This is a genomic window from Cellulophaga sp. F20128 (assembly GCF_023015805.1).
Classification (GTDB): Bacteria; Bacteroidota; Bacteroidia; order Flavobacteriales; family Flavobacteriaceae; genus Cellulophaga.
In genome coordinates, this window is record NZ_JALKBA010000007.1 from 173,014 (window position 1) to 214,373 (window position 41,360).

Below are 41,360 nucleotides of genomic sequence, written 5' to 3' on the forward strand. Positions count from 1 at the left end.
TGCCAACGCCTTTAAAAAAGAATTTGCATAAATCTGAAAAAGCACTTTGGGTAAAAACTCTGCTGTAATTAATATAACTAGGGTAGAAACAATTGTTTGGGCCACTAACCCAAAATCTGTTAATAGGACATCTAAAAAACCACTCCCAGTTGGCAGCATTCCAGTGAACCAAGTCATCAGTAAATCTCCCATATACATACCGTACACAACCAAAGCGATATTATTACCAATAAGCATGGTGGCAATAAACTTTGAAGGCTTATATGTTAATTTAGATAATACGGTAGATAAAATCCCTTCTTGTTTTTTCTCTATTTCTAAGTGGATTCTATTCGCTGAAATAAAAGCAATCTCCATGCCTGAAAAAAAAGCCGAAAAGAGTAATGATAAAACTATAATAACTATAGAGGTGCCCACTATTATGAGTTATTGTCTTGTTTTCTTTTTTCAAATTTTTTCCTGTAATGTCTACGAAAAGCAAACATCCCAATAGAAACCACTGCAAAGAAAACAAAGGTGTAAAATTCTTCACCAGCACTCCACAATGCATAAATTTGATATAGGGATATAATAGCTACTGCTAAATATAAAAACTCCGTATACTTTAATATTTTCATCATAATTCCTCGTTATCTTTAAATGTTTTTACTCCCGTTGTTTTATGGGCATTTACTTTGGTTAACTTTTCATCCGAATCGAAGCCCGTACCCAGCATGACAGATTCATCTTCAGGATTTACAAACTCAAACTTTTCTTGTGTAAATATCCATTTATTTATTTGATCATAATACAATTGTGGCGTTTTAAACTGTTTTCCATCATAGGTATTAATAACCACATTTCCATGCAAACTTATCAATTTTGTTGAAGTATAACTAATACCATAATCGGCCGTAATTACACTTTTTTTATTTTTTTCATCGTAGATATCTACTTGCAGCCCTTTTGGAAAAACGTTTCTGGGAAAACTAAGATTGTCATAATCCTCCATAACTGCCGCTGTTAAAACCGCCTGTACCTTAGTCACTGTTGCTTCTGCATTTTTAACGGGTTCTTGGGTTTCTGTATAGGTAAACACCAAATCTTTAGCGACCCCCTGGGGATACACCACCTTTTGTGCTTCATCACCCACGCGCTTATAGTTATCCTTGCACGAAAAAAGCATTGCCATACAAAATATGACAATGCTTTTAAATAAACTATATGTTTTTATAATTCTCATCTTATAGGTTAGGCACCTTTACACTACCACCAACCCAACAGTTAAACTTAACTGTTTTGCCTTGCATATTGTTTGAAAAGATATCCGTTCTTGACGGCGCTCTATCATTATATGCTTTGGCTGTTGCTGATGCCTTATAGCTTAAAGATGGATCTACTCTACCTGCTTTTCTAGCCAATTCAGCCGCTTTCCAGTTAATCGCTAATTTCTCGAACTTCGTAGAACCACATTCATTTGCACTAGAACCTACAGCACTAGCCATTAATAAATATGCATTTCCATTAGAAGGGTCAAAATTTAAAGACTGTTGTGCGTATTTATAGGAAGTAGCTTTATTTATTCTACTATAACTAGCCGCTATTTTATATAAAATTTTAGACTTTTTATATGGATCTGTCTCTAACTCACTTGCCTTAGTGAAATCTTGTAAAGCTCCACTTTTATCCCCTTCCTTTAATTTTAAAGCCGCAGAATAAACATACGCATTTGCCGAAGGTTCCATAGCCAATTGTCTTTGAAACAATTTTTTAAACATTTCAGAATCCAAACATTCCTTATTAAACATTCTACTTACTGCTCTTTTTACCCACTCTAAGTCATCTTGTTTTGCGTCAAAATTCTTCTCGTACAAGGGAATCAAGTTCTCACAATCTGCTAAACTTCCTAGTTTAACATCCATATTATTTGCAACAATACCGTACTTTTCAGAATTTTGAGTGTCTGCATCCAATTGACTTTTCTCAGCTTTTGTAATGGTACCAGCATCTTCTTTAACCAACAATTTAGCTATTCTATCTGTAACCTCTTTGTTTATTTCCTCGATTTTTTGAGATAAATCATCATAAAGGTCAAAAACGGTTTGCAACTCTTGCTTACCTTCTTTATGTAAATCTACCAAACTTTTAAAGTATAGGAATAATGCTCCAGTATTTTTAAAATTCTTTCCGTCTTCTCTAAAGGCAGTGTTTAAATCGTTATACAATTCCTCGGTAGTAGACATATCTTCACTAGACTTCAGCATTGCCTTATCAATAAGACGATCTGCCTTGGTACTGTGTTTTGTAGGGAAATATTTTCCCCAATTATCATACAAGCCTAAAAGGGTATTTACTAAAGCGGTTCTTTCTGCCCCAGTAGCGCTTTTTAGTTTATGTTTTAAAATATATTCACCATAAACATAGTTCGCAAAGTGATAATCTGGACATGTTTCATAGACCATTTTCCAAGGCTCATAAGCAGCATCGAAGTTTTTCACTTTTACGTGTTCATTGTAAATAGAAAGGTTATTTCTACATTCCGTATCATCCACAGCCGCAGCCGTGCCTTCTTGTGCATTACTTACACCCATAACGCTTAAAAAAGCAATCGCTATATAGTAAAGTTTCTTTTTCATCTTAATTGGTTTTTATATAAATGGTTATTACTATTCTTTTTAATCTATTGTTCGCTTATGGAACCATTTTGCATTTAAAGATAATCCTATACTTACCTTAATATAATTTTCCTTAATAAGGTCTGCATTTGTTGTTCCTCTTTGGCCGAGCTCAAATCCAATATTAATATTAGAGAAAGGATCGTTAGGAGTATTCATTGGTAAACCAACTCCAAAAGTTATGCCAAAGTCTTTAATACTCTCATTATTAACAACTAAACCTGAATTTCCAAATTTAGTCCCTGCCCTATATGTAATTCGCTTATAATAGTCTGTAAAGGATGTATAGTCTGGTATATAGAACCCACCCAACGCAAATCTTGTTGCATTTTCATAGACCAAATTATCAACGGTAAAAAATGGCGCACTATAGTCATCTAGGCCTTGAAAACTGGTTTCAGTTCCAACAAACCATTTTCTATCTTGGCCAAAACCAATACCTACGGTTGTATTTGTAGGGACCATTATTCCTCTATCTTTTAATCCTAAACGGTCTAAATTTACATCAATATTTTCTATCTCCTGCCCGGTACTCGCAGAAAAAGAGCCAACAGACTTTGTATTTCTAGAAGACATATTAACCTGAGTATCGATACCCAAATAAGTATTCATCCTAACTTTATCTGTAATCATTGGTGTATAATTAGCGGATAATTTAAAATTCCCTCCACTAATATTAGATTTTCTAAAATCAAACGTTCCAAATTGAACATTTTCAACAGTTTGTACTCTTCTGCTTTCTATGGTTCCAAAATTTAGGTTTGCTGTAGCCCCAATATTTATATTTTTTGCCAGTTTATACCCAAGAGAAAAGTAAAGAGTATTTAAGCCTCCATCTCCACTATATTCATTATTTATTAATCCTGCATCTGGATCTGTTAACTCAGAACTAATTCCGTAACCAACGGAACTATATGGCCTTAAGCCAAAGCCTACTCCTAACACATTGTCTATCAGCGGAAACCCAATAGCTAAATACTCTAGGTTTGTCACGGAAGCGTTTTGTTTCTCATCTCCTCCTTTTAATCCTATTTCTTTTCTAGATATGGAAGCAGTATATGTCATTTGCCTCAAATTGGCATATCCTGCAGGGTTATTTAAATTTATATGTATGCTATCTGTGAACATACTGATACCACCCATCATTTGATTTTCAACAGAATTTATACCTCTTAAATCCCCTATACCAAAGTATGAATATGGTGAAACCGTGCCGTTTTGAGCGTAAATAGTACCTGCCATACAGCATACTATTGCAATCGTAATTTTTCTTATCATTTAGTCTTTGTTGTATTCCAGCAAACAGTTAAGTCCCTCTACAAGGAAATTGGAATGCGCAAATATGGTATTTTTTAATCGTTTTGACAAGAATTGAGCGTCGCCGCCTGTTAAAATAACTGTTAAATCCGCAAATCTCGCTTTATATTGGCTAATTATACCATCTATTTCGAAACAAATTCCGTTAACAACACCACTTTGCATTCCTGTTATTGTAGAATTTCCAATAAGCTCAAAATCCCCCTCTTTTTCTACCAATGGTAAATTTGCCGTTTGGTTATGCATTGCATTAAAACGCATAGAAACTCCCGGCGATATCGCCCCGCCTAAATATTCTCCCTTACTAGTAATGATATCATACGTAACACAACTACCTGCATCTATAACCAAAGTATTTCCATTTCTGTTGTGATAAAAAGCGGCAGTTGCCAATGCAATTCTATCTACACCTAAAGTTTTGGGAGTGCCATACCCATTTTTAAATGGTATTTTGGTCGTGGCGTTTAGCACATGTACCTTACAATACACAGAAAGTTGCTTCACATCTTCCTCCCCCAAAGTTCGTACAGAAGAAACAATAGCGTTTTTAATATACGGAAACTCATTAAAAATAATTTTTAGGGAATTTAAAAAATCTAATGGCATTATAGTAGCAAAAGAAACTAGTGCTTTTCCCTTATAAACCGCCATTTTTACTGAGGTATTACCCGCATCAATAATTAAATTCATAGTACAAAGATTAAAAAATGTAAAAAAACTACAACCTTTTTTTGCATTTTTGTTTGGATATCGAAAATTAGAAATTATATTTGCAGCCGCTTAACGGCATGGTGCCTTAGCTCAGTTGGTAGAGCAATGGACTGAAAATCCATGTGTCCCTGGTTCGATTCCTGGAGGCACCACTTTAAAAACCCGAACAGAAATGTTCGGGTTTTTTGCTTTCTTTATCCTGTGAATCAACACTTTCTCTATTCTCCTTAAAATAAAACCATAAGTGAACTCTTTAAGAGTCACAACAGCGCCAATTATACAGATTTATCCTACATATATACAAATTAACATCAAAAATAAGATGTCCATTCGTAAATTAATTGTAAAGTCTCCCCACGCATCGCTTGAGCAATACATTCATAACTAGTAAATAATATACATTATGGCTTCTGTACAATTCAACTTCATTTCGGAGGGCGATAACAATCAATTAGAATTCAACAATGTTCTAATTGAAGTTACAATCCCAATATTTTCTTACACTAGCAAACGGACTGAAATTTTTCGCTATGCTAGTAGTCATATATCTTTTATGGCGTCACAAAACATTAATACTAACACTTATAAAGTAAACTTACCTCTAGATGAACTATCTGGTAAAACTATCGAGGATATTTATGGCTTCTATTTATACCATTTTATTGATATCCTAAAAGATGATGGAATTAATATTAATGATTATTCCTTTAAATTTAACATCACAATCAAGGATGACACTAATCAAATTATAGCCACTCGAGAGTTTGAAGGTATTTACTATTTAAAATCATCCTATTCATCAGATTTTGACCGAAGATTTCATCAAGTAGAATATGAAAAATATATTAGTATTTATGGTGAGGCTAACTCTAAAAAGAAAGACGCACTAAACACCCAAGGCATAACCAACCTTTCCAATCAATATAATAAAAGAGTATTTTTAATTAACAAGGAAGCCTATGAATTATTCAAATATCTATTTGACTCTGGGTATCCTGATAGAGATATTACCGATAAATTTGTTTTGGATTTTATTCAGGTTCTTGTAGATCTTAATGGAGATTATCCCCAATTATCTTCTGAAGAATTTACCATTGGATATACACAACTAGTAGATTTTTTCAAAAAAACAGAATACACAGTAAACAAAGAATTCTTTGATTATTTAAAAAATAATTTTAACAAATTATTTGATTTCCCTATAACTATACCTAAAATTGAAACCTTGGAAATAGGAGGTGAACTGCAAATTATTACGGAAGACGAACTATTAAAACAGGATTTGGATTTTTATGACCTCTTTATGGAATATTTACAAATAAATGGAAAGTCAAAAACCATCAAATACAACTGGACTTTAGCCCAAGACACAATAATAAATAATACAATAAATTTTAAATTTAGTAATGAAGTGCCCTTAATTTCTAACAATGTTTCTGGTCCAATTACCATAAGGGTAAAAGGTTATGATGGGGCAATTTTATGGGAAAAAAAATATAATAAAGAGGATACTACCTTACAGAATCTTGATTTAAAAATTAAAAAATACCCCTCTGGAGAAATTGAAACTGACTCCAATACTGGAAGACCTAAAAGTAATAAGAGATTAAGAGGAAAAGTGCTGCAAAATGGAAACAAATATACTTTAAATGAGCTTACTGTAGTTATTCAAGGGAAAAAGGGGGAAGATGAATTATTTAAAATCATTGGGTCTGCAATGACAGATAAATCTGGAAATTTCTCACTAGACTATCCGTACGGGAATTATCAAGTTGCCCAAGCAATGGTATCGCTAATGCCAAATAGCCCAGTAGATTTAGTAATTAATCTAGAAAATAATAATGAAACAATTTCGGATGATTTTATATTCTTGCTTTTAATTGACGAGGAAATTGTTGTGACCGACAAAGAAACGAATGAACACGACGATTGTGACTGTAATTCTAAAATTAGAGCCAAACGACTACCTGATCAAGAAGATTTAATTAATTCAGATGAATATACTCAAGATATTGGAGGCGCATGTCTAAATCTTTCAACTCCGAACAGGACTTTACGAGAATATAGCTACAACGCCATTGTTCGCGTATCAGACCCAGAAGTAGCCAACTATGTTTTACAAAAAGTAAAATTAGGAAGGAAGGTACAATATAACCTAGTAGGTGATAAAAAAATAATTACCCGTAAAGAGATAGATTTAAATAATCCGATTAGATGGGAAGATGCACCAGACGCCAAAGAAAACTTGTCCCTATATCAATCAGTCACTGTTGCTACAGGACATATACTTCACTATAAATCGGTTTTTAAGGCAGATGGCTATTCATTAGGCGACTTAGTCTACTCGCTACCGTTAGCCCCTGGTCAAAAAAAACAAATCGTTGTATTTGAATCTTCTCATTCATTAACTGGGGCGGAATCACAATCTATCTCACAAGGGGAAAGTCTTTCTGCAGAATTAGTTAGTGATCGTTTTATCACAGATCAATTAAGTGGAGGGTTAAATGAAGATGTCAGTGGCAGAAGTAAAGCACATACATCGGGAATGTCTGCGGGTATAGGAGCAAGTGCATCCTATGGTGGTATTGGTGCTTCATTAGGAGTAGCAGGTGGTTTTTCGAATTCAAATTCGTCTGCTTCACAAAATAGCTCTAGGAGTATCTCTCAGTTTTTTGGCGAAAAATTAAGACAGTCACTTCAACAAAATGCAGAGAGCTATAGACAACTAAATGCCTCTGTAGTAACAACAGTTACAGAAGGACAAGAGTACGGGGTAACAGCTGAAACAATAGCCAATCATAACCACTGTCATTCCCTCACTATGATGTATTTTGAAGTATTGCGTCATTATGCAATATATCAAGAACTTTCTCATGTAGAAGAATGTGTTTTTGTTCCTCTTCTTATGACCAATTTTTCCACAGAAAATATTCATAAATGGAAGGATATTTTAGCTACAAACCTACTTCCAACACCATCAAATACCTATTTAAAAGCATTTTCTTATTTAAGACGACAACATCCATTATTAAGAGCTTTTGATGCCAACGAACGCATTAAAACAGATTATACTAGGGTCGACTTTCCAGATGGAACATATGCCGATGAAGTAATTTCTGAACTAACGGGATATTTAAAAATTAATGTTCATATCCCAAGACCTAAGACCCGTTTCGATAGAATTTTATCCTTTCCTATAATCAAAACAACAATAACTACAGATGCGGGAATAGATGTACCCGGAACAATTCGTCAAAACATCAAGGATACTGTCATAGGTGCCGTTGCACCCTGCGCAGCCAAAGGCCCTAGTATAAAGCGGAATACTACTTCAACGGAGGTTTTAACTAGAGGACAAATTTTTGATATGTTTATGACGTTAGATGCCAATTACGAAACTGTGCCTCCTGCTCAATGTATAAGGGTCAGTTTTGATGGTTCAAATGGAATAAATGTGTTTAACAATTTCGTAGGAATCGTGTTTGATGGAGATGAAACTCCAACTGAAATGGATTTTTTTGCTGGAATGGAAAAAGAGAAAAAATTATGGGAGGCCTATGCTAAAATATTAGATATGGACCTAGAACAACTTTTTAGTTACTTTAACGGAAATGTAATTGCAGACTGGGATAGAATATTTAACGAACACATTGCGCCCCAAGTTGTTAGTAATCTCATAAAAGATAGTTTTGGAAGTGGAGGAGCAAGAATATCTATTACACCCCTTGGAGATATTGATCTTACTGAACAACAAAAATATAAAGGAGGAAATAGAATACTAAAATATTATATAAAGGATAATGGAATACCCGCAAATAAAACCCGTAAATCTATTGAGAAGATAAAAATTGATTTTACCTCTCCACTGACAGGCGAACATCATGATCTGTTTTTTAATTATATAACTTTTAATCTACATAGCATACAAATAAATTACAGGAGTGACTACCATTCTTCAACATTAGTCAATAGAAGTTTGAAAAATGATTTACACGATGACATTGAGAATATATTAACTCCCCTTAACTCTCTTGAGAAAAAGAATCCAAGAAAAGAGGATGAATATATCGTTAATGAACTTATAGAACACCTCAATAGTAGCTTAGAACACTATAATAAAGTCTTATGGCGAAACTTGGATGCCGATAGACGCTATATGCTACTCGATGGGTTTAACATTCAAACTTATACTTCAACTGGTCATAAATCGGTTATGCGTAGCTTGGCATCTGTTGTTAAAAATGAATTGGTAACAATAACAGGTAATTCTATGGTATTCCCGGTAGCTAGTGGTTACCGGGTAGGTCGAAATAATATGATCGAGGAAATAGGCGACAATTTATTCGTAGAAAAATCATTATTTGACTATTACAAACCAATTACACCAATGCCTCCTTACAGGTTAAGTGTACCAACGCGGGGGGTATTTATGGAAGCCATTCAAGGTTCTTGTGATGCTTGTGAAATGGTTAAAGAAAATTCTTCTCAAGATTGGGACAAATTCAGGACAGAAGATCCAACATCGATTGCTCCCGTAGTAACCCCAACACCCACTATAACAGAATACAAACCTGAATATAAAAATTTTGCCACTCCTATGGTAAACATTCAAAATGCACCAGATGCGCCTGCACCTGCTGCGGGATTATCGCAACTCTCTGAAATATTAGGAAATCCGGGGGCTTTTAACGATATAACAGGCTTAGCCAAAAACCAAGATAATGCGATTAAAACTTATCTTTCAAATCAAGAAAACGCCAAAGCTTTTGCTGAAATGTCCAAGAGTTTAGCGACGCAACAACACAATACTCAGAATTCACAAGGAATTGCAGATGGTATTACACAAGCTCGCCAAGCTGGGAATATTACAGATGAAGATGCACAAAACTTAACTAGACAGCATTTGCAACAACAAATCGATGGCGGAGAAAGTGTTAGAGAAACAGCTCAATTTGATCGTGAACAAAATAGACCATCATTAGCTCAAACCGCTTCAGAAGCAGTAAGCAGAGGGCAAACGGTTCAAGCACAACGCACCGATGCTGATGGAACCCATGAGTCAATAAACGTGAGACCTTCTGAAGGAGCGCAACCGATAAATATAAGTTACCAGATTGATAGAATGACACAGCCTACTATGGGTTGCTGGGCAACCGTAGCAACAATGCTAATGAACTGGAAAATGAGGAGAAATAATACAATTGAAGAAGTATTAACAACAACCGGCAACAACTTAAGCCCTGCAATTGAAAATTACTACCTCGATATGTTTATTAACCAAACAGGCTTAGCGGCGTCTGAAAAAAATCAATTCATTGAAGCCTTAGGAATGGAAGCTATGCCATCTGCTAGCTACACCTTACACCAATATTACAATTGGCTGAGCACCTATGGTCCTCTCTGGGTAACCATTGACGCCAACAGTTCTAGTGGATTTTCACCCCATGCCTTATTACTTTTCGGAATGGAAGGAGATTTAAATATTCCAAACGATGTAACCTTTAAATTCGTTAATCCCCAAAATGGTCAGGAGCAATTTGAATTTTTCGATGATTTTATAGAAATGTTCGAACAAATGGTAACTGATAATACAGGGAGTTTATTCTTACAAGTTGTTAGGTTTCGTGACCATTTAATTCAGCAATCAGAAGGTCAAAGCATTTCTAATAACACTCATTGGAACATTCCTTCTTCAACCGTAATTGATTATGCAATCCAGGTAGCGCATGACGAATTTAATACTTGGTGGACAGGAGGGTTGTTAGATAACAATACTAATGGAATAGCAAAAGTTACTGAATATTGGTTGCCACTAAAAGGGTCGGTTTCTGAGGCTGAAGAAACAGCAGAACAAACTGCGCCAACACAAGTGGCTTGGAGTGCTGCATTTATTTCATATTTATTTATGAGGGCTTATTTACATGCGGTAGTTAGCCATTTTCCAAATTCGGCTACATTTAATGGTTATTCACTCGCTGACTATGATACCTTTACCAATATTACTAAAAGAGTTTTATTAAGACATGCAAGCAGTTGTTTAGACAATTTAGGCATATTTAAAGCTAGTGGAAATCACATAAGTTATATTTCAAGAAGCATGCAATTATCTGGAAACACAATCGCTTTATACAATCCTATAGATGAACCTGTACAATTAGGTGACTTAATTGTAAATGGGAGATCAGGAGCTTCGTATGACATAGATGATACTGGTAGAATTACCCCTTCAAGTGGCCAAAGTCACGTGGATATCATCGTGGAGATAGTAGAAATTGATGGAGATAAATTTGCAAGGCTTGTAGGCGGAAATACGACTAATTCCTCAAATAAAGTTGCTTATAAACTTCGCCCAATAGATCTTGATGGAAAATTAGTTCAAGAATCTAATGTAACCAATATTCCATTAGATGTAGTAAATCAAAATATAAGGGACAATATGACCGCAATTGGTTCTGTTGGTTACCATTCAATAACTGGAGTGCCTGGATTAATTAATGGAGCAGGGGATTATGAAAGAATATTAATTAGCGAAACCGATGTATTAGTTAGGTACTTATAGCTACAGTTAAATTATATATAGATAGAATTTTAATATCCAAACCTAAAATGGTGGTTGCTATCGACCACCATTTTCCACTAATATACGACTACAAATTTGCTCCTTTTTAGGTAACCTTATATTTCAATAATTAATTATTATTTGTTTCAGATTTGGTGAAGCAATAAATTCCTTCATCCGTAATATACTAAACAATAACCCAATTTTTTATTTTGGAGACACGAATACTCTACAAAACAGACTGAAACATCATCAAATTCACTATTTTAAATCAAATTTCACCAAAGCAGAAAACTACTGTGTTTCCATTCATACTGTACCTCTCACTGCTAAATTAATTTAACAAAATTGTATCTTTACAAAAACTCGAGCCCCAATGAAACAGTATTATTGTTTGTTTTTTGTTCTATTTTTAACCGTAAACAACTACGGACAATCGTCGATTAAAAAATTATTAAAAAAGCACAATACAGAAAGCATTCCGTATTTATCCATAGATTCCTTACTACAAAAAAGTGATGTTATTTTATTAGACACAAGGGAAGAAATAGAGTACAACACAAGCCACCTTAAAGGCGCTATCTGCGTTGGCTATGACTTGTTTAACATTGAATCTATCACTTCCAAAATTGAAAATAAAAATGCAGAAATTATTGTATATTGTTCTATTGGTATTCGCTCTGAGGATATAGGTGAAAAACTAAAAGCTGCGGGCTATACCAATGTAAAAAATTTATATGGCGGTATTTTTGAATGGAAAAATAAAAATAATCCCATTTATGATGCTAATGACAATGAAACCAACAAAGTGCATACCCATAGTAAGTATTGGAGTAGATTGTTGACCAATGCAGAGAAAATAAATTAACTATCCTTGAAAAAATCGAACCACAACCTCCTACTTATTTTTACGCGCAACCCTGAACTTGGAAAGTGTAAAACGCGCCTAGCCACAAAAGTTGGCGATGAAATTGCATTGGATATTTACAAATTTTTATTAGCCCACACCGTTGCGATAACAAAAAATGTGGATGCCACAAAACAAGTGCATTACTCAACTTCCATTTGGGAGAATGATATTTGGGAGAATGATATTTTTGACAAAAAACTCCAATCGGGCGAAGATTTAGGCATACGGATGCAAAATGCCTTTAAACAAGGTTTTGAAGAGGGCTATCAAAATATTATTGTTGTTGGTAGCGATATGTATGATATAGAAACTAATGATATAGAAAATGCATTTGAACAACTATCTAAACACGATTTTGTGATTGGTCCTGCAGAAGATGGTGGTTATTATTTATTGGGAATGCGTATTTTTAACACAGCAGTTTTTAAAAATAAAAAATGGGGAACAGAAACTGTACTCAATGACACTTTAAATGATTTAAACAACAACACTTTAAAACTGCTGACACCTAAAAACGATGTTGATTATTATGAGGACATTAAAGATATAGAAGTGTTTCAGCCCTTTTTAAAAAATAGAATAGAATGATTAAAAAACAATTAGATGAATCTGTTGCCTATCTAAAAAATAAAGGATTCAATGCTCCCGTATTAGGTATTGTATTAGGAACAGGATTGGGTAAACTAGCAGACGAAATAGAAAACCCAATAGAAGCACATTACAACCACATTCCCTTTTTCCCTTTGGCCACAGTTGAGTTTCATTCCGGAAAATTAATTTACGGCACCTTAGAAGGCAAAAAAGTAGTAGTTATGCAAGGTAGATTTCATATTTATGAAGGCTATGACTTACTAGATGTTACCTACCCCATTCGTGTAATGCATCAGTTGGGTATAAAACATCTGTTTATTTCAAATGCTGCCGGCGCCATTAATTTAAACTATAAAAAAGGGGACATTATGCTCATTGAAGATCACATTAATCTTCAAGGAGGCTCACCGCTAGCCTTTAAAAATGTTTCGCTCTTTGGCGATCGCTTTGTAAATATGAACGAACCTTATGATCTTATCATGCGCAATAAAATAAAAGCAATTGCAAAGAAAGAAGGTATTTCACTACAAACTGGAGTTTATGCTTCTGTTGTTGGTCCACAATTAGAAACCAAGGCCGAATACCGAATGCTTAAAATAATTGGGGCAGATGCAGTAGGTATGAGTACTGTACCAGAGGTCATTGTTGCTAATCATCTAAAATTACCCATCCTGGCTGTATCAGTCTTAACCGATGAATGTGACCCAGACAACCTACAGGCTGTAGATATAACTGAGATTCTAGAAATAGCAGGAAAAACGGAACCAAAAATGATCCGTTTGTTTCGAGAACTACTGAAAAGTATTGAAGCCTAAAAAATACTACAAATTCCTTTTTTTGTATTGCTCCTTAAAAAAAACAAAGCTGTGTTTGTTAGTTTTATAGAAATTGACAGACTTATAAGGTAAAAAATAATGAAAATGAGTTTTAAAATAGGAATTACACTAATCTTGATAACGATCGTAGGTTTCTTTTACACAACCACCACTAATAAAGTAACCGAAATACCTTTTGGTCCCGCACCAAGTCACCAGACATGGAATGTATTATTGCAAAAAAATGTAGCTGAAAATGGAGATGTTAATTACAAAGGGTTTTTAAAAGATATCGATCAGCTCGAAGGATATCTTAGCTTATTACAACAAAATGCCCCAGCAAAAAATTGGTCTAAAAATGAAAAGTTAGCCTATTATATAAATCTATACAATGCAGGGACAGTTAAGCTAATTTTAGACAATTACCCTACCCAAAGTATTAAAGACATAAACGCACCATGGGATAAAAAAATAGTTGCCATTGGTGATGTTAAATTTTCCTTAGGAGCAATTGAGCACAAAATTTTAAGGAAGATGAACGAACCCCGCATTCATTTTGCTATCAATTGCGCCTCTTATTCTTGCCCTAAGCTTTTGAACAATGCATTTTTAGCAAACACAATGGAGGAGCAACTGCAGACTGCAACAAAAGAATTTATAGGAGATGTAACACGAAACAAAATCACAACAGATAATGTACAGTTGTCTGAAATTTTCAAATGGTTTAAGTCAGATTTTACAGAAGATGGAACTTTAGTAGATTTCATCAACAAATACTCAAAAACGAAGATCGCATCAGACGCAAAAATTAAATATACAGATTATAATTGGAGCCTTAATGAAGCAAAGTAAAAGCAACCCTACGCTCAGTATCATTATTCCTGTTTTAAATGAAGAAGCTGCAATAGAACCACTTATTGATGCTATTCGGCAACGGTGCACTGCAGGGAATATTAAAGAAATAATTGTGGTAGATGGCGGCAGTACAGACACTACCATTGCTATTGCCACCATGCTAAACACCACTATTTTACATTCTAAAAAGGGAAGGGCAAAACAAATGAATGTTGGTGCAAATTACGCTACAGGCGATATCCTCTATTTTTTACACGCAGATACAATACCTCCACCTCATTTTGACACTTCAATTTTAAATGCCGTAAACAAAGAGCAGTATGCCGGCTCATTTAGATTGAAATTTGATAACAACAGTTTATTTTTAAAATTTTTCGCTTGGTTTACCCGTATAAATCATAAAATATGCAGGGGAGGCGACCAATCACTTTTTATAACGAAAAATTTATTCACAAAACTAAATGGTTATAATGAAGACTATATTATTTACGAAGACGGTGAATTTATAGCTAGATTATACAAAGAAAAAATATTTATCATTCTACCTGACAAAGTCATTACTTCGGCCCGGAAGTATCAAGAAATAGGTATGCTAAAATTACAATATCATTTTGGCATGATTCACCTTCAAAAAAGCATAGGAAAAAGTCCTGAAGAACTATACAATTACTACAAAAAGAACATCGCTAATTAATTATTTATTTTCAAAATCCAACAAAACACCTTCACTAATCCACTTTGCAAGTGCCTGCCTATTTTCAGGAACCAATATACGCTTCTGATCTTTTTTATTTTTAATGTTCCCAATTTCTATATACGCCATTGCAGGCAGCGTATTTTTAACCAAATAGAGACCACTTCTATCTAAAAAAGTTCCTGTATAATCTCTGCTAGGCTGGTATTTTTTATACTTTGCGTGAAACATTTTATGGATGCTTTCTGCCAAACGTTTACCATTTGTACTTTTTTCGTGATGGTAAAAGAATACATCTATATTTTGCCCCACGCTTCTACTATCTATATGCGTAACAATTAACCTTTGATACATTCCTTTATTTTGAAGATATAAGTCATTTACAGCATCTACTCGTTGTTTTAATCTGGCCAATTGATTTAATGGAATGATTTTATCTGGGTAACACACCTCATCATAATCTACAGTTAATAATTTTTCATCCCGAATACCATCGTTATTATCTCTTATAATAATATAAACTAGAGCTCCATGAGAAATTAATTCCTTCCCTAAACGCAATGTAATATCGTAGGCATACTCATCCTCAGAAATTAGTTTTTTTCCGTATTTTGTTACTGCCCCAGGATCTGGACCCCCATGACCTGAAATTAAATAATAAACTGCCCCGGCTAACTTGCTACTTTTCTTTACTACGGTAGCGTGTTTTTCCCCAAATATAGGATAACCATTTACAGCTGCTTTGGATTCATCATTCCCTTCTAATGTTGCATTTTTGTTTGGTATTTTATACGATTTACCTTCGTATAAATGTTTGCCATTCCTTAAATTACTCTCATTAAGCGCAACAAAATCTGAGTAATAGTGCGATGGATTCATTCCAAAATTCTTTAATAGCGTATAAATACCATCTCCTTTTTTAGCGACCACCGTTTTTAAATCCTCTTGGGCAAAAACAGATGTAGCCATAAAAAACAAAACCAAATAGGGTATACCAATCTTTCTCATCATCTTTCTCTTCTCTTTACTACAAATATTATCAAAAATACTGCCCAATTCCAAAAACCAAGCCTTTTGATGCATTTTTTGTGATACCATAACCATAATCTATCCTAAATATGGCATTAAAAATACGCTTGTGCATAAATCTAATTCCTATACCGGGATATATCCTAATATTTTCATTTTTTATAAAATCATCATAGCCACCACCGGGATTACGCCAAGTACCTCCATCTACAAATGCATTTCCTTGCAATACAAACCAATCCTCATCTAACAAAGTATGCCTATATTCTGTATTCAAAACTATGGAACCTGTTCCTCTGTCTATCCGATTCCCTACTCCCCTTAGGTTAACATTATTGTCTACTGAAAACGGGGCAAATGGTGTTTTATCATTCGTCGCTAGTCCCAATCGCAATCTATTGGCCCAGTTGCCTCGAATGCCAATTCGTCTGTAATACATTAAATCCGTAAATCCAACTAAGAAATTGTCTGAATTCCTATTAGAACTGTTCACATATTGTAGATTTAAAACACTTTTAAAACCCGATAAATATTGAAAATCATATTCAATATTATTGTAATTATACAAGGCCTTATACGAATACTTACGAATGTCTAATTGTTGCGGAATTGCAGGGTTTGTAGCCCCTTTTAAGTAATTGTATTTTTCCCTAAAAAAATTCATTCCTAGGTCAATACTATTTTTCTGATTAAATTGATACAAACCCATAATTTCAAAAGCGGAATTGTGGTATTTGTAATCTGCTGATGTATTATCAAAAAAAACAGGCTCTTGGGTTACAAGGTTGTTATAGCTAAGGGCTACTCCCGTTTTTGAATTAAAGAGGTAAGGCGCTCGTAAGGCTATGCCGTAAGAGTCAAAAATATCCTTTTGATAAAAGGCACCTATGATCATGTTTCGGCCCGTTAAATTAAATTCTTGCAACCCTATTCTGTAGGCAAATTCATCGTTAGATGAGGTATATACATTTGCAAAAGGTATTAGTGTGAAATTTTCTTCAATTGTAAAAACAACCACATATGAGGTACTAGAATTAGAGTGCAATACAAAGGATGCATTGGCTATTGAAGGTAATTTTTTTAATTGATTCACATCCGTTTCCAAGGCTAATGAATCTGCCATTGCCCCTGCTTTTACAGAAACTATTTTTTCTAAAAAAGAAACCTTTGTGTTTTTTGTCCCAACGAAGTCAACTTGATCTATTTTATATTCCTGAGAAAACCCTACCGCATAAAAAAAAAGCAAAGTCAAACTAAAACCCATCTGTTTTAGTTTACTTGTCCCCATAAAACTCTTTTAATACTTGTTCTGCTGGTTTATTTTGGGGGGTAAATCTATTATTGTTTTCCCCTCCTGCTTTTTCATGCCTAATAAACCATTTCCAGACATAACCACCTGCAAACCAATTTTCTTTCCAAAACATTTCTAAGATTGCTTTGGTCGCTATGGCTTGTGCTTCTAAATTTACATTCCCTTCATTTCTATCCACCAACCAAGGTTTGTGCGCCGTATAGTTCATACTTCGATACCCATATTCTGTAAAAAGCACAGGTTTATTTACACTTTTAGATAAGTTCTTTATCTTTTCTTTATGGGTTTGCCATCCTGCTTTTAACTGATCAATGGTAGGATGTTCTTCTTCTGATAGCGGGAAATAAGCGTCTATACCAATAAAATCTATGCTTTCCCAAAAAGGCACACGATCATACTCATCCCAATTGGCGGCATAGGTTAATTTCCCCTTGTAGATAGTCCGTACCTCCTGAATTAGATTGTTCCAAAATATAGGTCTACTCTTTACAAACTGTTCCAGTTCGGTTCCAATACAAAATATTTCAACATTTTCCTCTTGCGCCAATGTTGCGTAATTGATAATAAATTTATGAAATGCCTCTTCTAACTTCTTCCATGCTACTTCATCGTTCATTGTTAAATTCCCCGTAAATTCCCCTCTAGAAATCCAAATATGAGGCTTTAGCATTACTTTGATATTGTTTTTGTGTAGGATTTCGATATACTGTTTGGCTCCAGCCTTTGTTTCTCCAAACCACTGCCTATCAGTATCAAAAATTATTTTAGGAGATGTAATATCACGTATAAAACCAAAAGGCATAACGGCCGCGGAATTCGCATTAATAGATAAAATTGGTGTTACATTTTCTTGATTTATTTCTTCTCGGGATGCCACAAAACTCACCCCATTAAATTTGTCTGCAACCTGACTATTACACGAAAATTGCAGGCAACACAACAATAGCAGTCCAATTTTTTTCATTTTAAAAAGTAATTTGACTCCTAAAATACATTATTTGTAAACGATTTTTTAAAAAATAGCGCGCAATCCTAAATTAAAGGTTTCACCAAGCCCTGTATTACTCCCTGTTACAAAATTAGTATACAGCAATTCTACGTTCAAGGCATTTGTTAATTGGTATTTTGCTCCACCGCCTAATGCTGTATAATTTTGAGCAAAATTATTACCCAAATCGAGCCGTTGAGAGTGTTGCACCAAAGCAAGCAAGGTAAATTTGTAAGTAGGAAAATAACTTAGAAAAACCCCAGGAGTTAGACTTAAGCTGTTGTTGGCAAAACTCTCCTCCCTGTCACCAAAATTCAATTCGGTATTTAGCTCCGAAAATAACTGCCAGTTATCTCCAGGGAAGGTATAATCATAGAAAAATTTATTTTGCCAAATAAACCCTTTCTGATCTAAAAAAACATTGTTCTCTACTTCCTTATTCACCAATGGAATATAAAAAGAACTTTGAATAGAAAAGTTCCCTACAGCTTCAAATGGCACAAACTTAACAGATGGTGCAAAAGCTGTTAAACCAGATCTAGACACACCATCTTCACTGGCAAACTTAAAAACATCAAATGTTTTGCTGCCATCAACAGCATTAGATCGTATTTTTAATATAACCCCAAGATTCCATCTTTTCTGCTCACCAACACCGGTATATGCCTCTACTGTAGATGTAAAATAACTAGCCCTTGGCACCGCAATCTTTGTTTCATATTTAGCTTCGGTCTCTGTATATAAATTATTAAACCATTTTATATCCCACTGCCCTTTCCCAATTAATTTTGAAGGTGTATACTGTTGAATATTACTTTTAGGACCATCATTGTCTTGAGAATACCCTAAAAAAGAAATTAAAAAACTTATTACTATTACAATTGTTATCCGTTGATGCATGGTGTATATTTTATGGTTGGCACTATTCCCTTTTTAAAAATTAATAGCAAATTAGTGATTTGTTATGGTTTGTCGTTGTATATTTAAAAACCTACAACATCCCTTATTTTAAACAAAACTATTCCCTAAATATCACATTTTATGGACAAATGCAATCCATTGATTTCTTATTTAGAGTAAGTATAAATAAAATAACCTTCTTAAGTTTACCTTAATACTTACGACATACAAATTAACATTTTTACATTTTATGGAACATATAGTAATTATTGGCAATGGTATAGCAGGAGTTTCGGCAGCTCGGCATATTCGTAAATTATCAGATAAAAAAATCACCATAGTTTCTGCCGAAACCGAATATTTCTTTTCTCGTACTGCACTTATGTATGTGTATATGGGTCATATGAAATTTAAGCACATTCAGCCTTACGAAAATTGGTTCTGGAAGAAAAATCGTATCGATTTGGTTCAAGGGTATGTTACTAAAATAGATGCCAACCGCAAAGAAATAGTACTAGAAAATACTACGATTTCTTACGACAAATTAATTATAGCCACAGGTTCCAAACCAAATAAATTTGGCTGGCCAGGCCAAGATTTACAAGGCGTACAAGGATTGTACTCAAAGCAAGATTTAGATAACCTTGAAAAAAATGCCCCCAATAAAGAGCAGTGTAAACGAGCCGTAATTGTTGGAGGTGGGCTTATCGGCATTGAAATGGCAGAAATGCTGCGCAGTAGAAAAATACCGGTTACTTTTTTAGTACGGGAAGAAAGTTTCTGGAATGGTGTTTTACCAAAAGGAGAATCGGCACTTATTAACGAGCATATTGAAGAGCACCACATTGATTTACGTTTAGGTACTAATTTAAAGGAAATCATTGCGGATGAACATGGATGCGCCAAAGCTGTAGTAACAGACAAAGGCGATACCATAGCATGTACTGTTGTTGGTCTTACTGCCGGTGTATCACCAAATGTAGATTTTTTAAAAGAGACCGACATTGAAATTGGAAGAGGCGTTCTGGTAAATCGGTTTTTAGAAACAAATAACAAAGACATTTATGCCATAGGAGATTGTGCAGAGCAGCGAGAAGCTATTGGGCAGCGCCGAACCATTGAAGCCGTTTGGTATACCGGGAGAATGATGGGAGAAACTGTGGCGCAAACCATTTGCGGAAACCCACTAGAATACAAACCTGGACATTGGTTTAATTCTGCTAAATTTTTAGATATAGAATACCAAACTTATGGATGGGTATTTAGTGAACAGAGCAAAAATGAGTACGAGGAGCATTTTCACTGGCGACACGCCAAAGAAAAAATCTGTATAACCATTGCATTCCATAAAGAAACGAAACAATTTTTAGGCATTAACACTTTTGGCATCCGAATGCGACATGCAATTTTTGATCGCTGGTTAACACAGGAAAAAAATATGGATTACGTCATGGAATATTTAAAGGATGCGAATTTTGACCCCGAATTTTACAAACAGTACGAGTCTGAAATCATATCCAAATACAATGCAACATATGGAACAACCATTACAGCAAAAAAGAAAAGCTGGAAACGAATTTTTAACAACGTTTAATTTTTAATATGAAAACAATAAAAAATATAGGCCTTGTTATTTTTTTAATCGGACTAGCAACTTTTGCATCCTTAACCGTCATTGGTACCTTTAAAGTAACTCCTGAAATCGTTGATGACTATTTAACAGCAAAAAACATTCAAAGCGAAATTTTTATAAATGACATCAATAATACGCTTGTAAACAAGGAATTTAATGGTATTTCAGGCCTAGCCGCTGTTGTGTCCTCTACTTTAGAGAATGCCAATGCCCAGCATAGAAAGAACAAAGAATACAATAAGGTAATCTACACCAAACCAAGTGATATGGCTGCCGAAATTGGCAAAAAATCAGGTACTGGTTTTATTGTTGAAAACAAAGGCCTTATGTGGTTCTTTACCTTTGGATTTGGCATCATTGGTGCCCTTTTATTTATTGTCCCAAATGTAATCTTCCTCGGTAAAAAAGGCATTAAAAATGATGGCATCTATCACGAAAACGCTACAAATAGAGGTTGGATAGCATGGCTTGTTTTTATCTTTTTGGTTAGCTTCTATATCATACTCTACTTTTTTTCTGAATATACGGTGAACTGGACCTATTTGGTAGACCCCATTAGTGAAAGTTTAAGCGGAAACCCTGCAGGTCATTGGTTTGTTTACGGCTTTATGTATTGTGTGGTCATGAGTGTAATGGCCGTTAGAATGTATATAAAATACCGCCATAATACGTATCAAATGGTCCGTACAACATCCGTACTATTTTTTCAAATTGTATTTGCTTTTTTAATACCTGAAATTATGGTAAGGCTACAAATGCCATATTATGATTTTAAGAATGCTTTTCCATTAGATTATGATTTCTTTTTCCAATGGAACATAAAATCCCTTATCAATACTGGGGGCATTGGACTTTTTATCCTAGTTTGGGGTATTGTACTAACCTTGGTAATTGTGCCTGTAATGGTTTATTTCTTTGGCAAAAGATGGTATTGTTCATGGGTTTGTGGTTGTGGTGGTTTAGCGGAAACTTTAGGTGATCCTTATAGACAACATTCTAGTAAATCTTTATTTTCTTGGAAAGTAGAACGCTGGTTAGTTCACTTGGTATTGGTCTTTGCTGTTGCTATGACAGCAATGACACTTTATAGCTTTTTTACGGATGCCAATACCGTACTCGGCATAAAAACCCAAACAGTACAAAATAGTTACAGCATCCTTATAGGTGCTGTTTTTGCTGGGGTTATAGGCACCGGGTTTTATCCTATTTTTGGAAACAGGGTATGGTGTAGGTTTGGCTGCCCATTAGCGGCCTACTTAGGATTTGTTCAACGTTTTAAATCTCGATTTAGAATTACAACAAATGGTGGACAATGTATATCATGTGGTAACTGTTCTACCTATTGTGAACAAGGAATAGACGTGCGTGCTTATGCTCAAAAGGGAGAAAATATTGTGCGTTCTAGTTGCGTGGGTTGTGGAGTTTGCTCTGCCGTTTGCCCACGTGGTGTATTAAAATTAGAAAACGGACCAGAAGAAGGTCGGATAAACCCAACACAAGTGTTGTTAGGTAATGATGTGGATTTAATGGATTTGGTAAACAAAAAATAAATATGTTTTCTCGCATCCTACTTTTATGCGCTTTACTTCTTGCATCTAGCAAAGGACCTGTTGAAGAAAAGTATGTAAAACAATATTATCCTTCTGGTGAATTGAAAGCAGAAGGGTGGCTGCAAAACAACACCAAGGAAGGATTTTGGAAATTCTACCATAAAAACAAGACATTATCAGCACAAGGACACTTTAAAGTAAATAAAAAAGAAAAGTATTGGTACTTTTACAGTCCAAATGGCATACGCTTAAAAGAGGGGCACTATACCAACAATGAAAAAACAGGTTGGTGGCTCTTTTATGCAAATAGTGGTAGTATTAATCACAAATGCCAGTTGTTACATAATGTAAAAAATGGATATTGTTTGATCTACAAAAACGAAAAACTGACTTCAGCAGAAAAATATAAGAATGGAAAAAAAATTAAAGAATGGTTTAGTCTTGTCAAATTCAAAAAGGAAAACAATATATCCGATTTAAAGTGATGGCAGTAATAAACGTAATTATTCCGGCTTATAACGAAGCAGATTCCATTGGCAAAGTTATTCAAGAAATTCCATCTTCTGTTTCTGAAATCATTGTTATAAATAACAACTCTACCGATGATACCGCAAAAAATGCAAATCAGGCAGGTGCAACAGTACTCACTGAAAACCAAAAAGGATACGGTAACGCTTGTCTAAAGGGGCTAGACTATATTTCCAAAAAGGATGATAAACCTGATATAATCGTCTTTATGGATGGCGACTATTCGGATTACCCCGGGGAATTAACCAAAATAGTAAAGCCAATTATTGAAGATAATATTGATTTTGTTATTGGTGCACGGACCAAAGAACTTCGTGAAAATGGAAGTATGACGCCACAACAAGTTTTTGGAAACAAATTAGCTACAGTGTTAATGAAACTGTTCTTCAAGGCCAAATTCACAGATCTAGGTCCATTTAGAGCTATCAAGTACGATCAGTTACTTGGACTAGAAATGAAAGACAAAACTTATGGGTGGACGGTAGAAATGCAACTAAAAGCAATAAAAAAGAAGCTAACATACGTGGAAATCCCTGTTCGCTATAAAAAAAGAATTGGTGTTTCTAAGGTATCAGGCACAGTAAAAGGTACTATCTTTGCCGGTATAAAAATCCTTGGATGGATATTTAAATACAGCTTCAAATAGTTATGGAAATTGCAATAACATACATTATTATTGGTATCTACAGTTTATCACTCATACTGATTTTTTTTTACAGCTTGGCTCAACTTAATTTACTGATTAATTATTTAGGGTATAAAAAACAAAACAAAGACGCACCAAAATTCAACTTATTAGATGCAAGGGAAGTACCTTTTGTTACCATCCAACTTCCAATTTTTAACGAAGAATACGTAGTAAAACGGTTGTTAGAAAATATTGCAAAAATGGAATATCCTTCCAATAAATTAGAAATCCAGGTTTTAGATGATTCAACAGACAGTTCTGTATTGGACACAGCTGAACAAATAAAAAAACTACAAGAAACGGGTTTAGACATACAACACATTAGAAGAACCAACAGACAAGGATTTAAAGCAGGCGCATTAAAAGAAGGTTTAAAGACGGCAAAAGGTGATTTTATTGCCATTTTTGATGCAGATTTTTTACCGGGTACAGATTGGCTAAAGAAAACTGTACTTTATTTTAAAGATGAAAAAATAGGTGTAGTCCAAACCCGTTGGGGCCATATCAACAGAGATTATTCCATACTAACAAGAATACAGGCTTTTGCCTTGGATGCGCATTTTACACTAGAACAAGTTGGTAGAAATGCAAAAGGACATTTCATTAACTTTAATGGAACTGCCGGTATATGGAGAAAAACTTGCATTATAGATGCGGGTAACTGGGAAGGAGACACACTAACCGAAGATCTTGATTTAAGTTATAGAGCACAATTAAAAAACTGGAAATTTAAGTATTTAGAAGATGTAGAAACACCTGCAGAATTACCGGTTGTTATTTCAGCGGCACGTTCGCAACAATTTCGTTGGAACAAGGGTGGGGCAGAAAATTTTAAAAAATCGGTTTGGAGTGTGGTTTCTGCTAAAAACATTTCCTTTAAAACTAAGTTTCACGGGGTTATGCATTTGCTCAACAGTTCCATGTTTTTATGTGTGTTTCTCGTTGCGGTTTTAAGCATACCAATGCTCTATATAAAAAACAGAAATGAAACCTTGGGATGGGTTTTTGAAGTGACAAGTTTTTTTATACTAAGTACCGTTATTTTGTTTGTCTGTTATTGGTTTACGTATAAAAGTATTCAAGGAAGCGGATTTAGTAAGTTTGTATCCTATATAAAGCTTTTCTTTACTTTCTTTTCTGTGGCCTTAGGTTTTTCGCTGCACAATAGTGTTGCCGTATTAGAAGGCCATTTTGGGAAAAAAAGTGAATTTGTACGTACCCCAAAATTCAACATAAATAGTATTTCTGATAGTTGGAAAGGAAAAAGATACCTTGCTAAAAAACTATCGCCTCATGTGATTTTAGAATTTGGTTTAACGATCTATTTCTTATTTGGCATGTATTCTGCCATTCCCCTAAACGATTTTGGACTGTTTCCCTTTCACTTTATGTTGTTTTTAGGATTTGGCTATGTCTTTTTTAAATCACTATCGTCTAAAATCTAAGTGGTAATAGGTAAAAAATAGTTCTCGATATTGCATCCTTACTAATTTTTACTGTTCTTCGTAATAAATAGCACTATTGTAATGTTACCTAAAATATTATCGTATTGGAGATTACACAAGATTCCTTTAGTACTGCTTGTACTTAGTTTCGCATTCTACTATACCTTTGCGTACCATTTAGATCGGACCAATTTCCTAAAACTCATTAGTTTATCCGCCGCCCTATTCTACCTGTGCTATAAATTAATTCAGTTCGAAAAATGGAACTTTAAATTATTATTAGCCGCGGGGATACTCTTTAGAGTAGTCTTCCTATTTACGGAACCCATGCTCTCCCAAGATTTTTACCGCTTTATTTGGGATGGAGAATTGCTTGCCCAAGGCATAAACCCCTACCTCTATACGCCCGACTATATCATGCAAGAAGGCAAAATCATTATTGAAAATGCAGCACAACTGTATGGTGGTATGGGAGAAATAAGCGCAAAAAACTATAGCAACTACCCTCCTTTAAACCAGCTAATATTTGGCCTTGCAGCCCTTTTTTCAGGAAAAAGTATGTTTGGAGGCATCTTAACAATGAAATTATTTATCCTTGCTGCAGATATTGGCATTCTTTATTTTGGAAAAAAACTATTGGTGAAATTAAACAAATCATCGCACCTTATCTTTTGGTATTTCTTAAACCCCTTAATTATAATTGAATTATCTGGAAACCTTCATTTTGAAGGAGTTATGTTATTTTTCTTTATATGGGCTATGTATTTGATAACAGAAAAAAAATGGCGTCTGTCGGCACCTATTTTTGCCTTCTCAATTGCAGTAAAATTAGTACCCTTATTATTTCTACCTCTTTTTTTAAGGCATTTTGGTTTAAAAAAAACGATCCTATTTTACGTACTTGTGGGAGCAACCTTAGTTGTTATATTTCTCCCATTTATTTCTAAAGAATTTATTTTAAACTATTCCCAAACCATAGGCTTATGGTTTTCAAATTTTGAGTTTAATTCTAGCTTTTATAATATCGTTAAAAAGCTAGCTGAGTTAAATGGCAGCAAAAACTGGGAAACCATTAAAGCTTTTGGAAAAATATCGCCTTATATTACCATAGGCGTCGTTCTCATTTTTTCATTTTTAACCAAAAACAAAAAAATAACCGGACTTTTCACTTCCATGTTATGGGTTTTATGCATTTATTATTTTATATCTACAACAGTACACCCTTGGTATGTGATATTTGTTGTCTTATTAAGTGTATTTACAAAATTTAGGTTTGCCATTGTATGGTCTTCTGCCGTATTTTTAAGTTATTGGGCATACGCCAATCCCAACTATACCGAGCATTTGGGGATATTATCTATTGAATATATTTCAGTATTTGGATTTATGATTTACGAAATACTCAGATTAAAAAGGCAAAATTCACTATTCCCAAAAAACATGGCTGCCCACTAGGTTACTAAAATTTTATTTGTACATTTGGCTTGCTAATGAGTAACAACACAAACATATTATCTAGTTATAGGGTTTCTACACCCACAACTGCGTTTACTCCCATACGCCGTCGCCCGTAAGGGTACAAACTTCTATTATGGAATTAGGTGAGTCCATTTCCGCATTTAAAAAAAAATACTATACACTAACATTAAAGCAAAATTCAATGAAAATTGTTATTGCTAACGAATCGCATTTTAAATTTGCGCAAATAATTTCAGATACTATTACAGAATCTGCAAAAGTACGTGGAACAGGTATTGCCAAGCGTACACCTGAATACATTCAAAAACGATTGCAAAATGGAAATGCCATTATTGCATTGGATGGAGAAAAATTTGCAGGATTTTGCTATATAGAAGTATGGGATCACAATAAATTTGTTGCAAATTCTGGGCTTATAGTTCATCCTGATTATAGAAATCAAGGGCTTGCCAAAAAAATAAAAGAACGCATTTTTGAACTGTCAAGAGAAAAATTTCCGGAGGCCAAGATTTTTGGTATCACTACGGGCTTGGCTGTAATGAAGATGAATTATGAATTGGGATACAAACCTGTTACCTTTTCTGAGCTCACTACAGACCCTGAATTTTGGAAGGGTTGCCAAACTTGCAAAAATTTTGATGTTTTAACGCGGACAGAACAAAAAATGTGTCTGTGTACGGGGATGTTATTTGACGCTGCTGCCAAGAAAAAAGAAGTTCCTAAAAAGGAGGTAGATAGTAAGGTTTTTAAAAGATTAAAAAACATAAAAGAACAGTTGTTCTTAAAAAAGAAAAAGAAAAATGAGTAAATTAGTTTTAGCATACAGTGGAGGACTAGACACTTCGTATTGCGCAAAATATTTATCGAAAGACAAAGGTTTTGATGTACACGCGGTAAGCGTAAATACCGGTGGTTTTTCAAAAAATGAGATTGCCAACATTAAAAAGAAAGCTTTAGAATTAGGGGCAACTTCCTATACTTCTATCAATGCTGTACAGACCTTTTATGACAAGGTTGTAAAATTTTTAATTTTTGGGAATGTATTAAAAAACAACACCTACCCCTTATCGGTAAGTGCTGAACGTATTGTACAAGCTATTGAAATTGTAAACCACGCCAAAAAAATAGGCGCAAAATATATTGCACACGGTAGTACTGGGGCCGGAAATGATCAAGTAAGGTTTGATATGATTTTTCAAATCATCGCTCCAGAAATAGAAATCATAACTCCAATTAGAGATAACAAACTATCTAGAGAGGTAGAAATTGCTTACCTAAAAGAGAACGGTGTAGATTATCCATGGGAAAAAGCAAAATACTCGATCAACAAAGGACTTTGGGGAACATCGGTAGGAGGTGATGAAACATTAACCTCTAATCTTCCGTTGCCAGACACTGCATACCCAAGTCAATTACAAGAAAGAAACCCCATTGATATTAAACTAACCTTTAACAAGGGAGAATTGGTAGCCATCAATGATGAAAAAGATAGCGCAATAAACAATATTACAGCATTAAATGACCTTGCGTCTAAATATGCAATAGGCAGGGATATTCATGTTGGTGACACCATCATTGGTATTAAAGGCAGGGTAGGATTTGAAGCTGCTGCATCTTTAATTATAATTAAAGCACACCATTTACTAGAAAAACACACGCTTAGCAAATGGCAACAATTTCAAAAAGAACAACAGGGTAATTTCTATGGAATGTTGTTGCACGAAGGCAACTATCTGGATGAAGTAATGCGAAACATTGAAGTCTTTTTAACCGATACACAGAAAAATGTATCTGGTGATGTTTTTGTAAGCCTGCATCCCTACAGATTTGAACTAAATGGAATTTCTTCTAAACATGACCTTATGAACGCCTCTTTTGGTAGTTATGGAGAAATGAACGAAGGATGGAGTGCAGACGATGCCAAAGGATTTATTAAAATTCTATCTAATTCAGGAAAAATATACAATCACGTAAATAAAGAATAATGATTACTATTGGTATTATTGGAGGATCTGGCTATACGGGAGGTGAGCTTATTAGGCTACTGTTAAATCATTCTAAAGCAAACATAGAATTTATATACAGTACTACCAGAGCCGGTAAAAAAATAACGACAGCACATCCTGATTTATTAGGACAAACGGAGCTTGCGTTTACAGCCGATGTTAATCTGAACGTTGATGTTGTTTTTTTGTGTTTGGGTCATGGCAATTCTACGACATTTTTAAATCAAAATTCCTTCTCAGCAAATACTAAAATTATTGATTTAAGCAATGATTTTAGGCTGAAAAATGATGCTGTTTTAAACGGAAAAGAATTTATTTATGGCTTACCCGAAACCAATACCCCTGCCATAAAAACTGCCAATTATATAGCCAACCCTGGCTGTTTTGCTACAGCCATTCAGCTGGCATTGCTTCCTTTAGCTAAGGCAAATACACTAGAAAATGAAGTACATATTAATGCGGTTACCGGGAGTACGGGTGCTGGAGTAAAACCATCAGACACGACACACTTTAGCTGGCGAAACAACAACGTTTCTTGGTACAAACCTTTTACGCACCAACATTTAGGTGAAATAGGCGAAAGCCTTAATGCTTACAATAACACTGTAGGAGAACTATTATTTCTTCCTCAGAGAGGGAATTTTGCCAGAGGTATTTTTGCAACTGCATACACCAATTACAACGGTAGCTTAGAAGATGCTATAAAATTGTATAAGGACTTTTATGCCGACGCTAAATTTACCAATGTTTCCGATGAAGCAATTCATTTAAAACAAGTAGTTAATACCAATCAGTGTCACATTCATTTACACAAGCACAACAACAAACTATTAATAACATCGGCTATTGACAACCTTTTAAAAGGAGCATCCGGACAGGCGGTTCAAAATATGAATTTAATGTTTGGCTTTAAGGAAACCGAAGGCCTAAATCTAAAAGCAGGAGGATTTTAAACGCATCCATCAAAAACATTGGGATACACCCAGGAGGCGTTCATCTGAAAACGATTTTAATGTTTAGAGGCAAGCCTCGACAAATTAAACCCTCCATGAGGGATTTACTAAAAAACAAACCATACTATTATGAAACTAGCCATTATAGGTACAGGAAATTTAGGTTTATCCATAGCTAACGGAATTTTAAATTCTAATGGTGCTACAACCATGTATTTGACAAAAAGGAATACAGAAAGCATCAAAAAATATGAAAATTACGGTAATGTAACCGTTACCTCAGATAATAGGGAAGCCGTTAAAAACTCTGATATTTTAATTTTTGCCGTACAACCCAATCATTTTGAAACAATTTTAAATGACATTAAAGATTTACTTACTGAAAAACACATTGTTATTTCTACCATTACAGGCTTTAATATTCAAAAAATTGAATCTATTGTAGGGAAGGAGACTTTTATAATTAGAAGTATGCCCAACACCGCTATTTCTGTTGGAAAATCCATGACCTGTATCTGTAGTAATGTAGCAGGGAAAAAACGAATCGAATTGGCCAAAGCTATTTTTAATAGAATGGGACATTCCTTAGAAATTCCCGAAAGTCAAATGCAAGCTGCCACGGTAATTTGCGCAAGCGGAATTGCATTTTGGATGCGCTTAATACGCGCCACTACACAAGGTGCAATACAATTAGGGTTCGATTCTACAGAGGCACAAGAATTAGCCATGTACACTTGTAACGGTGCCGCTAGTTTGCTTATAGAATCTGGCAACCACCCCGAGGAAGAAATAGACAGAGTTACTACGCCTATGGGCTGTACCATTAAAGGTTTAAATGAAATGGAACACCAAGGATTAAGTTCTTCTTTGATTAGAGGAATTGTAGCTTCGTTTGATAAAATAAATGATATTAAAGTAAAAAACTAACCATGAATTTATTTGACGTTTACCCATTATATAATGTAACTCCAGTCTCAGCGAAAGGCATTAAGATTGTTGATGACAAAGGACAAGAATATTTAGATTTTTATGGAGGACATGCCGTTATTTCCATAGGGCATGCGCATCCGCATTACGTGCGCAGAATTAAAGAACAATTAGATTTAATTGGATTTTACAGCAATGCTATACAAAACCCATTGCAAGGGGAGTTGGCCGAAAAATTGGTGGAGCAATCTAAATGTTATGATTATAATTTATTCATGTGCAATTCTGGAGCAGAAGCCAATGAAAATGCATTGAAACTCGCCTCCTTTCACACCAATAAATCACGAGTAATTGCCTTTAAAAACGGATTTCATGGCAGAACATCTGCTGCTGTTGCAGCAACGGACAACGAAGCCATAAATGCCCCAATAAACAAACAACAAAAAGTTACTTTTTTAGAATTTAACCATTTAAAATCTTTTCAAGGAGAAATTGAAAAAGGTGATGTTTGTGCGGTTATTTTAGAAGCGATACAAGGAGTTGGGGGTTTAGACGAGCCCACAACAGAATTCTATCAGGCAATTGCTAGTTTATGCAAAGAAAACAATGTGGTACTAATAGCAGATGAGGTACAATCTGGCTACGGAAGAACCGGAAAATTCTTTGGTTTTCAACACCACGACATAAAACCTGATATTATTACAATTGCCAAAGGTATGGGGAACGGTTTCCCTGTTGGTGGCGTATTAATACAAGAAGAAATAAGAGCCTCTTACGGACTTTTAGGAACTACATTTGGCGGCAATCACTTGGCTTGTGCAGCATCTTTAGCTGTGCTTGAAGTTATAGAACAAGAAGATTTGGTACGTAACGCTGCCAAAATGTATTTGTATTTTGTTGAAAAAGCAGCGACAATACCACAAATCAAAAAAGTAAAAGGGCGGGGCTTAATGCTAGGTCTACAATTTGATTTTGAAGTAGGTGAACTTAGAAAAAAGCTTATTTACAACCAATTTGTATTTACGGGTGGCGCAAAAGACAAAACCTTGTTGCGTATTTTACCGGCATTAAACATTACAACCTCTCAAATTGATTTATTTTTTGATGCTTTAAAAGCAGAATTAAACTAATAAAAATGACAAATTACCTCTCTGTAAAAGACATAGAATCTCTTCCCAAGTGGGTAGAAGAAGCCAAAGCCTTAAAAGAAAACCCCAAGCAATTTAAAACCTTAGGGGAAGGAAAAACAATTGGTCTTTTATTCTTTAACAATAGCCTACGCACACGATTAAGTACGCAAAAAGCAGCAATTAATCTAGGTATGGATGTGATTGTAATGAACTTTGGCAGTGAAGGTTGGGCGCTAGAATACGAAGATGGCACCATAATGAATCAAGGTAAATCTGAACATGTAAAAGAAGCTGCGCAAGTTGTTTCTCAATATTGTGATATTATTGGTATTAGGGCATTTGCAGATTTAACAGACAAAGAACAAGATGAAGCTGAAATTGTTTTAACGAGCTTTAGAAAATATGCAACAGTACCCATTTTAAATATGGAAAGCTCCGTTGGACACCCCTTACAAGCGCTAGCCGATGCCATCACTTTATCGGAACAAAAATCCAAGCCAAAACCAAAAGTTGTGCTTTCTTGGGCCCCACATCCCAAAGCATTACCCCATGCTGTTGCCAATTCTTTTATTGAAATGATGCAATTGCAAGAGGCAGAGTTTGTTATTACGCATCCTAAGGGATATGAGTTAAATCCGGCTATTACTAAAGGAATTACCATAGAGAATGATCAAGATAAAGCTTTTGAAAATGCAGATTTTGTGTATGTAAAAAACTGGAGTAACTATCAGGATTACGGTAAGGTACTTAACCAAGACAAAGATTGGACGGTAACTTTAGACAAGCTAGGTAGTGCCAAATTTATGCATTGTTTACCTGTGCGAAGAAATATGATTGTTGCCGATGAAGTATTGGATAGCAACCAATCTTTAGTTATTGAACAAGCCAATAACAGAACCTATGCCGCTCAAATAGTATTGAAAAAAATATTAGAAAGCATTGTCAAATGAAACAGAAGCTGTCGATTATAAAAATTGGAGGAAATGTTATTGAAAACAAGCAAGAACTCACCAAGTTTCTGCAAGCTTTTTCAAAAATACCCGGGCCTAAAATATTAGTTCATGGTGGTGGTAAACTAGCAACAGAACTAGGGAAAAAGCTGGGGATTCAATCAAAATTAGTAAATGGAAGACGTATCACAGATGCTCAAAGTTTAGAATTAATAACGATGGTGTATGGTGGCTTAGCCAACAAAAATATTGTTGCCGAATTGCAGTCCTTAGATTGTAACGCAATTGGACTTAGTGGTGCAGACGCCAATCTTATACAAGCTAACAAACGCCCAATTGGCGAAGTAGATTTTGGTTTTGTAGGTGATATTACTTCCGTAAATTCTGATGCACTAACTAAAATCCTTGATTGCCAATGGACGCCAGTATTTTGCGCTATTAGTCATAATAAAAAAGGACAATTATTAAACACCAACGCAGATACAATTGCTTCTGAAATTGCAATAGGAATGAGCAATATGTACGAAACTACCTTGTATTATTGCTTTGAAAAGAAAGGTGTTTTACGAGATATAGCGAACGAAGATTCGGTGGTTACACACATTAACACCAATACCTATCAAGAGCTTTTAGATAAAAATATAATTGCAGACGGCATGCTTCCTAAATTGGAAAATTGCTTTAATGCTTTGCACAAAAAAGTTGCTAAAGTATGCATAGGAGATATTTCAATGCTAGACGAAAAAGCCACTTTACACACAACCATAACCTTATAAAATGGAACAAAAACAGCTTACTGAGAAAGCAATAGCTTTATTAAAACAATTAATCTCCATTCAATCTTTTTCATCCGAAGAAGATAAAACGGCAGATGCAATTGAAAAATGGTTTGCCAGTTTTAACATTCCATTTACAAGAGACAATAACAACGTTTACGCCAAAAGCAAATACTGGGATGACAACAAACCAACACTCTTGTTAAACTCTCATCACGATACCGTAAAACCAAATTCGGCTTACACCAAAGATCCTTTTCTCCCACATATCGAAAATGGTAAATTATATGGATTGGGAAGTAATGATGCCGGTGGTTGTTTGGTATCGCTAATAGCGACATTCACCCATTACTATGCAGTGCAAAACCTCAGCCACAACCTCCTAATGGTTGCATCTATGGAAGAAGAATCGGCTGGTCCAAACAGCTTGCGAGGTTTACTACCAAGTTTGCCAAAAATAGACGTTGCTATCGTTGGGGAACCAACACTTATGCAGCTTGCAATTGCCGAAAAAGGATTAATTGTTTTTGACGCAGAAGTAAAAGGCACTCCTTCACATGCAGCACACCCCAACAATGACAATTCTATATACAACACTATAAAAGTATTGGAATGGTTTAAAAATTATTCGTTCTCCAAGGTATCTGAAGTGTTAGGGAAAGTAAAACTAACGGTTACACAGATAAACGCTGGCAAGCAACATAATGTAGTGCCAGCCAAAGTAGATTTGGTCATTGATGTAAGGGTCAATGATAAATATACAAACCCGGAAATTGCGGAAATGCTACAAAATGAAGCTCCTTGTAAAATGACAGCCCGTGGTTTAAATTTAAATTCATCAGCTATAGACAAAAACCATCCTTTAGTACAGGCTGGCATTGCCTTGGGCAGAGAAACATATGGTTCTCCAACATTATCAGACCAAGCGGCACTAAGCTGTCAGTCTTTAAAATTAGGCCCTGGAGACAGTACTAGATCTCATTCTGCAGATGAATTTATTTATGTAAATGAGATAGAAGAAGGAATAGATTTGTATATTAAAATATTAAATGGATTTTTAAAATAGATTTAAATATTAAGGGATTAACCATTAGTACAAATCCCTCAATACTCAATACTCATATCTAACTATTAAATAAAAAAAATGAAACTCTGGGACAAAGGATTTAGCACGGATAAAAAAATAGATCATTTTACCGTTGGAAATGATAGGGAATTAGACCTATTATTAGCAAAATATGATGTCATAGCCTCCAAGGCACACGCCAAAATGTTAGGCAAGATTGGGCTGCTTACCCAAGATGAGACCAATGCCTTGGTAAAAGAATTAAATGAAATTGCCAAATCTATAGCAAAAGGAACTTTTATCATTGAAGATAATTTTGAGGATATGCATTCCAAAATTGAATTTGTATTAACCGAAAAACTAGGTGATACGGGTAAAAAAATACATACCGCACGTTCTAGAAACGATCAAGTTTTAGTTGCCATGCATTTGTACCTAAAGAATGAACTTACAGAAATTAAATCTGAGGTTAAAGTACTTTTTGATTTGCTTTTAAATTTAGCCGACAAATACAAAACGGTACTCTTACCGGGCTACACCCATTTACAAATAGCGATGCCTTCTTCTTTTGGTCTTTGGTTTTCTGCCTATGCAGAAAGTTTAATAGACGATTTGTATTTTATTGATGCAGCCTATAAGGTTGCCGATCAAAACCCTCTAGGAAGTGCTGCTGGCTATGGAAGTTCTTTTCCCATAGACAGAAGTTTTACTACAGAAGAAATGGGTTTTGAAACCCAAAAATTCAATGTAGTTGCTGCCCAAATGGGTCGTGGAAAAGTAGAGAAGGCTACTGCTTTTGGCATGAGTGCTATTGCTTCTACCCTATCTAAAATGGCAATGGACATTTGCTTGTACATGAGTCAGAATTTTAGTTTTATTTCTTTCCCTGATGAATTAACCACGGGGAGTAGTATAATGCCTCATAAAAAAAATCCAGATGTTTTTGAACTTGTACGAGGCAAATGCAATAAATTACAAGCTATTCCTAATCAGTTAATTTTAATAACTAACAATTTGCCAAGTGGCTATCATAGAGATTTACAGTTGGTAAAAGAAGTAATTGTACCTGCCATTCAAGATCTAAAAGCATGTATTGAAATACTAACATTTAGTTTAAAAGAAGTTCGCGTAAACGAAACTATTTTAGATGACCCAAAGTATGATTATTTGTTTAGTGTGGACACCTTAAATGAACTCGTTTTAAGCGGAATACCATTTAGGGATGCTTATAAAAAAATGGGGCAAGAAATAAACGAAGGAACATTTAGTCCAAAAAAAGACATCAAGCATACCCATGAAGGTAGTTTAGGCAATCTATGCTTAAAAGAAATCAGAGACAAAATGGATAAAATTTATTCTAAAAATTAAACTTTAAAACCCCTTTTTTTTAGGGGTTTTTTTTGGTTAAAATCCCTGTCAAAAAACACGACTACACCTCCTAATTATTCTTTCTTCCTGCATTCTAATTCATAGTATTCGTGGGCTTTAGCTATCCTCAAAGTAACGATTTCCCTTTAAATTTTAAGGAGTAAACGAGTAGGCACATCTACTAATTCGTAGTGTTAACACTACAATTACACAGGTTCACAACAAATAATTTCATGAACTGCGATTCATCATCATATTTGACATAGATATTCATTTATCTATAACACTGAACCTTATTATGCTAAAAAATATTTTCACTGTATTCGTTTTATTTGCAAGTTTTACTTCTTTTGGTCAATCTTTTACAACCACATGGGTTACAAGTAACCCGGGAGTTTCTGCAAATAATGAGATAACCATACCTACAGCTCCTAGCTTTACTTATAATTATACCGTAGACTGGGGAGACGGAAACACCGATTCCAATATAACTGGAGACATTACACATTCATATGCAACTTCTGGAACGTATACCGTATCCATTAGTGGCGATTTCCCTTCCATTTACTTTAACAATGCAGGGGATAAAGCTAAAATTATAGAAATATTAAATTGGGGTATTATACCATGGCAAACTATGGAAAATGCTTTTTATGGTTGTATTAATTTAAATTTTGATGCCATTGATTCTCCAGATTTATCCCAAGTAACCAGTCTAAAGAATATGTTTAGGGGCTGTACAGCCTTCAATGGTATTGTAAATAATTGGGATGTGAGTAACATCACTGATATTTCTGGACTTTTTTACGAGACAGAAATTTTCAATAGACCTCTAGACAATTGGAACACGGCTGGCGTTACCGATATGTCATATACATTTCATAAGGCTAGACTATTTAATGAGCCGCTAGACAATTGGAACACCGCTTCGGTAAATACAATGGAATTTCTATTTTCAGAAGCAAGCAACTTTAATCAAAACATTAACAACTGGGATGTTTCGCAGGTTACTAATATGTTTGGAGCGTTTAGATACACTGGGGCATTTGACAAACCTTTGAATAATTGGATCCTCAGCAATGTAACCAACACAGCTAGCATGTTTCAAGGCTCTAGCTTTAATCAAGATATTAATGGCTGGAATGTAAGTAACATCACCACAATGTCAGCTATGTTTAGAGAAGCTAAATTTAACTACCCATTAAACAATTGGGATGTGTCTCAGGTGACCGATATGTCTTTTATGTTTCACAGACACCGAACGTACAATCACCCTCTAAACAGTTGGAATGTTAGCAATGTAACTTCTATGGAAAGTATGTTTGATGCTTGGATTTGGGGAGCCATCTATAATCAGCCGCTAGACAATTGGGATGTAAGTAAAGTCACAAATATGAAATACATGTTTCGGGAGAATTCTGACTTTAACCAAGACATTAGCAATTGGGATGTAGGTAATGTTACAAACATGCTAGGAATGTTTCAAGAGACTCTAAAATTTAACCAAGATATAAGCGCATGGGATGTCAGTAATGTCACTACTATGAATGCAATGTTTCAGGAAGCTCACGTCTTTAACCAAAACATAAATAGCTGGAATGTTTCTTCTGTTACGGACCTGACTGCTATGTTTTTTACAGCTTCTGTTTTTAACCAACCTCTTAATAATTGGGATGTAAGCAGTGTTACTTCTTTTGAAAAAATGTTTGGGGAATCCAATTTTAATCAAGATATAAGCAATTGGACTACAACAGCAGCCACCTCAATGAATTCGATGTTTTTGAATGCCGCTGGTTTTAATCAAAACTTGGCATTATGGGACATTTCTAATGTTACAAACATGACATTTATGCTTTCCAATAGCGGAATGTCTCAAGAAAATTACGACAATACGTTAATAGGATGGGAAACCCAAACGGTACAAGACGATATTACATTGGGTGCTACAAACCTAAACTACTGTGACGGCAGAGTGGCAAGACAAAACTTGATTGACAACCACAATTGGAGCTTTACAGCGGATATCATCAACTGTCCTTTTGTTTTATGCACCACAATTTCTTCTCCCTTAGATGGAGATACTAATGTTCCTGCAAATTTTGATCTTCGATGGGCTCCGGCACCAAACGCTACAGGATACCGAATAAACGTAAGGGCAGTAAGATCAGGCAGCACTATTGTAATTGCAAACAATGAAGATGTTGGCAATGTTGTTGGTGTAGATTTTACGAGTGATTTTGTTGCTGGGGATATTGTCTATGCAACAGTAATACCCTATAATGCTGAAGGACCTGCAACAGACTGTAGTGAAATAAGTTTCACAATTGTAGATACTTGGATCAATAGTCCAGATGCCTTTATCTTAACCATTGATACAAGAATTTTGAATAGCAACTCTTCAGCTGACAGTCAACTTAGTCTTGAAATTAATTCTACTTATTCTTCTGAATATAACTTTTCTATTGATTGGGGAGACCACCAGTTTAACAACAACGTAACCAGTGGCCTAACCCATAGCTATACAACGCCAGGAATATACACGGTTTCAATTATAGGAAATTACCCTTCACACTACTACTCTTCACCAAATAGGGATAATAACAAACTAGTGTCAATTGATCAATGGGGTACACAAGAATGGAAATCCATGCGACAAGCTTTTTATTATTGCCAGACAATGACCTATAATGCAACAGATATTCCAGACTTATCAACAGTAACAAACATGAGCAGTATGTTTGGTGCTGCAAGCAGCTTTACCGCAAACATAAATAATTGGGATGTAAGTAATGTAACAGATATGTCATTCTTATTCATCTCAACTTTAGAATACAATGAACCTCTAGATGGTTGGGACGTCAGTAATGTAACGAATATGCGGGGAATGTTTCTCGGTACAAAAAAGTTTAATCAACCCATTGAAATTTGGGATGTAAGTAGTGTTACAACCATGTCTAGAATGTTTGAGCAAGCGGTTGTATTTAATCAACCTTTAAACAATTGGGATGTGAGTAGTGTTACCAATATGTCTGATATGTTTGAAAGAGCTGTTGGTTTTAACCAACCTTTAAATAGTTGGGATGTAAGTAATGTTACCAATATGGCCGAAATGTTCAACGGCTATATCACGAATCTAATATTCAATCAACCATTAGATAATTGGGATGTAAGCAATGTAGTCAATATGAATTCTATGTTTGATCGATGTGTTGACTTTAACCAGCCCTTAAATAGTTGGAATGTTGGAAAAGTAACGGATATGGCCTCCATGTTTGACGGTGCCATAAGTTTTAATCAACCTTTAAATAATTGGGATGTATCATCTGCCATACATATGAACGCCATGTTTGCGGGCGCCTCAACATTTAACCAAAATATAAATAGCTGGGATGTCACCAATGTGATAAATACAAGTTATATGTTTTCAAGGGCTACAGCTTTTAACCAGCCATTAAACAACTGGAATGTTAACTCGGTTGTAAATATGTCTTCTATGTTTAGAAATGCAGAAGTATTTAACCAGCCAATAGATGCCTGGGATGTTAGTGCTGTTGCCAATATGTCTTCTACCTTTCAAGAGGCTGTTTTATTTAACCAACCCTTAAACAGTTGGGATGTAAGCTCTGTCACCTTAATGAATTCTACCTTTGAAGGTGCTCTAGTTTTTAATCAAAACATAAATAATTGGAATGTTGCGGTTGTAACAACCATGGAACGTATGTTTAATGAAGCGATAAGCTTTAATGAACCTTTAGCTAATTGGGATACAGGTGAAGTTGTTACTATGAAAGAAATGTTTACTGAAGCTTCCGCTTTTGACCAACCAATAGAAAATTGGGATACTTCATTTGTGTATACTATGGAGTCTATGTTTAAAGATGCAACCTCATTTAACCAACCTTTAAACTCTTGGAATGTTGCCTCTGTTATAACAATGCAAAGTATGTTTAACAATGCTACAGCATTTAACGGTAGTATTGATGGTTGGAATGTAAGAAAGGTAACCACTATGCAAGATATGTTTAATAACGCTACTGCATTTAACCAAACCCTTAACAATTGGCGTGTTGCTGGCGTAGAAAACATGGATCGAATGTTTCAAAATGCTAGTAGTTATGATCAAAGCTTTAATCGTTGGAATATTGGCAATGTAAGTATGCGTTCTATGTTTGAAAACGCAACTGTATTAAACCAATATTTTGGAGATTGGAATGTAAGCAATGTTTCTAACATGAATGATATGTTAGACAATACGGCTCTTATTAGAGAGAATTATGACAATACGTTAATTGCCTGGTCCGAGCAAACCTTATCAACGGGTATCAATTTAGGGGCAGAAGGCTTGCCATATTGTGATGCCTTAGAGGAAAGACAAGCGATGATAGCCAATTTTGGATGGAGCATTACCGATGATATTTTAGACTGTCCAGTTCCTGAATGTACGCAACTTAACGCACCCTTAAATGGTGATACTGACATTCCTATAAATACAAATTTAAGTTGGGAACCTGCACTTTTTGCCAGAGGTTACTATGTAACGGTTCGTGTAGAACCCGGAAACACAATCATTGTTAATAATGAAACGGTAAACGATACTTTTTATGAGTTTGCTTCTGAGTTTTCTGACGGTGATACCGTTTATGTTACACTTACACCTTTTAATGACGAAGGTGATGCTGTTGGTTGTACAGAAGAAAGCTTTACCATAGTTTCTGGAAATCCAGCTGCAGTACCAGCATGTACAAACCTAAGCATTCCTTTAAATGGAGCAATTGATGTCCCTATTGATACTGATTTGGAATGGAGTCCTGTTCCTGAAGCAGATGGATATAAAATTACCGTAGGGACCACAACTGGCGGTACAGATATTTTAAATAACGAAGATGTAGGCAGTGCAACAATCTATGATTTTACCACTAATCTACCAGAGGATACTACCCTATATATCACGGTTATACCCTATAACGAATTGGGTGATGCCACTGGATGTACAGAAGAAAGTTTTACAACAGAATTAATACCTGTTCCGCCTGCTTGTACTAATCTTACTAGTCCACTTCATGGAGCTACAAATATAGCTCTAGACACGGATATCAGCTGGAATGCGGTGGATGGTGCTACTGGGTATCTCGTAATCGTAGGAACTACACAAAATGGAATAGAAGTAGCAAACAATATAGACGTTGGAAATTTTACTACCTACAGTTTCCCAAGTGATTTAAGAGAAAACAGAACACATTACGTAACTATTATCCCCTATAATGAAGTTGGTGATGCTACAAATTGCACAGAAGAAAGTTTTAGAACCAGGCCCACAAATGCACCACTTCCAAATTGCACCAGCCTAAGCGACCCTTTAAACGGTGCTATAAATATGGCCGTGGATACGGATCTAAGTTGGAATACTGTTACTGATGCAACGGGTTATAGAATAACAGTAGGTACAACTGCTGGAGGTATTGATATTTTAAACAATTCAGATGTTGGTAATGATACCACATTGAATTTAAACTCAGACCTCCCTGA

General features: G+C 35.1%; 32 protein-coding genes and 1 tRNA gene (1 of these 33 running past the window's edge). 23 read left to right on the plus strand and 10 right to left on the minus strand.

Annotated features, from left to right (window positions below; all coding sequences use genetic code 11):
* The 6 genes in view from MWU65_RS09235 to MWU65_RS09260 are tightly spaced (at most 39 nt apart) and all read right to left on the minus strand, a layout consistent with a single transcriptional unit that may run on beyond the window.
* A protein-coding gene (locus MWU65_RS09235) for a hemolysin family protein (protein WP_247077230.1) crosses the window boundary here: on the minus strand, positions 1-417 show its beginning. The gene continues 873 nt to the left of window position 1, outside the view; 417 of the gene's 1,290 nt are visible here — the first part of the coding sequence; it begins with the start codon at positions 415-417; its stop codon lies off the left edge, out of view.
* 2 nt (positions 418-419) lie between these two features.
* Positions 420-620, minus strand: a complete 201-nt coding sequence (locus MWU65_RS09240) for a hypothetical protein (protein ID WP_247077231.1) — start codon at positions 618-620, stop codon at positions 420-422.
* The gene (gene lptC, locus MWU65_RS09245; RefSeq protein ID WP_247077233.1) at positions 617-1,222 is read right to left on the minus strand and encodes an LPS export ABC transporter periplasmic protein LptC; all 606 of its coding nucleotides are present in this window, start codon (positions 1,220-1,222) and stop codon (positions 617-619) included. The genes MWU65_RS09240 and lptC overlap by 4 nt, the downstream gene beginning before the upstream one ends.
* A 1-nt stretch (position 1,223) precedes the next feature.
* The gene (locus MWU65_RS09250; RefSeq protein ID WP_247077235.1) at positions 1,224-2,615 is read right to left on the minus strand and encodes a hypothetical protein; all 1,392 of its coding nucleotides are present in this window, start codon (positions 2,613-2,615) and stop codon (positions 1,224-1,226) included.
* A gap of 39 nt (positions 2,616-2,654) precedes the next feature.
* Positions 2,655-3,932: a hypothetical protein gene (locus tag MWU65_RS09255; protein ID WP_247077237.1), complete on the minus strand. Its 1,278-nt coding sequence runs from the start codon at positions 3,930-3,932 to the stop codon at positions 2,655-2,657.
* The gene (locus MWU65_RS09260) at positions 3,933-4,661 is read right to left on the minus strand and encodes a type III pantothenate kinase (RefSeq protein ID WP_247077239.1); all 729 of its coding nucleotides are present in this window, start codon (positions 4,659-4,661) and stop codon (positions 3,933-3,935) included.
* A 100-nt stretch (positions 4,662-4,761) separates the two neighbouring features.
* On the opposite strand from MWU65_RS09260, the gene MWU65_RS09265 reads away from it, so the two are divergent.
* The 7 genes from MWU65_RS09265 to MWU65_RS09295 all read left to right on the plus strand — a co-directional run bounded on the left by MWU65_RS09265 (position 4,762) and on the right by MWU65_RS09295 (position 15,106).
* Positions 4,762-4,834, plus strand: a tRNA-Phe gene (locus tag MWU65_RS09265).
* Between the two features lie 251 nt (positions 4,835-5,085).
* Positions 5,086-11,241 carry a DUF2272 domain-containing protein gene (locus tag MWU65_RS09270; protein WP_247077241.1) on the plus strand — a complete coding sequence of 2,052 codons (6,156 nt, stop codon included), beginning with the start codon at positions 5,086-5,088 and terminating at the stop codon, positions 11,239-11,241.
* Positions 11,242-11,617: 376 nt separating this feature from the next.
* Positions 11,618-12,109: a rhodanese-like domain-containing protein gene (locus MWU65_RS09275; RefSeq protein WP_247077243.1), complete on the plus strand. Its 492-nt coding sequence runs from the start codon at positions 11,618-11,620 to the stop codon at positions 12,107-12,109.
* A gap of 6 nt (positions 12,110-12,115) precedes the next feature.
* Positions 12,116-12,739 carry a TIGR04282 family arsenosugar biosynthesis glycosyltransferase gene (locus MWU65_RS09280; protein ID WP_247077245.1) on the plus strand — a complete coding sequence of 208 codons (624 nt, stop codon included), beginning with the start codon at positions 12,116-12,118 and terminating at the stop codon, positions 12,737-12,739.
* Positions 12,736-13,557, plus strand: a complete 822-nt coding sequence (locus tag MWU65_RS09285; RefSeq protein ID WP_247077247.1) for a purine-nucleoside phosphorylase — start codon at positions 12,736-12,738, stop codon at positions 13,555-13,557. The genes MWU65_RS09280 and MWU65_RS09285 overlap by 4 nt, the downstream gene beginning before the upstream one ends.
* A gap of 105 nt (positions 13,558-13,662) precedes the next feature.
* Positions 13,663-14,409, plus strand: a complete 747-nt coding sequence (locus MWU65_RS09290) for a DUF547 domain-containing protein (protein WP_247077249.1) — start codon at positions 13,663-13,665, stop codon at positions 14,407-14,409.
* On the plus strand, positions 14,396-15,106 hold the full coding sequence (locus MWU65_RS09295) for a TIGR04283 family arsenosugar biosynthesis glycosyltransferase (RefSeq protein WP_247077251.1): 711 nt from the start codon (positions 14,396-14,398) through the stop codon (positions 15,104-15,106). The genes MWU65_RS09290 and MWU65_RS09295 overlap by 14 nt, the downstream gene beginning before the upstream one ends.
* On the opposite strand, the gene MWU65_RS09300 is transcribed toward MWU65_RS09295, so the two are convergent.
* From MWU65_RS09300 to MWU65_RS09315, 4 genes are read right to left on the minus strand one after another with little or no spacing between them, the layout of a single operon-like run.
* Positions 15,107-16,117 (minus strand): N-acetylmuramoyl-L-alanine amidase, encoded by a 1,011-nt coding sequence (locus MWU65_RS09300; RefSeq protein ID WP_247077253.1) that lies wholly within the window; start codon positions 16,115-16,117, stop codon positions 15,107-15,109.
* Positions 16,118-16,145: 28 nt separating this feature from the next.
* A complete protein-coding gene (locus MWU65_RS09305; RefSeq protein ID WP_247077255.1) occupies positions 16,146-17,423 on the minus strand; it encodes an outer membrane protein assembly factor in 1,278 nt (425 codons plus the stop codon).
* A complete protein-coding gene (locus MWU65_RS09310; RefSeq protein ID WP_247077257.1) occupies positions 17,410-18,411 on the minus strand; it encodes a glycoside hydrolase TIM-barrel-like domain-containing protein in 1,002 nt (333 codons plus the stop codon). Before MWU65_RS09310 ends, MWU65_RS09305 begins: the two co-directional genes overlap by 14 nt.
* Positions 18,412-18,459: 48 nt before the next feature.
* Complete coding sequence (locus tag MWU65_RS09315) at positions 18,460-19,335, minus strand: hypothetical protein (protein WP_247077258.1); 876 nt, start codon at positions 19,333-19,335, stop codon at positions 18,460-18,462.
* A 250-nt stretch (positions 19,336-19,585) separates the two neighbouring features.
* Between MWU65_RS09315 and MWU65_RS09320 the strand changes: the two genes are divergently transcribed.
* From MWU65_RS09320 to MWU65_RS09395, 16 genes are all read left to right on the plus strand, one after another.
* Positions 19,586-20,929, plus strand: coding sequence for an FAD/NAD(P)-binding oxidoreductase (locus tag MWU65_RS09320; protein ID WP_247077259.1), 1,344 nt, complete (start codon positions 19,586-19,588; stop codon positions 20,927-20,929).
* An 8-nt stretch (positions 20,930-20,937) separates the two neighbouring features.
* Positions 20,938-22,518, plus strand: coding sequence for a 4Fe-4S binding protein (locus MWU65_RS09325; RefSeq protein WP_247077260.1), 1,581 nt, complete (start codon positions 20,938-20,940; stop codon positions 22,516-22,518).
* Positions 22,519-22,520: 2 nt separating this feature from the next.
* On the plus strand, positions 22,521-23,003 hold the full coding sequence (locus tag MWU65_RS09330; RefSeq protein ID WP_247077262.1) for a hypothetical protein: 483 nt from the start codon (positions 22,521-22,523) through the stop codon (positions 23,001-23,003).
* Complete coding sequence (locus MWU65_RS09335) at positions 23,003-23,692, plus strand: glycosyltransferase family 2 protein (protein ID WP_247077264.1); 690 nt, start codon at positions 23,003-23,005, stop codon at positions 23,690-23,692. Before MWU65_RS09330 ends, MWU65_RS09335 begins: the two co-directional genes overlap by 1 nt.
* A 2-nt stretch (positions 23,693-23,694) precedes the next feature.
* Positions 23,695-25,179, plus strand: coding sequence for a cellulose synthase family protein (locus MWU65_RS09340; protein WP_247077266.1), 1,485 nt, complete (start codon positions 23,695-23,697; stop codon positions 25,177-25,179).
* 81 nt (positions 25,180-25,260) lie between these two features.
* On the plus strand, positions 25,261-26,634 hold the full coding sequence (locus MWU65_RS09345; protein ID WP_247077268.1) for a mannosyltransferase: 1,374 nt from the start codon (positions 25,261-25,263) through the stop codon (positions 26,632-26,634).
* Between the two features lie 205 nt (positions 26,635-26,839).
* On the plus strand, positions 26,840-27,466 hold the full coding sequence (locus MWU65_RS09350) for a GNAT family N-acetyltransferase (RefSeq protein ID WP_247077270.1): 627 nt from the start codon (positions 26,840-26,842) through the stop codon (positions 27,464-27,466).
* Positions 27,459-28,643, plus strand: coding sequence for an argininosuccinate synthase domain-containing protein (locus MWU65_RS09355; RefSeq protein ID WP_247077272.1), 1,185 nt, complete (start codon positions 27,459-27,461; stop codon positions 28,641-28,643). Before MWU65_RS09350 ends, MWU65_RS09355 begins: the two co-directional genes overlap by 8 nt.
* Positions 28,643-29,617 carry an N-acetyl-gamma-glutamyl-phosphate reductase gene (argC, locus tag MWU65_RS09360; RefSeq protein ID WP_247077273.1) on the plus strand — a complete coding sequence of 325 codons (975 nt, stop codon included), beginning with the start codon at positions 28,643-28,645 and terminating at the stop codon, positions 29,615-29,617. The genes MWU65_RS09355 and argC overlap by 1 nt, the downstream gene beginning before the upstream one ends.
* Positions 29,618-29,746: 129 nt before the next feature.
* On the plus strand, positions 29,747-30,544 hold the full coding sequence (gene proC, locus MWU65_RS09365; RefSeq protein WP_247077274.1) for a pyrroline-5-carboxylate reductase: 798 nt from the start codon (positions 29,747-29,749) through the stop codon (positions 30,542-30,544).
* Between the two features lie 2 nt (positions 30,545-30,546).
* Positions 30,547-31,674 carry an aminotransferase class III-fold pyridoxal phosphate-dependent enzyme gene (locus MWU65_RS09370; protein ID WP_247077275.1) on the plus strand — a complete coding sequence of 376 codons (1,128 nt, stop codon included), beginning with the start codon at positions 30,547-30,549 and terminating at the stop codon, positions 31,672-31,674.
* A 5-nt stretch (positions 31,675-31,679) separates the two neighbouring features.
* Positions 31,680-32,624 carry an acetylornithine carbamoyltransferase gene (locus MWU65_RS09375; protein ID WP_247077276.1) on the plus strand — a complete coding sequence of 315 codons (945 nt, stop codon included), beginning with the start codon at positions 31,680-31,682 and terminating at the stop codon, positions 32,622-32,624.
* Positions 32,621-33,400 carry an acetylglutamate kinase gene (gene argB / locus MWU65_RS09380; RefSeq protein WP_247077277.1) on the plus strand — a complete coding sequence of 260 codons (780 nt, stop codon included), beginning with the start codon at positions 32,621-32,623 and terminating at the stop codon, positions 33,398-33,400. Before MWU65_RS09375 ends, argB begins: the two co-directional genes overlap by 4 nt.
* A gap of 1 nt (position 33,401) precedes the next feature.
* A complete protein-coding gene (locus MWU65_RS09385; RefSeq protein WP_247077279.1) occupies positions 33,402-34,466 on the plus strand; it encodes a M20 family metallo-hydrolase in 1,065 nt (354 codons plus the stop codon).
* 78 nt (positions 34,467-34,544) lie between these two features.
* A complete protein-coding gene (gene argH / locus MWU65_RS09390; RefSeq protein ID WP_247077281.1) occupies positions 34,545-35,834 on the plus strand; it encodes an argininosuccinate lyase in 1,290 nt (429 codons plus the stop codon).
* 298 nt (positions 35,835-36,132) lie between these two features.
* The coding region (locus MWU65_RS09395) for a BspA family leucine-rich repeat surface protein (RefSeq protein WP_247077283.1) at positions 36,133-41,360 on the plus strand (5,228 nt) is incomplete at its 3' end.

Excerpts from the sequence above, each read along its gene's own strand:
- proC (WP_247077274.1), top strand. The coding sequence starts at position 29,747 with ATGAAACTAGCCATTATAGGTACAGGAAATTTAGGTTTATCCATAGCT.
- MWU65_RS09370 (WP_247077275.1), top strand. The coding sequence starts at position 30,547 with ATGAATTTATTTGACGTTTACCCATTATATAATGTAACTCCAGTCTCA.
- MWU65_RS09255 (WP_247077237.1), bottom strand. The coding sequence starts at position 3,932 with ATGATAAGAAAAATTACGATTGCAATAGTATGCTGTATGGCAGGTACT.
- MWU65_RS09350 (WP_247077270.1), top strand. The coding sequence starts at position 26,840 with ATGAAAATTGTTATTGCTAACGAATCGCATTTTAAATTTGCGCAAATA.
- MWU65_RS09300 (WP_247077253.1), bottom strand. The coding sequence starts at position 16,117 with ATGATGAGAAAGATTGGTATACCCTATTTGGTTTTGTTTTTTATGGCT.
- MWU65_RS09325 (WP_247077260.1), top strand. The coding sequence starts at position 20,938 with ATGAAAACAATAAAAAATATAGGCCTTGTTATTTTTTTAATCGGACTA.
- MWU65_RS09340 (WP_247077266.1), top strand. The coding sequence starts at position 23,695 with ATGGAAATTGCAATAACATACATTATTATTGGTATCTACAGTTTATCA.
- MWU65_RS09320 (WP_247077259.1), top strand. The coding sequence starts at position 19,586 with ATGGAACATATAGTAATTATTGGCAATGGTATAGCAGGAGTTTCGGCA.
- argB (WP_247077277.1), top strand. The coding sequence starts at position 32,621 with ATGAAACAGAAGCTGTCGATTATAAAAATTGGAGGAAATGTTATTGAA.
- MWU65_RS09295 (WP_247077251.1), top strand. The coding sequence starts at position 14,396 with ATGAAGCAAAGTAAAAGCAACCCTACGCTCAGTATCATTATTCCTGTT.
- MWU65_RS09330 (WP_247077262.1), top strand. The coding sequence starts at position 22,521 with ATGTTTTCTCGCATCCTACTTTTATGCGCTTTACTTCTTGCATCTAGC.
- MWU65_RS09345 (WP_247077268.1), top strand. The coding sequence starts at position 25,261 with ATGTTACCTAAAATATTATCGTATTGGAGATTACACAAGATTCCTTTA.
- MWU65_RS09305 (WP_247077255.1), bottom strand. The coding sequence starts at position 17,423 with ATGGGGACAAGTAAACTAAAACAGATGGGTTTTAGTTTGACTTTGCTT.
- MWU65_RS09275 (WP_247077243.1), top strand. The coding sequence starts at position 11,618 with ATGAAACAGTATTATTGTTTGTTTTTTGTTCTATTTTTAACCGTAAAC.
- MWU65_RS09290 (WP_247077249.1), top strand. The coding sequence starts at position 13,663 with ATGAGTTTTAAAATAGGAATTACACTAATCTTGATAACGATCGTAGGT.
- MWU65_RS09260 (WP_247077239.1), bottom strand. The coding sequence starts at position 4,661 with ATGAATTTAATTATTGATGCGGGTAATACCTCAGTAAAAATGGCGGTT.
- argH (WP_247077281.1), top strand. The coding sequence starts at position 34,545 with ATGAAACTCTGGGACAAAGGATTTAGCACGGATAAAAAAATAGATCAT.
- MWU65_RS09270 (WP_247077241.1), top strand. The coding sequence starts at position 5,086 with ATGGCTTCTGTACAATTCAACTTCATTTCGGAGGGCGATAACAATCAA.
- argC (WP_247077273.1), top strand. The coding sequence starts at position 28,643 with ATGATTACTATTGGTATTATTGGAGGATCTGGCTATACGGGAGGTGAG.
- MWU65_RS09335 (WP_247077264.1), top strand. The coding sequence starts at position 23,003 with ATGGCAGTAATAAACGTAATTATTCCGGCTTATAACGAAGCAGATTCC.
- MWU65_RS09375 (WP_247077276.1), top strand. The coding sequence starts at position 31,680 with ATGACAAATTACCTCTCTGTAAAAGACATAGAATCTCTTCCCAAGTGG.
- MWU65_RS09310 (WP_247077257.1), bottom strand. The coding sequence starts at position 18,411 with ATGAAAAAAATTGGACTGCTATTGTTGTGTTGCCTGCAATTTTCGTGT.
- MWU65_RS09240 (WP_247077231.1), bottom strand. The coding sequence starts at position 620 with ATGATGAAAATATTAAAGTATACGGAGTTTTTATATTTAGCAGTAGCT.
- lptC (WP_247077233.1), bottom strand. The coding sequence starts at position 1,222 with ATGAGAATTATAAAAACATATAGTTTATTTAAAAGCATTGTCATATTT.
- MWU65_RS09355 (WP_247077272.1), top strand. The coding sequence starts at position 27,459 with ATGAGTAAATTAGTTTTAGCATACAGTGGAGGACTAGACACTTCGTAT.
- MWU65_RS09250 (WP_247077235.1), bottom strand. The coding sequence starts at position 2,615 with ATGAAAAAGAAACTTTACTATATAGCGATTGCTTTTTTAAGCGTTATG.
- MWU65_RS09315 (WP_247077258.1), bottom strand. The coding sequence starts at position 19,335 with ATGCATCAACGGATAACAATTGTAATAGTAATAAGTTTTTTAATTTCT.
- MWU65_RS09285 (WP_247077247.1), top strand. The coding sequence starts at position 12,736 with ATGATTAAAAAACAATTAGATGAATCTGTTGCCTATCTAAAAAATAAA.
- MWU65_RS09385 (WP_247077279.1), top strand. The coding sequence starts at position 33,402 with ATGGAACAAAAACAGCTTACTGAGAAAGCAATAGCTTTATTAAAACAA.